Source organism: Sporosarcina sp. P16b (assembly GCF_002743065.1).
GTDB lineage: Bacteria > Bacillota > Bacilli > Bacillales_A > Planococcaceae > Sporosarcina.
The window spans coordinates 115343-173013 of sequence record NZ_PDYO01000003.1; the positions used below are offsets into that span (position 1 = coordinate 115343).

46 protein-coding genes and 1 other annotated feature (2 of these 47 running past the window's edge) are annotated in these 57671 nt (G+C 40.5%); of the genes, 27 read left to right on the forward strand and 19 right to left on the reverse strand.

The features are described 5' to 3' along the window. Positions 1–503: the 5' portion of a response regulator gene (locus CSV77_RS06215; protein WP_099672729.1), read on the reverse strand. Its footprint begins 193 nt before the window's first position; only the first 503 of its 696 coding nucleotides appear in the window; the start codon lies at positions 501–503; the stop codon falls past the left edge of the window. A gap of 13 nt (positions 504–516) precedes the next feature. Then, positions 517–2157, reverse strand: a complete 1641-nt coding sequence (locus CSV77_RS06220; RefSeq protein WP_099672730.1) for an ATP-binding protein — start codon at positions 2155–2157, stop codon at positions 517–519. Between the two features lie 235 nt (positions 2158–2392). Between CSV77_RS06220 and CSV77_RS06225 the strand changes: the two genes are divergently transcribed. Next, the gene (locus CSV77_RS06225) at positions 2393–2965 is read left to right on the forward strand and encodes a DUF488 domain-containing protein (protein ID WP_369802742.1); all 573 of its coding nucleotides are present in this window, start codon (positions 2393–2395) and stop codon (positions 2963–2965) included. A gap of 31 nt (positions 2966–2996) precedes the next feature. Here CSV77_RS06225 and CSV77_RS06230 read toward each other — a convergent pair whose 3' ends face one another. Continuing rightward, complete coding sequence (locus CSV77_RS06230; RefSeq protein ID WP_099672732.1) at positions 2997–3362, reverse strand: DUF2188 domain-containing protein; 366 nt, start codon at positions 3360–3362, stop codon at positions 2997–2999. A 270-nt stretch (positions 3363–3632) separates the two neighbouring features. Between CSV77_RS06230 and CSV77_RS06235 the strand changes: the two genes are divergently transcribed. The 3 genes from CSV77_RS06235 to CSV77_RS17240 are packed head-to-tail and all read left to right on the forward strand — an operon-like array spanning position 3633 to position 5405. Then, the gene (locus CSV77_RS06235; RefSeq protein ID WP_233189640.1) at positions 3633–3824 is read left to right on the forward strand and encodes a hypothetical protein; all 192 of its coding nucleotides are present in this window, start codon (positions 3633–3635) and stop codon (positions 3822–3824) included. Beyond that, on the forward strand, positions 3817–5235 hold the full coding sequence (locus tag CSV77_RS06240; RefSeq protein ID WP_099672733.1) for an amidase: 1419 nt from the start codon (positions 3817–3819) through the stop codon (positions 5233–5235). Before CSV77_RS06235 ends, CSV77_RS06240 begins: the two co-directional genes overlap by 8 nt. A gap of 47 nt (positions 5236–5282) precedes the next feature. Next, positions 5283–5405, forward strand: coding sequence for a hypothetical protein (locus tag CSV77_RS17240; protein ID WP_255397340.1), 123 nt, complete (start codon positions 5283–5285; stop codon positions 5403–5405). A 167-nt stretch (positions 5406–5572) separates the two neighbouring features. Here the strand turns inward: CSV77_RS17240 and mgtE are convergent, their stop codons facing one another. After that, entirely contained in the window at positions 5573–6931 is a 1359-nt protein-coding gene (gene mgtE / locus CSV77_RS06245; protein ID WP_099672734.1) for a magnesium transporter, read from the reverse strand. Between the two features lie 442 nt (positions 6932–7373). Here mgtE and CSV77_RS06250 point away from each other — a divergent pair, with 442 nt between their 5' ends. Beyond that, positions 7374–7955, forward strand: a complete 582-nt coding sequence (locus tag CSV77_RS06250) for a LysM peptidoglycan-binding and 3D domain-containing protein (RefSeq protein ID WP_099632201.1) — start codon at positions 7374–7376, stop codon at positions 7953–7955. A gap of 121 nt (positions 7956–8076) precedes the next feature. On the opposite strand, the gene CSV77_RS06255 is transcribed toward CSV77_RS06250, so the two are convergent. The 3 genes from CSV77_RS06255 to CSV77_RS06265 form a co-directional block, all read right to left on the reverse strand. Then, a complete protein-coding gene (locus tag CSV77_RS06255; protein ID WP_099672735.1) occupies positions 8077–9489 on the reverse strand; it encodes a GGDEF domain-containing protein in 1413 nt (470 codons plus the stop codon). 244 nt (positions 9490–9733) lie between these two features. Then, entirely contained in the window at positions 9734–10033 is a 300-nt protein-coding gene (locus tag CSV77_RS06260; RefSeq protein WP_099632199.1) for a hypothetical protein, read from the reverse strand. A 92-nt stretch (positions 10034–10125) separates the two neighbouring features. After that, positions 10126–10602, reverse strand: a complete 477-nt coding sequence (locus CSV77_RS06265; protein WP_099672736.1) for a VanZ family protein — start codon at positions 10600–10602, stop codon at positions 10126–10128. A gap of 361 nt (positions 10603–10963) precedes the next feature. Between CSV77_RS06265 and CSV77_RS06270 the strand changes: the two genes are divergently transcribed. Both CSV77_RS06270 and CSV77_RS06275 read left to right on the forward strand, forming a co-directional pair. Continuing rightward, positions 10964–13471: an S-layer homology domain-containing protein gene (locus CSV77_RS06270; RefSeq protein ID WP_099672737.1), complete on the forward strand. Its 2508-nt coding sequence runs from the start codon at positions 10964–10966 to the stop codon at positions 13469–13471. Positions 13472–13615: 144 nt separating this feature from the next. Next, on the forward strand, positions 13616–15175 hold the full coding sequence (locus tag CSV77_RS06275) for an FMN-binding glutamate synthase family protein (RefSeq protein WP_099672738.1): 1560 nt from the start codon (positions 13616–13618) through the stop codon (positions 15173–15175). Positions 15176–15215: 40 nt separating this feature from the next. Here CSV77_RS06275 and CSV77_RS06280 read toward each other — a convergent pair whose 3' ends face one another. From CSV77_RS06280 to CSV77_RS06300, 5 genes are all read right to left on the reverse strand, one after another. After that, the gene (locus tag CSV77_RS06280) at positions 15216–15899 is read right to left on the reverse strand and encodes a C40 family peptidase (protein WP_099672739.1); all 684 of its coding nucleotides are present in this window, start codon (positions 15897–15899) and stop codon (positions 15216–15218) included. Between the two features lie 184 nt (positions 15900–16083). Next, the gene (locus CSV77_RS06285; protein WP_158232031.1) at positions 16084–16713 is read right to left on the reverse strand and encodes a YflT domain-containing protein; all 630 of its coding nucleotides are present in this window, start codon (positions 16711–16713) and stop codon (positions 16084–16086) included. Between the two features lie 160 nt (positions 16714–16873). Further along, positions 16874–19270, reverse strand: coding sequence for an S-layer homology domain-containing protein (locus tag CSV77_RS06290; RefSeq protein ID WP_099672741.1), 2397 nt, complete (start codon positions 19268–19270; stop codon positions 16874–16876). An 18-nt stretch (positions 19271–19288) separates the two neighbouring features. Continuing rightward, positions 19289–20737: an S-layer homology domain-containing protein gene (locus CSV77_RS06295; RefSeq protein WP_099672742.1), complete on the reverse strand. Its 1449-nt coding sequence runs from the start codon at positions 20735–20737 to the stop codon at positions 19289–19291. Positions 20738–20790: 53 nt separating this feature from the next. Beyond that, positions 20791–22476: a hypothetical protein gene (locus tag CSV77_RS06300; RefSeq protein WP_144034662.1), complete on the reverse strand. Its 1686-nt coding sequence runs from the start codon at positions 22474–22476 to the stop codon at positions 20791–20793. A 193-nt stretch (positions 22477–22669) separates the two neighbouring features. Here CSV77_RS06300 and CSV77_RS06305 point away from each other — a divergent pair, with 193 nt between their 5' ends. Further along, the gene (locus tag CSV77_RS06305; protein WP_099672744.1) at positions 22670–23083 is read left to right on the forward strand and encodes a cation transporter dimerization domain-containing protein; all 414 of its coding nucleotides are present in this window, start codon (positions 22670–22672) and stop codon (positions 23081–23083) included. Between the two features lie 156 nt (positions 23084–23239). Here CSV77_RS06305 and CSV77_RS06310 read toward each other — a convergent pair whose 3' ends face one another. Both CSV77_RS06310 and CSV77_RS06315 read right to left on the reverse strand, forming a co-directional pair. Next, positions 23240–24622, reverse strand: a complete 1383-nt coding sequence (locus tag CSV77_RS06310; RefSeq protein ID WP_099672745.1) for a purine-cytosine permease family protein — start codon at positions 24620–24622, stop codon at positions 23240–23242. Between the two features lie 70 nt (positions 24623–24692). Continuing rightward, the gene (locus CSV77_RS06315) at positions 24693–25817 is read right to left on the reverse strand and encodes a class II histone deacetylase (RefSeq protein WP_099672746.1); all 1125 of its coding nucleotides are present in this window, start codon (positions 25815–25817) and stop codon (positions 24693–24695) included. 398 nt (positions 25818–26215) lie between these two features. Between CSV77_RS06315 and CSV77_RS06320 the strand changes: the two genes are divergently transcribed. From CSV77_RS06320 to CSV77_RS06330, 3 genes are all read left to right on the forward strand, one after another. Beyond that, the gene (locus CSV77_RS06320) at positions 26216–26800 is read left to right on the forward strand and encodes a TetR/AcrR family transcriptional regulator (protein WP_099631173.1); all 585 of its coding nucleotides are present in this window, start codon (positions 26216–26218) and stop codon (positions 26798–26800) included. Between the two features lie 87 nt (positions 26801–26887). Further along, on the forward strand, positions 26888–27274 hold the full coding sequence (locus CSV77_RS06325) for a DMT family transporter (RefSeq protein WP_099631172.1): 387 nt from the start codon (positions 26888–26890) through the stop codon (positions 27272–27274). Beyond that, positions 27237–27551 carry a DMT family transporter gene (locus tag CSV77_RS06330; RefSeq protein ID WP_099631171.1) on the forward strand — a complete coding sequence of 105 codons (315 nt, stop codon included), beginning with the start codon at positions 27237–27239 and terminating at the stop codon, positions 27549–27551. Before CSV77_RS06325 ends, CSV77_RS06330 begins: the two co-directional genes overlap by 38 nt. Positions 27552–27646: 95 nt before the next feature. Here CSV77_RS06330 and sda read toward each other — a convergent pair whose 3' ends face one another. Then, positions 27647–27763 (reverse strand): sporulation histidine kinase inhibitor Sda, encoded by a 117-nt coding sequence (gene sda / locus CSV77_RS17245; RefSeq protein WP_233189617.1) that lies wholly within the window; start codon positions 27761–27763, stop codon positions 27647–27649. 785 nt (positions 27764–28548) lie between these two features. On the opposite strand from sda, the gene ilvD reads away from it, so the two are divergent. The 9 genes from ilvD to CSV77_RS06380 all read left to right on the forward strand — a co-directional run bounded on the left by ilvD (position 28549) and on the right by CSV77_RS06380 (position 41292). After that, positions 28549–30216 carry a dihydroxy-acid dehydratase gene (ilvD, locus tag CSV77_RS06340; RefSeq protein WP_099672747.1) on the forward strand — a complete coding sequence of 556 codons (1668 nt, stop codon included), beginning with the start codon at positions 28549–28551 and terminating at the stop codon, positions 30214–30216. A gap of 2 nt (positions 30217–30218) precedes the next feature. After that, positions 30219–30469 (forward strand) — a binding site (T-box leader). A gap of 103 nt (positions 30470–30572) precedes the next feature. Next, entirely contained in the window at positions 30573–32318 is a 1746-nt protein-coding gene (gene ilvB, locus CSV77_RS06345; RefSeq protein ID WP_099672748.1) for a biosynthetic-type acetolactate synthase large subunit, read from the forward strand. Continuing rightward, entirely contained in the window at positions 32315–32833 is a 519-nt protein-coding gene (gene ilvN / locus CSV77_RS06350; protein ID WP_083035136.1) for an acetolactate synthase small subunit, read from the forward strand. The genes ilvB and ilvN overlap by 4 nt, the downstream gene beginning before the upstream one ends. 25 nt (positions 32834–32858) lie before the next feature. Next, positions 32859–33893: a ketol-acid reductoisomerase gene (ilvC, locus tag CSV77_RS06355; protein ID WP_099637198.1), complete on the forward strand. Its 1035-nt coding sequence runs from the start codon at positions 32859–32861 to the stop codon at positions 33891–33893. Continuing rightward, positions 33880–35421 (forward strand): 2-isopropylmalate synthase, encoded by a 1542-nt coding sequence (locus tag CSV77_RS06360; protein ID WP_099672807.1) that lies wholly within the window; start codon positions 33880–33882, stop codon positions 35419–35421. The genes ilvC and CSV77_RS06360 overlap by 14 nt, the downstream gene beginning before the upstream one ends. Before the next feature lie 68 nt (positions 35422–35489). Continuing rightward, the gene (gene leuB / locus CSV77_RS06365) at positions 35490–36590 is read left to right on the forward strand and encodes a 3-isopropylmalate dehydrogenase (protein WP_099631166.1); all 1101 of its coding nucleotides are present in this window, start codon (positions 35490–35492) and stop codon (positions 36588–36590) included. A gap of 143 nt (positions 36591–36733) precedes the next feature. Continuing rightward, positions 36734–38146 (forward strand): 3-isopropylmalate dehydratase large subunit, encoded by a 1413-nt coding sequence (leuC, locus tag CSV77_RS06370; protein ID WP_099631165.1) that lies wholly within the window; start codon positions 36734–36736, stop codon positions 38144–38146. A 13-nt stretch (positions 38147–38159) separates the two neighbouring features. Continuing rightward, on the forward strand, positions 38160–38744 hold the full coding sequence (gene leuD / locus CSV77_RS06375) for a 3-isopropylmalate dehydratase small subunit (RefSeq protein WP_099672749.1): 585 nt from the start codon (positions 38160–38162) through the stop codon (positions 38742–38744). Between the two features lie 280 nt (positions 38745–39024). Beyond that, positions 39025–41292: an S-layer homology domain-containing protein gene (locus CSV77_RS06380; protein ID WP_099672750.1), complete on the forward strand. Its 2268-nt coding sequence runs from the start codon at positions 39025–39027 to the stop codon at positions 41290–41292. A gap of 412 nt (positions 41293–41704) precedes the next feature. On the opposite strand, the gene CSV77_RS06385 is transcribed toward CSV77_RS06380, so the two are convergent. Further along, complete coding sequence (locus tag CSV77_RS06385) at positions 41705–43729, reverse strand: S-layer homology domain-containing protein (protein WP_099672751.1); 2025 nt, start codon at positions 43727–43729, stop codon at positions 41705–41707. 309 nt (positions 43730–44038) lie between these two features. On the opposite strand from CSV77_RS06385, the gene CSV77_RS06390 reads away from it, so the two are divergent. From CSV77_RS06390 to CSV77_RS06400, 3 genes are all read left to right on the forward strand, one after another. After that, complete coding sequence (locus CSV77_RS06390; RefSeq protein ID WP_099672752.1) at positions 44039–45508, forward strand: O-antigen ligase family protein; 1470 nt, start codon at positions 44039–44041, stop codon at positions 45506–45508. A 422-nt stretch (positions 45509–45930) separates the two neighbouring features. Beyond that, positions 45931–48207, forward strand: a complete 2277-nt coding sequence (locus CSV77_RS06395) for an S-layer homology domain-containing protein (RefSeq protein WP_144034663.1) — start codon at positions 45931–45933, stop codon at positions 48205–48207. A 122-nt stretch (positions 48208–48329) separates the two neighbouring features. After that, positions 48330–49490, forward strand: coding sequence for a polysaccharide pyruvyl transferase family protein (locus tag CSV77_RS06400; RefSeq protein ID WP_099672754.1), 1161 nt, complete (start codon positions 48330–48332; stop codon positions 49488–49490). Positions 49491–49558: 68 nt separating this feature from the next. Here the strand turns inward: CSV77_RS06400 and CSV77_RS06405 are convergent, their stop codons facing one another. After that, complete coding sequence (locus CSV77_RS06405) at positions 49559–50233, reverse strand: LytTR family DNA-binding domain-containing protein (protein WP_233212184.1); 675 nt, start codon at positions 50231–50233, stop codon at positions 49559–49561. 201 nt (positions 50234–50434) lie between these two features. Here CSV77_RS06405 and aceA point away from each other — a divergent pair, with 201 nt between their 5' ends. Together aceA and CSV77_RS06415 are read left to right on the forward strand one after the other, a co-directional pair. Continuing rightward, the gene (gene aceA / locus CSV77_RS06410; protein ID WP_099672755.1) at positions 50435–51715 is read left to right on the forward strand and encodes an isocitrate lyase; all 1281 of its coding nucleotides are present in this window, start codon (positions 50435–50437) and stop codon (positions 51713–51715) included. 226 nt (positions 51716–51941) lie between these two features. Beyond that, positions 51942–53111, forward strand: a complete 1170-nt coding sequence (locus CSV77_RS06415) for a pyridoxal-phosphate-dependent aminotransferase family protein (RefSeq protein ID WP_099672756.1) — start codon at positions 51942–51944, stop codon at positions 53109–53111. A 175-nt stretch (positions 53112–53286) separates the two neighbouring features. Here CSV77_RS06415 and CSV77_RS06420 read toward each other — a convergent pair whose 3' ends face one another. Both CSV77_RS06420 and CSV77_RS06425 read right to left on the reverse strand, forming a co-directional pair. Further along, positions 53287–54960, reverse strand: a complete 1674-nt coding sequence (locus tag CSV77_RS06420; protein WP_099672757.1) for an N-acetylmuramoyl-L-alanine amidase — start codon at positions 54958–54960, stop codon at positions 53287–53289. 215 nt (positions 54961–55175) lie between these two features. After that, complete coding sequence (locus CSV77_RS06425) at positions 55176–56084, reverse strand: C40 family peptidase (RefSeq protein ID WP_099672758.1); 909 nt, start codon at positions 56082–56084, stop codon at positions 55176–55178. A gap of 292 nt (positions 56085–56376) precedes the next feature. On the opposite strand from CSV77_RS06425, the gene CSV77_RS06430 reads away from it, so the two are divergent. Further along, a complete protein-coding gene (locus CSV77_RS06430; protein ID WP_099672759.1) occupies positions 56377–57474 on the forward strand; it encodes a glycosyltransferase in 1098 nt (365 codons plus the stop codon). Beyond that, positions 57471–57671: the start of a murein biosynthesis integral membrane protein MurJ gene (gene murJ, locus CSV77_RS06435; RefSeq protein WP_099672760.1), read on the forward strand. It continues 1083 nt past the right edge of the window; only the first 201 of its 1284 coding nucleotides appear in the window; the start codon lies at positions 57471–57473; its stop codon lies off the right edge, out of view. The genes CSV77_RS06430 and murJ overlap by 4 nt, the downstream gene beginning before the upstream one ends.

Genomic DNA, 57671 nt, shown 5'->3' on the forward strand with positions numbered 1-57671 from the left:
AGCGTCAGACGGTCGATACCTTTTGGCAATGCGTCAGAAGTAGAATCCTGCCGCAACTCCGTGCCAAATAATACACGGTCGAGATCTTCTTGGGAAAGTTCACTTTTAGATGACAGCAATACTTTCCTTGAACGGTACCGTCTAAATGCTTCTGCAAACCTCACAGGCTCAACAGGTTTGATTAAATAATCCAACACGCCTCCATGGAGTGCTTCCTCTATTATTTTAGTTTCTTTAGCAGCTGTTAGCAGCATAATATCCATTGCGGAGAATTCTCTTCGTAGATGCCAAAACAAATCTAGCCCTGGACTGTCAGGTATGTACACATCCAATAAAACCAGATCGGGTAGCGTCTTTGCCTGTTGCAAAAAATCGATAGTCTCAGAGGCAGTTCGCGTTTCTGTCACGACTTCATAGCCGGTGATCTGTTCGACTAGTTGGCGATTAATCTTTGCGACTCGGAAATCATCTTCTACAATTAGTACTTGTATAGTACTGATCACGGGGATCCCTCCTTTAGTAATCTTTTGGTAATGACACGACAAAATATGTACCGCCCAATTCACTCGGTTCAATGGACAGCTGGCCATTCGCTGTTGCAATGGCATTCTTTGTTAAAGCCAAGCCAAAACCTCTTCCAGCTCCATCTTTTGTCGAGAAACCATGGGATAAGACTTTATCAAGCGAAGCTTCATCAATTCCTGGTCCTGCATCATCGATTTCAAACAGCAGATTTTGTCCGATATCAGTAAAAGAAATCGATATGTCCCGGGAAATGGCGCGTTCATCATATACAGCATCGAATGCATTATCAAGCAAATTTCCAATAGCCGTCAGCAATGCTTGGCGGTTTACGTCAGATAGTGTGGAATGTAATTGACTGTCAGGCTGGACGGATACATTAATTTGCAACTCACTCGCTTGATTCAGCTTTCCGACAAGCAATCCGCTGATATAGGGATCATCTATATGATCAAGTAGTGCGTCTGTCCAGTGTTGCTGGATGCTTGTTTCTTCTTGGATGAAGTCGAGCACTTCCTCCTTTTTATTCAGTTGAGTTAGTCCCATGATCGTATACAGTTTATTTGCGAATTCATGTGTTTGTGAACGCAACGCATTGGCATATTGTTGGATATGTGCTAGTTTTTTAGTCAAATTCTCAATCTCGGTTTTATTCCGGAAAGTAGCAACTGCACCGAGCAATTCATGTTCGTAGAAAATCGGCACACTGTTTACATAGACGATATGGTTACTAAAAAGTCTTTCCTGATCAAAAACTGATTCGCCATGCTCTAGTACATACGGTAAATCAGAATTCGGGAAGCATTCATGTATAGATGTACCAATCCAGTCGTCTGCTTGCTGCTCGCCACCTGTCAATAATTTCAATGCAGCAGAGTTGACCATCGTAATATGGCCATCTGTATTGATAGCGATAATGCCTTCATGGATAGAATGCAAAATCGTTTCTTTTTGAAACAGTAAATGCGAGATTTCTTCTGGTTCTAATCCGAATAAGACGTTCTTGATATAGTTCGCAATGAATACAGCTCCGATGATAGCAGCTGTGCAAATGCCTAGAAGGACGAGCCAAATTTCTAGGCTATACTCCCAGATGATTGAATCAATAGAATCTACCAAGAAACCGACCGAGACGACACCGACAATTTCACCGTTTAAATAGACTGGAGCCTTTGCACGCAGTGAGCTTCCTAATGACCCGGTTGATATAGAAGTATAAGATTCTCCATTACGCAACGCACGTTCATTATCTTCGCCGATCATTTTTTTGCCAATCCGATCAGGACTCGGGTGTGCATAACGGATTTCTTGTTGATTGCCTACAACGATAAACTCTGCATCGGTCTGGGCTTGGATTTTCTGCACGATCGGCTGAATGATGGCAGAAGGATTATTCGATTCGAAAGCCTGGGAAATTTCAGGTATCACAGCTACACTTTTTGCTACACTGAGAGCCCTTTCTCCAATTTGGGCTTCTAATGTATCCGTGACGAAGTAACTCATAAACCCACCAATGAACAGAATAATCGTGACAGAGAGCGCGCCAATTAAGCCAATCATTTTCAAGTGGAGATTGACGAAGGGTTTGTTTTTCTTTCGATGGATGGATAAATCTTCTTTACGGATACGAATCATGATGAACCCCCGATACAGATGTTTGTAACTATAGAATACCATGTGGTGCGCAAAATTAAATAGTAAGGGTTATGTAAATAGTAGGGGAGGGCTATAGGGGAAGGAAAAGGCTTTTTCAATCAAAGCTCGTAGAATACCTAACGACAAGAGTGTTTAATGCATTACTGGGCAAGACAAATCAGAATAAATGATAGGTTATCTATATGAAACTTAGGGAATAATAGCTATAAAGGGAGTGAGTATATTGGAAATCTACACCGTTGGACATTCCACACATACAAAAGAAGAGTTTTTGACATTATTGGATGATGCAAGTATCGAGAAATTGGTCGATGTACGTGCATTTCCTGGTAGTCGTAAATTTCCGCATTTTCATGAAGATCGAATGACTGAATGGTTACCGGCACATGGTATTGCTTATAGACATTGTGGAAAATTAGGTGGACGTAGAAGGAAATCTAAAACTATCGATAATGAAGTCAACGAAGGATGGAATAATCAATCCTTCCACAACTATGCGGATTACACATTAACACCTGAATTCGAAGAAGGTATAAAGGAATTGATGAAGGAAGCCTCAGGCCAACGCATTGCGATATGCTGTTCCGAACGTCACCCAGCAAGATGCCATCGCTTGTTGATTAGTAATTGGCTCGCTACACATGGCATTAACGTAAAACATATTATAGATGGACCTAAGGGAAAAACGTTGATTGAAGATCATGAAGTAGGCAAGTGGGGAGCTGAACCCGTAGTGTCAGACGATGGAGAAGTGACGTATCCTCCTAAACAGAATGAAGATGAATGAAGTCAGTGCCTTTTAATAAAAGGCACTGATTTTATTCATATAATGTTTTATCGTGTGATCCGTCAGCATGAAAGACCTGTAAAATACCTTCATGTTCGTTCACATATTTTTTTGCTTTTTCAAGTAATACGGACTTGGTATCTTCTTTAAATAGTACATGATCACTTCCGACCTTACTGAAAATCCATTCATTCTCGCGTGGTTTCACTTCATAGTGAGGACGACCTTCACTTTTGCCTTGTACATACTCGTGTGCTTGAGCAGTTGCAATGGAAATCGCGCGCTCATCGGAATAGTTTTCACGTAGTAAAGCGTTCGCTATTTCGATTGCTTTATTACGTACTGTCGGATCCAGATTTTTCAGCGATGCAGGATAATCATTTTTACTCCATGGCATACGACATCACCTCCTACTTCACAAATTCCCTTTTTTACCGAATATAAACGGTCTTTCACATAATTTCAGAACATCCTATATGGTGAATCGAATAAAGTCGAACATTGTATAATTGTCGTTTTATTTAAAATTATTTGATTATTATCTAGATGACTGGTAATCTAGAGACGTTCATATGAACTTAGCGACCGAGTTGTATAGGAAAAGTAGCCTTTTTTTCGTTTTGATCTCACTAGGGGAACCCTATGAAGATAAATACAAACTGAAGGAGTGAATGCATTGTCTTTGTCGGTGCAGCAACTATTGGAAAGCAAAGGGATTCAAGCTAAGCCAGAACATTTGGAAATCCTAGAAAGTCGCTGGAATGGGATGAAAAAGTTAAGAGGTACGCTAGAGAGTGTAAAAATCGAGGACGCGGATATCGGGCTTCGAAATATTCCCGGAGGTGATCATATTGGCTAAAGATTTGATTCAGAAATCAGTCGAGGAATTGGCACCGCTTTTAGAAAGTGGATCACTTTCACCAGTTGAGCTAACGAAAGCAGTGCTTGATCATGCGGAAGAAACGCAGGATACAATTAATGCCTATATGACAATCTACCGGGAAGAAGCAGAACACGCGGCGCGTGAAGCAGAGAAAGAGATCAAAAATGGAAACTATCGAGGCATGTATCACGGAATTCCGATGGCCTTGAAAGATAATTTATATTTTAAAGGTAAAGTGACGACCATGTCTTCTAAAATTCATAAGGATTTCATTCCGGAAGACGATGCGACTGTAGTCAGTAAGTTACGAGACGCGGGTGTGATCTTTACCGGTAAACTAAGCATGCACGAATATGCTTGGGGAATTACGAACAATAACCCTCATTACGGACCGGTCAGAAATCCTTGGGATACCGATAAAATTCCTGGCGGTTCGAGTGGTGGTTCGGGAGCTGCTGTTGCGGTCGGTTCCAGTGTCGCGTCATTAGGTACCGATACGGCTGGCTCTATCCGAATTCCGTCATCAATTTGCGGCATCGTCGGATTGAAGCCGACACATGGGCGAGTCAGTAAATACGGATGCTATCCATTGGCATGGTCGCTCGATCATATCGGACCAATGACTAAGACGATTAAAGACGCAGCAGGAATGATGGATATTATTTCAGGATACGACGCAAAAGATCCAACTTCGGTCGATACTCCTGTAGACCAACATTTGGAGAGAATAAAGGGCGATGTCAATGGTTTGGTTATTGGCGTTAATGAAGAATATTTCTTCAATGAAGTAGATAACGATGTAGATCAAGTTGTGCGTGGAACGATTAAAGCGCTGACCGATCAAGGTGCGAGAGTGGAAGTGGTCAAGATTCCAACACTTAAATATGCAGAGTGGGCAGAGCTGGTCACGTCACTTTCAGAAGCGTCAACCATTCATCACGAAGACATGCTGAAGCGACCGCAAGATTTCGGTGATGATATCCGCATGCTATTCGAGCTGGGGGAGCTGCCGTCTGCTGTCGATTATCTTCAAGCACAGCAAGTACGTCGTCAGTTGAAGCAAGAATTCCATGAAGTATTCCAGAAAGTCGATGTATTGATTGCACCGACACTGCCTGTAGTCGCCAATAAAATCGGTGAAGATACAGTGGACTTAAATGGCAAGCAAGTGGACTTAATTGACAATATTATACGCTTTACGGGACCTAGTAACTTAACAGGTAACCCTGCATTGTCAGTGCCGGGTGGCTTCAAGGGAGACCTTCCCGTAGGTGTACAAATTATTGGACCTGCCTTTTCAGAAGCTTTATTGCTGGATGTCGGTTATGCAATCGAACAGACAAATCCTATGAAAAACAGAAAACCCGCTTTACTAACAAGAGCATAAAATGAAAAAAACTCCGCGGTCAACCCATGGCCGCGGAGTTTTTCGTTATGTACTCGCTCTTCGACGAAGCGGTACAGACGATTCGACTTTACTTCTTCACTATCACAAACCCAGCTGCACCAAACTTCAACCCAAATCCATTTGTGCAATTGCTGTTACTAGTAGTATAACCTAACAAAAGCCCAATAAACGCAAATCATCAAACTGTGAAGAATGTCATATTTCTGTAGTGTTTGGCATCAAATTGAGATAAATTACATCAACCTTACACTAACCTTTCAATACATTATAGTATGCTGAATGTTCTGATTATATACATATAAGTTAGAATATTCAACTACATTAATTTTGAAATGAACATTGTGGCTATTCCGAAATAAATCAGTAACGACAAAATGTCATTGATCGTCGTAATTAAAGGGCCAGAAGCTACTGCTGGATCCACTTTAAATTTGTTAAGAATTAAAGGAATAATTGTTCCCGCAATTGTACCGATGATCAGTGTAGCGACCAAAGACGAACCTACAACTAATCCAAGTGTAAAACTGCCTTGCCATACATAAGCGATCACTGCGATAGCGGCACCACAAACGACACCTAGTATAACGCCGACAATTAATTCACGAAAGACTAAATGCAAGGACTTTTTCATATCCAAGTCTTCAGATACTAGTCCACGCACAACGACCGCCAAAGATTGAGTACCTGTATTACCGGTCATGCCGGCAATCATCGGCATGAAGAAAGCGAGGGCGACAACGGCTTCCAACGTTGCTTCAAATTTGGAAATGATACTACCTGAAACGAGCCCGATAAATAGTAAAAGAATCAGCCAAGGAAGTCTACGATAGGCTGCTACGAGAGGTTTTGTATTGAAGTCAATGGACTTACCGGAAGCAAATAGCATTTCAATATCCTTGTTTGCTTCTCTAACAACTAAATCGAGTACTTCATCAGTCCGGATAATTCCTACTAAGACATTCTCTTCGTTGACAACGGGTAGTGAGACGAAATCAAATCGTCCAATCATTTTGGCTACATCGCCTTGATCCGTTGTATCGAATACTTTGGCGAGACCAGTTTCCATGATTTCTGTTACATTACTATCTGCCTGCGCGAGCAATAAATCTCGGTAAGAAAGCACACCGATTAATTGCTTTTCATCATTAATGATATAGACATAATTCAAGTAATGAGCAAATGATTCATAATGCTTGAGCTTTTCAATCGCTTTCTCAACGGTATATGACTGATGAATCCATACATAACGTGTCGTCATAATACGTCCGGCAGAATCTTTTGGATACTTCCGTCGTTGTCGAATATTTCTTTTTTCTTCATGTCGCAAATCCGCTATGAGTTTCTCCACTTGTTTATCTGAAAGGTCGGTCAAAAGATAAGATAGATCTTCACCTTTCATTTCTTCCAGTAGTTCAGTGGAACGGACTGGTCCTACTAAATCTAATGCTCGTAATTGTTCATTTTTCGAAAGAAATCCTAGCATGTGTACTAATGTTTCTTTATCTAATACTTCCAAAAATGTAGTATGTCGTTTTAGCGGCAATCGTTTATATTGATTAGCAACTTCCGCAGGTTCTAGTTCACCAATTGCTTTTTTTAAGGATTCCAGATTACCATCTTTAATCAGTTGTATAATCGCTCGTGAAACATCGTCTTGATTCCGTGTCACTGGCATGTAACGCACCTCTCTTGTCTATAAATAGTTACGGTCATTCAATCATTCCCTCATATAGGGGGAAAGAAACCATAAGACATAATTTAAAGTCATTTTGGCCAATAAAAAAGCCTCCGTAGAGACTTCTTTTGATTTACAACAGAAAATCTTTGCCAGTTGGCTCTTAATTTATGAATATACTTTGTTCTAGTTCTTATAGAAAATGTTTTATGCTGTTTTATTACTACCCCGTTTTATCCAATTAACACTTGAAAATGTATGGAGCTACCCACATGTAATGTAATTTACGGGACTTAAGACTTCACTTGTCATACAAATCTGACTAGAAACCTGCCATTTGTAACATAAGACGTACCGATGTCATGGCATTGTTTCACGATTGTAATCTTTTTGTAATATAGTCTTGGTAAGCTAAAGCTATTAAATCGTTAGGGGTGGCATATTGAAGAAATTAGTATTTGCATTGACAGTAGCCATGTTCATCACACTATTCACAAGCGGAATGAACGAAACGTCTGCTGCAGCATCAGTTCATACAGTTAAAAAAGGTGACACACTATATAAAATCTCACAACAACATAAAGTGTCTGTCTCAAATATTAAACAATGGAATAACTTAAAATCGACAGTTATTTATCCAAAACAAAAATTACGTTTAGTAAAGTCTTCTAAAGTGGCGGCTAGTACTCCGAAGAAACAAAACACACCTTCACGTTCAAATGGAGCGAATGTCTCTAAAGAACTTATGGTAAGTGCAACAGCGTATACAGCACATTGTAATGGTTGTTCAGGTATTACAAGAACAGGTTTGAACTTACGTAAAAATCCTGACTTGAAAGTCATTGCAGTAGATCCACGAGTTATCGAATTAGGAACAAAAGTCCACGTTGAAGGGTACGGATATGCTATCGCTGGAGATACTGGCGGGGCAATCAAAGGGAATAAAATCGACGTATTCATTCCGAATAAATCACGTGCCTACGAATGGGGACGTAAGAATGTAAAAGTAAAAGTACTAAACTAAGAAATTGAAAGCTCACACAGCATAACTGCTGCGTGAGCTTTTTTGAATAGTGCGTAGGATCATTTATACTTTCTCGTTAACAAAAAAACATGAAACCCAATTTACAGGTATCATGTGTAGGTTATATGAAAGAGACGACTTGGTTTTTGCCATTCTTTTTTGCTTTGTATAGAGCGAGATCCGCTAAATGAAACAATTCATTGAAAGATTGCTTGCTACACATTTTATTGTCACTAAGCCCTATGCTAATAGTAAGTGGAATGGGTATCACATTAGAAGAAGTAGACAAAGACTCAATTTTTCTAGCGAGTAAAGAAGCTTTCTTTATTGCGTCTGCTAATGAAATGTCTTGCATTACTAAAACGAATTCATCACCACCGAATCGAGCAAGTACATCTTCTTTTCTAATTTCATTCATAGAAGTATGCGCTACGAATTTAATCGCTTCATCGCCAATTAGATGGCCATATGTGTCATTAATCACTTTTAAATTATCGATGTCATAGACCAAGCACACAATGGATTTTTTAGTTACTACTGCTTCGGCCAACCATAAATTAGTCGTTTCTTCCAAAAATTTTCGGTTATAGATACCTGTTAAATAATCCAAGTTTTCGCTAGTTTTAGTAGAAGAGCTTTGCAAACGAATTTGCAATTCGAGCGCTACTTTTACCCAGCAACTGTCTTCAATTTCATGCAGTAAATTGATGTATTCTTTCTGGATTATGGCTAATTCATCAAAGCTACACAGTTTTTCAGCTAACACAATGCGTTTTTGCTGAATTTCTTTTAGGAGGGTGTAATCTCTCCATTTTTCTTCTCGTTCTTTGGCGTTGGTATAAAAATGGAAGGCTTTTTTAGAATCACCTATGAACTCATAAAATCTGCCTTTCAAAATTTCAAGAACTGCTAATTCACGAGGATGATGGTCTATAGTAGGTAATTGACTTAAATAATGTAGGCTAGTCATCGCGCAATTAGGGCTTTGTAGATTGATAGCGGATTCAATTGCGTATAAATGCGCTCGAATCATTAAAATTTCTCTGTCCACACCTTTCTTTTTTGCGAAAGAAATGGCCGACTGCGCAAACTCCGAAGCTTTCTCGTATTGTTCTATTTTATTGTACAGATGACTTAGTTGACTGTATGCCATGCTAATATACGAATAGTCTTCAATTTCTAGCGCGATGGATAGCATATCTTCTAGTAATTTTTGTCCTCTTGTATAATCCAATGCGAATGAGCTGACAAAGTATTGCAAATAATAAGAGCGCATCCAATCGGACTTCTCGCCATGCGAAATACACTGTGTGTGATGTTCTTCTATGTGGAAAAGAACCTTTTCGTAATTTCCAACGTAGTAATAGGATATAGCGCAAATGTAATGAGCGGATAAAATAGCTTCTTTATTAGAAAACAAAATGCCTTTACTTAATAAATCTTCTGCATGTCTAAAGACTAAATCATGGCGTCCATCATTTTTTACTTCGTTAATTTTACGCCACACAGCGTTTATTTCATTTTCCCCCGTCATAGTTTCTCTCCTCCGATATAGGAAGTATCATTCTTTTCACTAGTTCATTCATCACTTTTTACATTTGGAATACATTTACATTATACCATTTTGAGAATTAATAGATATAATCAAATAGGCCATTTTAATGAATGTTTTAATTTGTTTCTGTTGTTATTTAGTTGTTTATACCCTGGTGGACAAAAGTATAAACGTCCTACTTCAAAATATGAAGTAAGACGTTGAATTATACACTATTTGACTCTTATTTTGATTGGATTTGTTTGAATAGAGAAATGAAGTGTTCTGGCTCCTCTTCAATTTCAAATGTAAAAACTCCTTCATTTGTGTGCAAGTAAAATAATCCTGATTGTCCTGAGAACGGGCGGTAGGATAAATCAAAAACATGTTGTAAAGGGAAAGTTCTCTGGGACGTCGTAATCCGATCTCGGAATAAACAAATCGTGTGGTAAGACTTTTGATAGGTTTGTTCTAAGCGGTCCACGACTCGGTTTATGGAAATATAGCTAAGCGAATGAATCAACTGATCACTTGAGTTATTCATTTATTACCCTCCTGTTTCGCTACTATCATAACATAGAGTATTATGCTCATAAAAACGTTAGGAATACTAAAAACCTAAATATTGCTATGGACCTAATTCTTACGTAAGCGTTTAATTACACGAACGATAGCTACTACTAAAAGAAAAGTTACAGCGCCAATTGTGTCTAAATACACGTCTTGCATGGTTGCTGTGCGGCCTCCTGTAAAGTATTGATGCAATTCATCAGCGCACGCTAGCAGAAAGGTAAATAAAGCGGCCAATAATAAGCGACCTGTACGTTTAGGTAATAGCCAATAAATTACCAAAGCTAAAAAACCAAATGTAAAGAAGTGTGCAGCTTTTCGGATCAGGAATTCTACAAAGTGATAATATCCACGTTCTTCAATAGAGATCGTTCTATTCCAATAGTTGAATTCCCACGTGGATAGGATAGCTTTCCCGGGTTCCCCCGGTAGCAACACTTGTAATGTAGAGACAAGCGATTGCTGTTCATATGTCTGACTGGATGAGATGGACAGCCCGACTAACATGCTAATGAGTAAGAGAAGAGCTAGTAATTTTTTCATATGGGGATTGTATCATGAAAAGTAACTTCTGATGCAAGCAAGTTATATTTTTATTTGACATTACAAAGTTATCAGCTTGTTACCTGAATGTAATATGCAAGTTGTATAGTACATGCAGGTTGCTGGTTCCATAATCTGTACTAGCTATCCATCTTTTGCCATTACCAATCGTGGAAAAGTATGCTAATATAAAGTGGAGTAGCTAGTAATCACTTTTTTATTTCATATTCTTTATTTATTTAATAGTCTGCTGGATTATTTAATAGAAAAGAGGGTATGAGAGTAAGAGAGTGGTTTTTCTGCTGCTCTACAACCAACCAGCAATCACGCTTATAAACGAACTAAAGGAGGAAATTATTTAATGAAATCACAATCAAAAAAGAAGTACAGCAAGTATCTAACAGGTGTAGCATCAGCGGCATTAGTTGCATCAGCGGTGGCACCAGTAGTCAGCGCAGCAGATTTTAATGACGTTGCCGACACTAACTCACATAAGGAAGCAATTGATGCACTAGCAGCAGAAGGTGTTATCAGTGGTTATCCGGACGGTTCATTCAAGCCTAATAAAACTTTAACGCGTTCTGACGTAGTAAAGTTAATGGGAAAATGGCTTGTATCAAAAGGTTATACAATTCCGACAGACTATAAAACAAATCCACGCTTCACAGATTTAACATCGAAGTCAAATGACGAATTGTTGCAATCAGCGGCAATCGTAAAGGATAACAATGTATTCAGAGGATATGAAGATGGATCATTAGGTGCGGCTGGTTCTATTACCCGTGAAAATATGGCGGTTGTATTAGTTCGTGCATATGATTCAGTTAACAAAACGGACTTATTATCTTACGTTCAAGGACAAGAATTTGATAAAGATGTAGTAGATTTGAATAAGGCGAAAGCTGAAGCACGTACTGCAATCGACGTATTAGACTACTTCGACATTACGAACCCAGCTGCACCAAACTTCAGACCGAAAGAAACAACAACTCGTGCACAATTTGCTTCATTCCTTTATAAAACGATTCAAGTAGAAGTATCTGAAACGCCAGAAGCTCCTGAAGTAGCGGAAATCACTTCTGTTACTGCAATCGATGAAAAACAACTTGAGCTAACAGGTAAGAATTTACAAGTGTTGAAAGCTGAGCAGTTGAAAATTGAAGGAAATGAACTGGCTTCATTCAAAGCGAACGAAGACGGTACAAAAGCGACTATCGAATTAAAAAACGAACTAACGTCGGGTAAAGAAATGACTCTTAACTTGACGACTAAAGCAGAAGCTGAAGGCGAAAAAGACGTAGTTACTCCTTATAAGTTCACGTATGAGTTTAAAGTAGAAAAAGTTACAGCTACTACTACTCAAGTGAAAGCTGGCGAGGCTGGTCAGAAGTTAGCGTTTAACGTTGATGGTAAGTCGGTTGATATGAAGAAATTGACAGATGCTGGTTATACAGTTGCGTTCCAGTCTACTAAACCGGATTTGTTCTCAGAGCTGGCAACTGGTACATTGAAGGAACTCTCTACTACTGATGCATTCTCATATAAAGTCATCGTTACGGATAAAGACGGAAAGGCTATAGAATCGGAATTAGTAGACGTTAAAGTAGTAGATTTCGATGCTACGTATGCTGACATTACTGAAGTTGAAGTAACACAAGCCGGCACAGTGGTAAACAGTGGAAAGATTTCACTTGAAGATGGTGAGGCCAATGTTAAAGTAACAAAAGCTGTAACACTTAATGGTGTACCGGAGACAAATCCAGCTGCAACATACACATCTTCTAATCCAAGCGTAGCAACAGTCTCTACGGATGGTACAGTGACACCAATCAGTGCTGGAGAAGTTACGATTGTAGCTAAAGTCGGCGATGTAACTAAAAACATTAAGCTAACGGTTGGTGTGGGCAAACGTATGGCAACAAGCGCTACACTTTCATCGACTGAATCTAAGTTAATCAAAGACTCACCTCAAGAAATCACTGTAACAGTGAAAGATCAATACGGCGATCTTTTTAATGGTGATCTAACTGTAGAATCTAAAGATGCTGACGTCGCAACTGCTGCTGTAGGAAAGTCTGAGAAAGGCATTGCAATAGTAACAGTGAAAGCTTTAAAAGCTGGATCTACTACTGTTCAGGTTAAATCTGGTGACACAGTCCTAGGTACTATTGCCGTATCTGGTTCTGAAGACAACGAAGTGGCTACTAGAAAGTTAGAAACAATTACTGCAACTGACGATTTAACGATTGATGCAATTGATGGTTCACAAGATGGAACAGTCAAGCTAGCATGGAATAAATACAATATCCAAGGTTTCCTTATAGAGAAAGATTTAATTCCTGTGAACCAATACACTGTAACATCTTCCGATAACTCTATCGCAACAGTTGCTAAGGATGATAAAGGTGTTATAACGGTTCAAGCAGTAAAAGCAGGTACTACTGAAGTTCAAATTAAAGAAGGACATATTGTAAGAGCGAAGGCTACTATTACAGTAAAGGATTCGACTCCAACTATTTCATCAGTAGTATTTGAAGATACTAAGTCCATAACTACTTCAGCTGTCGATATGCAAGTGCTTAAAACAGAAGGTATTAAATTAACATCAACGGAATTCACTCCAGGTATTGATGATGAGGGTAATATTTTCATTACGAACAATGACAAAAAAATTGAATTAGGTACAGTTGCAAAAAGCTATTCAGGTAGTACTAACGATGTTACCGAGTTACAATTAGACGGTGGTAAACTTGTTGGTACTGTAAAAGCTGGTGCGCAAGGTACTCTAGTAGTAAGTGTGAAGAATGAAGGACAGTCTACACCGGTTGGTACAAAAACGATCGATGTTAATGTTCCAGCAAGCAAATAATCTAATTTCAGTTACACAATAACAATCTAGCAAGATCCAGCCCTAATCCTTGAGAGTCATTCAAGGATTAGGGCTTTTCTACGTTTAGTCAGCCACTTGTCAAGGGTACAAGTAAAGTACTGATAAATTGGGAGGAGTGGGGTTATGAATTGGTTGGAAGGAATTAATTTCACGACTTCATTGGTAGTGCTAATCATATTGGCGATTCCTATTAGTATTGGAATTTTTCTCTACTTTTTTGATCGCAGTCAGAAGCAGCATGCAATCTTGCGCAACTATCCCATTTTAGGAAGAGTACGCTATATGTTTGAGAAGGCGGGACCAGAGGTTAGGCAGTATTTATTCAACGATGACAACAGCGGCAAGCCGTTCAGCCGTGAAGAATATTTACATATGGTGATGCCAGGGAAGTATTTAAACAGTATCATCGGTTTTGGATCTAAACGCGACTTTCAGGAGCCTGGTCACTACATTCGTAATGCCATGTTTACGAAGCAAAATGAAGAAATGCGGGTGGATAATGATAATCTAGTAAACACAATGCGTTATGAAGTAGATACCGACAATTTATTCTCGCGTAAAGAACACCGCGAAGAATTGACAACATTGCCTTGGTTGTTACCTGAGGAAGATGCGATAGTATTAGGTCCGAATTGTGAGCATCCATTTGTTGTGCGCAGTTTGTTGGGGCAATCGGGGATGAGTTATGGAGCACTCGGAGATCATGCAATCACTGCGCTATCCAAAGGGATTGGTATGGCCCAAGGTGCTTGGATGAACACAGGGGAGGGTGGTGTATCAGACCACCACTTGGTAGGTGGAGCCGATATCATTGCGCAGATCGGGTCAGGTTTATTCGGATTCCGAACAGAAGATGGGCAGTTCGATATGAACAAAATAAAAGAGAAAGCACAAATACCACAAATAAAGGCATTTGAAATCAAGTTAGCCCAAGGAGCAAAAATGCGTGGAGGGCACGTAGAGGGAGAGAAAGTCACAGAAGAGATTGCGGCTATACGAAATGTGAAAGCTTATACTTCTATCAACAGTCCGAACCGTTTTAAACAGTTCCACGATTATCCAACATTGTTTTCATTCATTGAAGATATCCGTCACGCGGGTGGTAAACCAGTAGGGATTAAAATAGTCATTGGAGGAAAACAAGATGTTGAAGAACTGGCATCATATATGGCGGAAACAGGTATGGGGCCTGATTTTATCTCGCTAGACGGCGCGGAAGGAGGATCTGGGGCTACTTATCAAGACTTGGCGGATAGTGTAGGCTTACCACTTCGTTCTTCTCTTATTCTATTAGATGATGCGCTGCGTAAGTTTGAAGTGCGGGACCGAGTAAAAGTTATTGCATCAGGGAAAATCATCACACCTGATAAAGCAGCAATTGCATTGGCTTTAGGTGCCGATCTAATACAAGTTGCACGGGGCTTCATGATTTCGGTAGGTTGTATCATGGCAGAGCGGTGCCATACGAATACTTGCCCAGCCGGTGTTGCCACGACGGATAAAAGTTTACAGCGAGCGCTTGTAATAGAAGAAAAGAAATTCCGTGTAACCAACTATATTTTGACGATGAGGGAAGGGTTATTCCGAGTGGCTGCGGCTGCGGGCTTGGATTCTCCAACAAAGTTTGAACGACATCATGTAGTCTATAAAGACGAGCGTGGAAAAATCCATTCAATTGAGTAAAAAAACGACCTGATGAATGTTCATCGGGTCGTTTTACGGATTATATTCTTCTGAAACTATTGAATTTAGATTTCCAGTACGGGTTGTTTAAGCTGACAACCTCTGACTTCTTGCCACCAGCATGAACAAATTTGTTGTTTCCAACATAGATTCCTACATGGGAAATCCCTTTGCGATAGGTGTTGTGGAAGAATACTAGATCTCCAGGTCTTGGGGATTTAATTTTAGACGATTGGTTGAATTGCCCAGTTGTCGTTCTAGATACAGACTTACCATTTTTCTTGAATGAATACTGAATGAATCCACTGCAGTCGAATCCTCTAGTTGTAGTACCGCCGAAACGGTACGGAATTCCGCGCAAGTTCATTGCTGTTTTCACAACACCAGATCCTCCACTTTTAGCACTAGAAGCCGCTGCTACTGCCTTGCCTGTAGATCTCTTTAACAGGGAACTTGAAACATATCCCTTTTTACCGTTAATCTTTACTTTATACCACAATTGCTTACCTGCATATTTTTGATGTGTCAGTTGGACACGTGTACCCTTTTCCAATGTAAAGACTCTTCTATGTTTGGTTCCAGCATCTGCTCGAACATTCGCATTATGTACTGTTATGTATGTACCACTCTTAGCTGTCGCTTTACCTGCTGCATCCGCTGTCCCGCCAGTGAATCCGACGAACATGGCGGATGCCATCAAAATTGAACATAAAAACTTTTTCATGAATAATTCTCCTCCGAAACATTATATATCACTCTCTAGCTGCAAGTTATATCTTACATGACAGCTTACAGGGTAAACATTACGTTCATATTAAGAAGAGGTTACAAGAATAGCGTTTTGTAAACAGATTGTAACAAAGTAAAAAAGCCTTCCTGTAGGAAAGGAAGGCCCATCACGAAAGTACTCATTCTCTAGGGAAAGCAGCAGAATCTTCATGCTCGATTTGTTCGGATAATACGGTACGCTCTTCTTTAGATGTTAAATTATTTGTCTGAATGCTCCCAGCTTGGCTAGTTGACTTCAACACTTCAGGATGTGCAGGGTTTTGCAGTGGTTCATATCCGCCATAAGACGGTTCAGATTCTATATCTTCAGTGAATGGAATTGTTGTTTTAGTGGAATCGGTGACAGGTCTAGGCGCATGATTTGATAATCTATCTGTTTGGAACGTCTTGTCTTTCGAATACACACTGAAAGCCCAACCTTCATCTACATATAACATCATGCCACCGTGTTGAACTTCTTCGTAATAGCGGTCTACTTGATCCGTATCCATCCCGATGCCATACATCATTTGTTTAATATGATTTTCACCTGTTAGGAAATCCATAAAGCGATCTTTCCACGTATCATATGCGGAGTACACATCTGCACCTGTTCTACTACGCAGCATAGCTACGTCAGTTTCATTTTTAGCAATTACATAAATATTATCATCGAGATAGCCGGTCACTTTTAATTCTTCTATCTTGCTTAGAAGGTCAGCGTCGTTGTAATACACACCAATAAATGTTTTGCTTATCAGTTCATCCATTATATAGCCTCCTTCTTTATAGTTGCTATATAGCATACCCGTTTATCGTTCTTCAAAAACCTGGTGAACGTTGACAGGAGATGGGTGTATGGAATGTAAAACATAGTGTAAACAAAAATGTCGCTACAGAGTGTAGGAACTCTGCAGCGACGCTTACTTATTATTGTTCAATTTGCACTATTTGCTGTCCAATTTCTTTCCCAGCACTGTCGTAAGCTATGAATGTTGCATTGGGATTTAGTAAGAAGTCTTGAATTTCGTAAAGCTTTTTATTCAGCATATAAATTCCTTGTCTTCTGTGCGTTAGTTCATAATCCAAATTACCGTCTTGTGAAGAGAAGCGGACGATTACTTTGCTAATAGGACCGCATGCAGTCAACAGTTCGGTGTTCATTCGGATATCGTTATGTTCCAGTTTTACAGAAGGAGACTCGAAAATGGATGCACTCAGTGAGCAAGATTCAATTGGTATGCCACAATTAATTTCTTGTAAAATCGATTGATATACAAGTGGTAATTCAATATTCTCTTTAATAGAGAAGTATTTCCCACCCGTATCCAAGGCTATTTGTTTCAATAGATCAGTATCTACATTCTGTCCAAGTCCAATCGTATAGATTTTGATGCCATGATTTTTGGCATACTCGACTTCTTTTAAAATAGGTGCCTTGGCGGATTTGCCATCGGTCAAAAGTATAAGCGTTTTTGGTTGAACGGTCGTAAATTTATCAAAAGCTACTTTTAGACCAGTAGCAATATTTGTACCGCCACTTTCCTTAACTTTTTCCAAAGACTTGATAACGGGATTTGGTGTACCTTTCTCTAAAAACATTCCGCTAGTAGTGAAATGCGTTGCTATATTGACATCTGCTTGCAGTGTGTCAATGAACTCTTCTGTTTTAGTAACACGCAATCGCTGAGGATCATTACGCTTCATACTGCCCGAAGAATCTATTAGGAAACCGATTTCAGGTTTTTGATTTGTACACGTCTTATCTGCTGATAATGGTGGTGCATACGAAACGGGTGCACTAAATTTTTTCTCAAGTATAGATTGCACTGCACTGTCAGTTACCGACGTGTTTGCTATTGCTGTAACAATGATTTCATTCTTCATTAAAGTAGTGGGGGTAATGAAAGAAGTCGTGGCTTGACCATGACTAAACTTTACGAAAGATGATTCAAATGGTAGATGATATAAAGAGTCTATTTTTAAATACCCATTGAAATTCGTAATCTGTGCACCACCTGGACGTGCTAGTGTAGCAGTAATGAAAGTTCTTCCTAAGTCATTATATTTTCCGTCATAAATATCTAACTGAATTTCCGCTCTAGGGACATACGTAATAGTTGCGGTTGCTGTAGGATGTGGGCAAGATCCTATTTTCGTTATAGGCGTCAAAGTAATCACGTCTACGGTTTCAGTCGTTGTACGGGGCGCAGTCACTTTCACCGTAACTTCTGGACCATCTGAAATCGCATGTCGATACCAAGGAGTCGCAGCAGCAACTACAGCAGCCGATTTCACTGCATTTTCGTTTTCCGGAAACTCACGATCAGGATCTTCATCTGATTTTTGCGAGTCAACAGGTGTTGGTTTAGGTTCAGGCTCCGGCACCGGCTCGGGTTTAGGCGTGGGCGGAATTAGTGGCTTATCGGGTTGTGGGATAGGTGTATCTACCTCAATTGCCGCACCTTCTCTGGAAGTCACTTCAAATTCCATCTCTTGTTCATAAGGAATGAGCTTACCGTTGCAATCCTTAAATGTAAATGTAATGAATGTCTCATCTTTACCATTCGCGGTTAAGGTTGGCTTTTCGATATCCACATCCACATCCACTCTCTCAAAAGGCTTGCCAGGATTAACTCCGGGTAGGGGAGGTGGGACTGGGCGCTCGAATTCTAGCTCATCCTCTTCAATGAACAGGGGAGGTTTTGCATATTGTGCATTATCTCTACCTGTTGCGGGTGATGAAAGACCGTGAATATAACGGCCTTGATTAAGGAACATTTGATACATAATATGAACCGCTTCAGCACGCGTAAGATTTCTTTTTGGCGCAAAATCTTGATAATCATTCTTACCTGTTACTCCATTGGCCAGATTATGTGTGTAAAGATAATAGATCGCTTCCTGTGCATACAAATCTTTTCCTCGATACGCGGCGAAAATCTTCGCTGCAAATGATCGCTGTAAAGCCATGTTTCTTGCAGAACCACTGTTAAGCCCGCGTAACGGTAAGTAGTATTTAGCTAGGTAACGATAATTTCCCATCGCCTTATGCTCACCCTTTTTTGAAAGGAATGAATGAGGGGAGTTGAGATCAAAGCGAACGAGCATTGTTACGAGTTGGGCTTCCGTAATGGATTGTTCCGGTTTGAATGTCCCATCTGGATAACCGGATGTTAAGCCGATTTCAGAAGCCCATTGAATAGCATCTTTAGCCCAGTAGCGATCATTTACATCTGTGAAAGGAGTTTTAGCAGAAACTTGTAATGGCAAAAGGGCACATAGTACAAGTGATAAACCCCATATATAGATAGTGCGTCGATTCAATAGGGTAGAGCTCCTTTCTTATTGGAATAAGATATCATCGCGATAATTTTGTTTTAAGTCATTTTCCAGAAAGTCCAGGAAACGGGATGTTAGCAATGCCGCCTGTGCTCTTGTCAGGGGTTGCTTCGGATTGAAGTAGTTCTGTTCAGTCCCTTTTACCAATCCAAGTTCTGTTGCAACATAGACACTATCTTTAGCCCATGCGGAAATCTTATAGTCGTCAACATAATGTGTTTTGAAGCCTGGACTCGGAGCACGACCTTCCATTCCAAGTGCCCGAACGAGAATGGCGATCGCTTGTACACGTGTGATGGGGCTATCAGGTTCGAATAGGTCTGGTGTAACCCCGGTAATGATTCCTTGCTCTACTGCACTTTCGATATACATATAGTCAGGATCTTTTGTGGACAGATCTTTGAAAATTGGAATTCGTGGTACTTTGCTTTTCTTTGGTTCTTCTAGAACACGAAGGTCCACTGCTTTTAAAATGCCGATTGTATATTGATAGCGCTGCATGGGTGTATTCGGGGAGAAGAATTGAGAATTTTCATCGAAAATACCAAGTGAATAAAGCTTTTCAATGGAATCTTTTGCTTGGTGCCGATTTAGATCACGGAATTTAGGCACGATTAAGCGCTCTACCAATGGTAAATTCTTTTTCTGCAATTCCAGTTTTCCTTTACCTGCACCGAAAGGAATGTTATACGTATATTCACTTACCATATCGGAAGAGCTGATTACGGAATGACCACCTGTAAAGCTCGATATGGAAGGGTCGAATGGTTCGTATACCATGACGCGAGATTTGCTGTCGGAAGCTTTGCTTGTAATGAAAGCAGAACCTTTAGGCGTAACAATCTCTGAATCCATCAACTGCGTTTCAGTAGCCCCCCAGAAGTTTTTATAGCCCATATTACGTCCATTTAAGTGAACGGTAATGATCTCTTCATCTTTAGTTGAGCCATTTACATATTTGTATATCTTCCGGCCAACCATATTGCCAGAATAAAAAGTGGAAGCAGGTAGATTGTCTGCCACCATTCCTTCCGAATACTGATAGTCAGCAAGTGTATACGTATCCTTACTGATAGTTACTTTCTCGGAATAGCTCTTCACTTCAAATTGGGAAGTAGTTTGGCCTTTACCTTCGTGTTCATTAACGTTGGCTACATAGTTTAAGCTTCTAGTAAGTTTTGCATCCTTATACTTCGGATTCTCTTTATCACCGGTTAACGTAAAGCGGTAAGTACGAGTTAGAATATTTTTACTTTCTTTTTCTGTGATACTCGCTTTTCCAGAAAAGGTTATAGGCTCACCTGTCAGGAAAAATACTTCACTATACTCATATTCATTCATGACCCCGCCATTTACGTCGATCGGGGTTGCGAATGTTGGTATAACATGAAGTGAGGTTATGACTAGAAGAGAGAAAAGAGTACATACGCTTATTTTTTTAAAGAACTTCATTAATACAACACCTTCTTTATGGCAGTGAGATGAATCTCTCACTGCCTGATTTTTTAATCTACTAGAATAATTTTTCCTTTGACGATACTTTCAGCAAGTATAAATAGTCGGTCATTAATTTCTAAATCACTTGGTTGAATGACTACACCATCCTTGATGAAGGTAGCTTGTTGAATATTCATATCCTTCACTTCGGCTTGATCAGCCCATGCACCGTTCATCCATCTACTTACATTCCGTACACTGATTTTCGTAGGAGTGACCTTTCCTTTTGGTACAGGGTCTAACTTGGATAAACGTCCCACTAACGTAATAGTAGCGAGTGCTTTGTTGCTGTCTGTTATGTGGACAGCAGTCACTTGATTGTCATCGGTAATATAGAAATATCCGTAATAGTCCATCATGAAGCGCAGGTCCATTTGTGGGATAAGAGTGATAAATTGTTTACTGTATTCTTGCACTGCATACGTCTCATTATTAAAATCTACATCTTTTTCTTTCATATAAGACCAAACATTATTCTTTAGTTCATAGGCATCTGACAGACGTAACTTATAGCCAAGCACTCCAGCAATTTTGCCGAAGTAAATAGACTGATCAGATAAGTTCGGACTGTCTAATCCGTCATTGCTAATATGTACAATGTTTGCGTACTGTGTTTTGATCGGTCCGGATGCCGCAACAAAGGCTGTTCCATAAGCGCCTAATGATTCAGGCGAGACTAAGCGGCCGTTGCGGATCAGAATAGATCCATCGTGATAGCGGAATCGGTGTGAATCCATCAGGCTAATTTCTTTTGTTTTTCCATTAAAGCTCTTCAATGGTTCGTAAAAAGTACGTTCCGCATTTTTTTGTATAATGAGACGCTCTACTTGTTCTTTGCCATGTTTATTTACAGTTGCTAGGTAGACTTTCAGGTTTGCATACTTCCGCAACTGATTATGGGGAACGGGTGTATTTTCAAAGTAAATAGGTGTTTTGGCAGAGTAGTAATAGCTAGAAGTGCTTTTGACATTGTTTTCATACCAGTGCCAGTTTAGAAATTTCGTCTCGTTACGCACGATGATTTTACGATTGATCGGGTCGATTTGATGAAGTGTTCCTTTATATAAGCCTGCAACTTGAACGCCTGGATCTAAAACTTCTAACATTGAAATGTAGTTAGAATTATAGTTGGAGAACTTAATGTTGACACGATCTCCTTCATATAAAGAGCTACTAGTCGTAAGTTTCCCTTTTTTAAAAAAATGAGTTTCTGAATTAATATAGACATTCTTTACACGGCCGTCATCTAATGTAATGGTTAGACCTTTTCGGCTCCTATCCACATACGTGACCATACCGCTATAGGCTTTAGCGTTTGGTTCAATGACCGCACTTGGTGTATCCGTTTTACCATGAAGAGTTTTAAGATGGCGAATTTGTAGATCCGCTTCTATTATCATACCTAACTTAAAAGCATCGATTTTAACAGCGATTGTGTCTACGGATAACTTTGTGTATCGATCGATTGTATAAGTAGCTGCAACTCCTGCATCGTTTTTGATTGTCACACTGCGTAATTCTTTCTTGGTAGTGGCTTTATCTACTACTACATCTTCATAATTAGCCTTGACAAATGTGCCAGTAATCCGTTCGCTTGCTTCCGCTGAGTTTGCTACACTAAATAGGAACCCAATGATAATTGCAATATAGCATGTGAAAATAGCACACCATTTACTATTTACTATTTGTCCCACCTCCAAAAAAAATCGTATACATTCTATATCGGTCAAGTGGTATAGATGTGAAGAAAAGGACTCATATTCGGGTCTGATCATATAGTTACATAACTGGTTGACTGCACGTTTCATAGTATCGGTTTATTTGTCAAGGTTTTACAGATATGATAGGATACACAGTATAGTTACCAAAAGAAAGGGTCGGTTTACCATGAAAAAAAGACAAATTATTGTTCCGCTAAGTCTATCACTTCTATTATTAGGAGCTTGTAATGCGGATACTGAAAAAGCTACAGATGTGGACAAGGAACAAACCGAACCAACTGAAAATGTTGTGAAAGAGCCTGTAGATAAATCTGAAACAACAACTACTAATGATGAGTTAAAAGAAGAGTTTGAGAAAGAAGAAGGGGTATCAGAAGTAAGTTTGATCATTACTGAAGATGCAGGTGGCTTTGTCTTGCTAGACTTTGAAGTAACGGAAGACATGAAAAAAGAAGATGCTGAAAAGATAAGTAAAAAATACTATGAACGTCTTGAAAAAGAATACCCAGAACATAGCGTTGATATCCAAGCGCGCAAAAGTGGAGAAACATTTGTACAAGAAACAAAAGCAACTAAATAATGAAAGAAAAAATACCGTCCTTATGATAGGGCGGTATTTTTTATGAAACAAACAACCTGCAGGGAATGGACTCTGCAGGTTGTTTGTTTGGTAATTAAGATTCGACATGATATCTATTCATCAGTAAACATTTGATACTATTAGGATAGCTACTCTCTACTCAGCTGGATTCGCTACACGAATAGCTGAAACTTCTTTACTAGAATAGCGATTGCTAATTTTTGCAACAGAAATGTAAAATGTGAAAGCAACGATGATACCAACAATCCAGGCGATATCTAAACCGTTCATAGCCTTAGAAAGTGATCCTTGATATATTTCTGTATTGATAAAAGGGACTTGACATACTATTGTTAATAAATAGATTCCCATTGTTTTGTTATTTAGCCTACCGAATTGTCCGTCCTTCTTCATAAATTCTTCATGGTGAAAGCGTCTTTTCAACACATAGAAATCTGTTAAATTGATAACACTCCAGGGAATGATAAAGAATAAAACGAAACCTAGATAAATTTGAAAGTTAGACATAAAATTACCTGCACCTGCTGTGGCGGCAAAGGCAATAATAATTCCGATAACGATGGAGGTGAGGATACGTAAACGTGCGGAAGTCCGAAAGGTCCAAAAATTGTTGGCGATTGATAACACGATAATACCCGCGCCATAGATATTTAAAGAATTAATGATTAAAACACCTAATGACAGTAAAATGACGATGACATATCCTGTTGCACCCATGTCTTTAATTTCTGCCATGACATTGCCGTTGACAACCATTGTAGCAATCGCTGCACCGATTAACATCAACCAGGCAGAGCTCAGAAAGCTACCGCCCGCTGTATAGAAGAATGTTTTACGGGCTTCTTCAGAACGCATGAATCGAGAGTGATCAGATACATATGGGCCATATGTAATCTGCCACGTTACACAAATGGAAGTCGCTAGGATGAAAAGTGTCCAATTAAAGGTACCTTGACTCAATAAATCCATCGACAATTGACTCATAACTATTACTGAAAGCACTACAAAAATAATTGTATATACGATTGTGTAAAGTTTCATATACTTCTGAATAATATTTTGTCCATAAATAGCTAGTAAAACCATTGGAATCAAACTGAAAAGGACAGTAACATTGATATTAAATCCAAGTGTTTCTTGTATACCCTGTGCTACTAAGATGGTATTCATCGCGCCATAGCCGAAATACATTGTCAGAATAATTAACATAGGTAAAATAACACCAAAATAACCAAACTGTGCGCGGCTTTGCAAGACTTGGGGAATACCTAATTTCGGACCTTGCGCGGAGTGCAGTCCCATAATTACGGAACCAATTGCATGACCTAATAGAATTGCCAGCGCTGCCCACCAGAAACTAAGTCCGATCATGACAGCGAGTGCCCCTGTTACTAGCGTCGTGGATACAGTACTTGCGGCAAACCAAGTAAAGAACAATTCTCTCGGATTACCTTTCCTCTCACTTTCAGGGATAAATTCAAATCCTACTTGTTCAATTGACTGTTGTTTTGTACCCATTTAAACGCCTCCTTAATATAGTAAAAAAGGGAAGGGACCCTCGTTAGTAACCAATGTAATATGGCCTTTCCTATTTCCAGATTACCGGACGTAATGTTTGCCAAAACTCTTGCTGTATTTCTATGATTTCGTCAATAACCTCTTTTTGATTGGAATAAAGTTTGTCAGGATATCCCTGCGCACCTGCTGTGTAAGGATCAGTTACGTCTGTGGCCAACCCGCTCAAGCGCTCAATAATTTTTAGTGTGCAAAATGGTACATATGCATTGCTGTATCCTCCCTCGTGGCATAAGATAATTTTACCCCCACAATGAGCATCTGCAATACGTAGCATGATATCGGTCAATTTTCCAAAACCTTCGGCGGTCATCATCATACGGCCGAGTGGATCGAACATGCCAGGATCCTGTCCTGCTGAAATAATAATCAGTTCGGGTTGGAATTCTGCTGCAATTGGTTCAATGATTGTTTCAAAGGCATGAATATATCCTGCATCACCTGTCCCAGGAGGCAATGGAATATTGACATTGTAGCCGCGAGCCTCTCCAATACCGACATCTTCTTTATAACCAGTATTACTAGGGAAGCTCAAGTCTTGGTGGATAGACAGGAACAAGACATTCGAATCATCATAAAATGCCTGTTCAGTACCATTACCATGATGCACATCCCAGTCTAGAACGAGGACACGTTTTAACCCGTATTTTTTTCGTGCGTATTTTGCGGCAATCGCGACATTATTAAAGATGCAAAATCCAATACCTTTATCACGTTCAGCATGGTGACCTGGTGGACGTGTCATCGCGTAGACATTATCCACTTCGCCTTCCATGACAGCATCGACTGCCCGAAGCGCGCCACCGGTAGATAAAAGCGCGATTTCATAAGATCCTCTTCCTACAATGGCATGATCGCCTGCATCGCCACCTGTCGTATCACTGAGTAGCTTTACCTTTTCCACATATTCGGCTGTGTGAAATAATTCAATTTCTTCTTTAGTAGCAGAACGAGGTTCGAGCTGTTTTAGTTTTTTCATTAGTCCGCAACGTGCAAGTAAGTTATTTACACGCCTTTTAGTTTCGGGATGTTCGACAAATACGTCTGTCTGCATATAGCCGCCTGATGGTAAGTAGAGCGTTCCGCTTCCATTGTCATGCCAAAAATAACTTTCATCAAAAATATAACCTGTTTTCATACGTATCCCTCCAGATAGAAATGATAGTGTGATTAAGTGAAAAATGAATGAATATCAGTCACGTAGTATTATAGTCGGGTTGTAGTAAGCGTTTTCATTGCTTGATAGAATAAAGCGCTTACTGATAGTAAAACTATAGGCAGTAAAACGATATATTTGAAAGGACTATAAAATGTGACATATTCGTGACGCTCAATCTCTTGTTTACTCACAATAAATGAATATGAGTCATATGTCAAGTGTATTTCGATGAACAGTCTGAATTATTATTTAATGATCAAGTGAAATTATATATTTAATTTTGAATGTAAGAAGGATAAGGAATTCATCACGGATTGTCAGAAAAGTATGCTTGAGATACAATAATAGAATCTATAGATAGAGAGTAGGGAATTCATTTGGGAAAAAAAACGGCTATTATACATTCAGCTATAGAAGTGTTTCAGGAACAAGGAATTGAAAAGACCAAAATTTCCGATATTGTGAAACGTGCAGGGATTGCGCAAGGCACATTTTATTTGTACTTTCCTTCAAAATTATCTTTAATGCCTGCGATTGCTGAGGTAATGGTGGCAAAAACGATGGATATCGTCAAACTCACTGTCGATGACAATGCGTCGTATGCCAAACAGTTTGAACAGATGGTAGATGCAATATATAAAGTGAACAAAGAATATTACGAAATATTAGCCGTTATATATTCCGGTCTAGCTTCAACCGAGCATATTCGTGAGTGGGAATCGGTATACGCGCCATTCTATGAATGGATCAGTGAAAAACTTGATACAGCAAAAAAAGCAGGTGCAATTCGCCAATCGATCAAACCTGACCGGACAGCGAAGATTATTATCGGTTTAATCGAATCGACGGCTGAGCAAGTATTTCTTTATGCCCATCATGATGAAAATGAAGCGGATAGACAGAAAGAAGAAGTCCTCGATTTCATGTCTCATGCACTGCAATTTCAAACAGTGAAAGGTTAACATAGCAAAATGTTAGCCTTTGTGATAAAATGAATGACAATCAGTCAAACGATTTAAATTAAATTAAATTAAATTGGAGCGGATAGTATGAATAAAGCATGGCTATATGTTGCGTTAACTAGCTTTTTTGAATTAGTGTGGATCTTTGGCTTTAATACTGCGACTCACTGGTGGCATTGGATATTGATCATAGGCTTTATATTTGTGGATTTTCATTTCCTCACGAAAGCATGTGAAGGTTTACCAACGGGAACGGTCTATGCCGTATTCGCCGGAATTGGAACAATGGGTACTACTTTGATGGACGTCCTGTTCTTTGGTGAACATATTAGTATAGAGAAGATTCTTTTCATCTTCATTCTAGTTATGGGGGTAGCGGGATTAAAGGTAGCGGATGGACTGGATGAAAAGAAAGCGCTGAGGGGAGTGGAAAGCGATGGGTTGGGTTCTAGTGTTTTTGGCAGCACTAAGTGAGTTTGCTGGTGTCATAGGGCTAAAAAAATTTAGTGAAAATAAAACATGGTTTAACGGCTTACTATACTATGGTGGATTCGGTATAGCATTCTTCTTTCTATATAACTCCTTTAAGTATTTGCAAGTCAGTACAGCGTATGCTGTGTGGATTGGTGTAGGAACAGCAGGTGCCGTACTCATCAATATGCTATTCTTTGGTGAATCGAAGAGTACTGGTAGAGTTGTGAGTCTCATACTCATCGTCATCGGGGTAGTTGGACTCAAAGCGTTATCATAAAATATATCTTCTTTAATAGAAGGAGATGTACATATAGAATGGAAAACGGACATGCCTATGTTAACAGGCATGTCCGTTTTATTGTATCCGAAAGATCAGCTACTGAGTATTATCGATTCCAAGGCACGTTTACGTATCTCGCGTTCTAACATTTGGATGAACTCCACATTTAGATGATGCTTTTGCGCCTGTTGGTAGGAATACAGTAACATTTGATCTGATAAATGCAACACAGTAGAACCGCCTCCTTTAGGATGAATTGATTGTAATCAGTCTGCATGTTTCTCTCTAGATGTTATTTCTTACTTTACCAAACTTTCACAAAAAGAACAAGCGTTCTAACTGTCCACAGTACTAGTGGGTAAGCTGTGGGTAATATGTGTATGGTTTACATAAACTGCTAAGATACGCGGTGTATAATGTGTATAGAGTTATAAACAAAATGTAAATGTCGAATACTGTCGAGCGAAACTTGTCATAGAACTACTAATACCCTACATATTCAATGAATAAGTATCCACTCTTTGAATAAGAATAGTAGAGTATTGGTTAAAATCTACAACAATTGATCAATGAATAGATAAGTTCATTTGAATTAAATAGGGCAATAAATCTACTTCAACTATGCGAAATAAAAGGATAAAGAAAGAATCTCTATAGAAGGTACAAGCACAGATATCTGTTTGTAGGGTAAAGATATTATCTGTCCCTTCTTTATATTTAATTAAAGAGACAAGGTCGAATCAAAAAAATTAGAAATTTCGATATGCAATATATCGCTATATACAGGGTGTGTAAGCGTATTCAGACGTTTTAAATTAGTCACAATTAATTAAAAACTTTAAAAATACGGTTGACCTTTATTCATATACAAGATATGATTACAGCAATCTAGTTCATAGCGGTGATTGTTTCACTGGCTGTTCAGAATATTCAACTGAATGCAATTAATGTAATTAGCAATTGATTCGTTCAATTAGTTTAGGAGAGATTGCAAATGAGAAGTGACATGATTAAAAAAGGGATCGATCGTGCACCACATCGTAGCTTACTATATGCAGCTGGTGTTAAAACGAAAGATATGAACAAACCATTTATCGGAGTGTGTAACTCTTATATAGATATCATTCCGGGACATATGCATTTAAACAAATTTGCGGAAGTAGTTAAAGAAGCCATTTGGGAAGCGGGCGGCGTACCGTTTGAATTTAATACAATTGGTGTAGATGATGGAATCGCCATGGGGCATATTGGTATGCGTTACTCATTACCAAGTCGTGAGCTAATTGCAGACTCGGCAGAAACAGTCATTAATGCGCACTGGTTTGACGGAGTCTTCTATATACCTAACTGTGACAAAATTACGCCAGGCATGTTGATGGCAGCTGTTCGCACAAACGTCCCTTCAGTATTCGTTTCTGGAGGACCAATGGAAGCAGGTGTTTCCGCAACAGGCGAGACACTTTCATTAACTTCCGTGTTCGAAGGTGTTGGAGCGTACAAGAGTGGGAACATGACAGCGGAAGCGTTGCTCGACATTGAACAAAATGCATGTCCATCATGTGGATCATGTTCAGGAATGTTCACTGCGAACTCTATGAACTCTCTAATGGAAATGCTCGGTATGGCTCTTCCAGGGAATGCGACAATCCTTGCAACTTCAAACGAACGTCATGTACTAATCAAAGATGCTGTAAAACATTTGATGAATTGTATCGAAAAAGATATTAAACCAAGAGACATCATTACAAAAGAAACAATCGACGATGCATTCGCACTCGATATGGCAATGGGTGGTTCGACTAATACAGTTCTTCACACATTAGCGATCGCGCATGAAGCAGAAATTGATTACAACATTGAGGATGTAAATGATGTAGCTAAACGAGTACCTTACTTATCCAAGATCATGCCAGCATCTGATTATTCAATGCATGACATTCATCTGGCCGGTGGTGTGAGCGCAATTATCAATGAATTGTGTAAAATCGATGGTGCGATCCACAAAGACCGTATTACGATCACTGGTAAAACGATTGCAGAAGATGTTGCAGGACATGAAATTACCAATACAGATGTCATTCGAACGAAAGATGATCCATATAGTCCAGTAGGTGGTCTGTCCATTCTATTTGGTAACATTGCTCCTGAAGGTTCTGTCATTAAAGTTGGTGCAGTTGATCCCTCTATCAAGGAATTCAGAGGCGAAGCGATTGTCTTTAATTCACAAGAAGAAGCCCAAGAAAATATTGATAATGACACTGTAAAAGCAGGCCATGTAGTCGTCATTAGATATGAAGGTCCTAAAGGCGGACCGGGAATGCCGGAAATGCTAGCGCCGACCTCAGCAATTATGGGGAAAGGGCTTGGTAAAGAAGTTGCATTAATTACGGATGGTCGTTTCTCTGGAGCATCACGAGGTATCTCTATTGGACATATCTCACCAGAAGCGGCATCAGGTGGACCGATTGCACTTGTAGAGAACGGGGATATTATAGAAATTGATCTGACAAACCGTACGATCGAACTTAAAGTATCTGATGAAGTTCTTGCAAAACGGCGCGATGCACTGAAACCGTTCGAACCTAAAATTAAAAAAGGATATCTTGCTAGATATTCTCAGCTAGTCACTTCAGCAAGTACTGGCGGAGTCATGAAAATTTAATAGACAAAACGTTGATGAGGTTAAAGTAGATAGAAATCGTATTCACAGAGAGCCGGCGGTGCTGCGAGCCGGCAATACAACTATTTGCGACATCCCCTCGGAGTGGATTGCTAAAAGGTATACCGATTAGGCAGTCCCGGGCTTGATATTCGGGCTCGTTAACAATGAGAAAGTACGGCCTTGGCTTGCTTTTTCATAAGGTGACAAATGTCACGAACTAGGGTGGTACCATGAAAGCTTTTTCATCCCTATGTAAAGAGAGAAGAATTCTTTGCGTGGGATGAAAAGGTTTTTTTTAGGAGAAAATGTCACTGGCCAAGATAAATATAGGTGAAAATTGTAAGGAGGAGTTCAGTATGAGTGCTGAAGTACAAGAAAAACAGACCGCATCTACGCCAAAGGAACAAACTAAGAATAAATTTGCAGATGGTTCTGCAATCTTGATTCAATCTCTTAAAGAACAGAACGTAGAAGTGATCTTTGGATATCCTGGAGGAGCTGTTCTCCCTATCTATGATGCGCTATATAACGACCCGATTCCACATGTATTAGCACGTCACGAGCAAGGCGCAATACACGCAGCAGAAGGATATGCAAGAGTATCTGGCAAAACAGGGGTGGTCATTGCCACATCTGGTCCTGGTGCAACGAACTTAGTAACGGGAATTACGGATGCTATGATGGACTCCCTTCCACTAGTAGTTATTACAGGCCAAGTAGCTAGTACTGTTATTGGGTCGGATGCTTTCCAGGAAGCGGATATCATAGGGATTACTCAACCTATTACAAAACATAATTATCAAGTGCAAAGTGTAGCGGACATTCCACGTATTATGCGTGAAGCTTTCCATATTGCTTCTACCGGAAGACCGGGACCAGTCGTTGTTGACGTACCTAAAAATGTCGCAACAGATATCTTTGTTCCTGTCGAAAAAGAGAATAAAGAAGTGAATTTACCTGGTTATCAGCCGACTACCACACCAAATTATCTGCAAATTCAAAAAGCTTCGAAAGCTATCTCTGGTGCGAAAAAGCCTATGATTCTTGCAGGGGCAGGTGTCCTTCATGCAGGCGGAACGGCCGAGCTAAAAGAGCTTGTCGAAACGCATCGTATCCCAGTCGTCAATACATTACTTGGCTTAGGTACAATCCATGGAGATCATGAACTTTTCTATGGAATGGCTGGAATGCACGGTACAGCAACTGCCAACTACGCACTAAGCGAATGTGATTTATTGCTCAATGTCGGTGCTCGTTTCGATGATCGTTTAACAGGTAACTTGGATGTATTCTTACCGAATGCACGTGTTATTCACATCGACATTGACCCTGCGGAAATTGGTAAAAACGTTGTGACTGAAATTCCTATCGTAGCGGATGCGAAAGAAGCTTTAACAGCATTGCTAAAGGCAGATTTCAAATCACCGGATACAGTAGAATGGATTGGCTATTTGAATGATTTAGCAGACAAATATCCGCTTTGGTATGAAACGGATGAGGAAGCTTTATTACCTCAACAAGCACTTGAGATCATACATCGTATTACAAATGGAGATGCAATTGTTACGACGGATGTTGGACAGCACCAAATGTGGACTGCTCAATATTATCGTTTCAATAATCCCGATAACTGGGTAACTTCAGGCGGATTGGGAACAATGGGCTTCGGCTTCCCAGCAGCAATCGGTGCACAACTTGCAAGACCAAAAGAACGTGTAGTTGCCATTGTTGGAGACGCAGGTTTCCAAATGACAGCACAAGAGCTTTCACTTCTTCAAGAGATGCGTATTCCTGTGAAAGTGATTATTTTAAATAACGGAGCACTTGGTATGGTACGTCAATGGCAAGAGACGTTCTATGAAGAACGCTACTCACAGTCACTCGTCCCTGTACAACCAGACTTTATTAAATTGGCGGAAGCATATGACCTAAAAGGATATCGCATTCACAATTTAGAAGAAGCTGAAAAAGTATTTACAGAAGCGTTATTATCTGACGAGCCAGTGCTGATCGATTGCCGGGTCAAACAACGTGAAAACGTCTATCCGATGGTTGCGCCAGGTAAAGGATTACAAGACATGATTGGAGTGAGTCCTCAGTGAAACGAATTATTACAGTAACAGTAATTAATCAGAGCGGTGTATTAAACCGTGTAACGGGACTGCTGATGAAGCGTCAATTCAATATCGAAAGTATTACCGTTGGTGCTACAGAACAGCCGAACAGATCCAAGATGACATTCCAAGTTCACGTAGAAGATGAAAACAAAATTGAACAACTTGTAAAACAGCTGCAAAAGCAGATTGATGTTATTACAGTGAAAGATATAACAGACAAAGCAATCGTGTTACGTGAGTTAGCGCTAGTAAAGGTAATCTCACCACCACAGATTCGCTCTGAAATGAATAGTATTGTGGAACCTTTCCGTCCGACTATAGTCGATTCCGGAAAGAATGTAGTAACGTACCAAGTAACGGGTGACCCAGATAAAATCGAAGCGTTTATCGATTTGCTGAAACCATATGGCATCAAAGAATTAACACGAACTGGCGCAACCGGCTTTGCCCGCGATATGCAAAAAGTTCAAGCACCACAGCTGTCGATTTTAAAACAATAACACACACACTTAGGGGGAAATTAAAATGACAAAAATGTATTATAACCAGGATATCAATGAAGGACTATTAGAAGGTAAAACTATCGCAATCATCGGATACGGTTCACAAGGACACGCACACGCACGTAACTTGAGAGATTCAGGCTTCAACGTTGTAGTAGGCGTTCGTGCTGGAAAATCATTCGATCAAGCAAAAGCGGACGGCCTAGAAACACTGTCAGTAAAAGAAGCTTCTGAAAAAGCAGATTTAATCATGATCTTACTTCCAGATGAAAACCAAAAAGCAATCTACGATGCAGAAATCGAACCAGCTCTTGCTAAAGGTAAATCGTTAGTATTCGCTCACGGATTCAACGTACACTTTGGTGAAATCAAACCACCTGCTGATGTAGATGTATTCCTAGTAGCTCCAAAAGGACCTGGACACCTTGTGCGCAGAACATTCGAAGCTGGCGGCGGAGTTCCTGCACTATTCGCAGTGTATCAAGATGTATCTGGCCAAGCAAAAGATGTAGCTCTTGCGTATGCAAAAGGGATCGGGTCTGCTCGTGGCGGCGTTTTGGAAACTACTTTCGAAGAAGAGACAGTTACGGATCTATTCGGAGAGCAAGCAGTACTTTGTGGCGGATTGACTTCACTAGTTAAAGCTGGTTTTGAAACACTAGTGGAAGCTGGATACCAGCCTGAACTAGCTTATTTCGAAACATTGCACGAAACGAAACTAATTGTTGACTTGATGTATGAAGGCGGTATGGCTGGAATGCGTTATTCAGTCTCTGACACAGCAGAGTGGGGCGACTTCGTTTCTGGACCACGCGTAATTGATGCAGATACAAAAGCACGTATGAAAGATATTCTTACGGACATCCAATCAGGTAAGTTCGCAAAAGAATGGATTGAAGAAAATAAAAACGGACGTCCTCAATTCAATGCAATTGAAGAAGCTGAAGCTAAGCACCAAATCGAAGAAGTAGGACAGAAGCTTCGTTCTATGATGCCATTCATCAACGAAGGAGCTAAATCAAAAGAGGAAGAAGTGGTTGCGAGTGAGAAAAATTGATCTATTCGATACAACTCTTCGCGACGGTGAGCAATCTGCAGGTATTAATTTAAATACAGTAGAAAAATTAGAGATCGCTCGTCAGCTGGAAAAGCTAGGGGTAGCAGTTATTGAAGCAGGTTTTCCTGCTTCATCCCCAGGCGATTTCGAAGCCGTTCAACGCATTGCCAATACAGTGAAAAACTCTACTGTCACGGGTCTTGCTAGAGCGATGAAGAATGATATTGATATTTCATGGGAAGCATTACGGGGCGGAGAACAGCCGCATATCCATGTGTTTTTAGCTACATCACCGATTCATATGGAGTATAAGTTAAAAAAATCTCCAGACGAAGTGGTGGACATTGCAGTGGATGCGGTCAAATATGCCAAACAATACTTTCCACTCGTTCAGTGGTCAGCAGAAGATGCTTTCCGCTCTGATAAGGAATATCTAGTACGTATTATTAATAAAGTAATTGAGGCAGGGGCTACAACCATTAATGTTCCGGATACTGTAGGCTATGCAACACCTGCAGAATATGGTGCTCTATTCAAGTACTTAAAAGAGAACGTAATAGGAATAGAAAACGTTAAGCTTTCTGCTCATTGTCATGATGATCTTGGTATGGCCGTTGCAAACTCTATTGCAGCAGTCGAGAATGGTGCAGATCAAGTTGAATGTACAATTAACGGTATTGGAGAACGTGCAGGTAATGCGGCATTAGAAGAAATTGCTGTAGCTATGCACATTCGTAAAGATTTCTACAATATGGAAACTGGAATCAACTTGAAAGAAATCAAAAAAGCTAGTCAGCTTGTTAGCCGCTTGACAGGGGTAGTCATCCAGCCAAACAAAGCAGTTGTCGGTAAGAATGCATTCGCTCATGAATCTGGTATTCACCAGGATGGCATGCTGAAAAACCGTGAGACATACGAAATTATTACACCGGAATTAATTGGTGAAACGGATATACCACTGGCGCTTGGTAAACACTCTGGGCGCGCTGCGTTCAAAGACCGGGCAATTACAATGGGGTTTGAACTGACTGATCTCCAATTAAATGAAGCATTTGATGACTTCAAAAAATTGGCAGACCGTAAAAAGGAAATCACAGAAGACGATTTGTTTGTTCTATTTACAGGACAGCAATTGGCTGATACGGATACACCTATTTATGAATTGCATAATGTTCAAGTTCAATACGGAACAAATAATATTCCGACTGCTACCGTGACAGCGACAGTGCCTAGCGGGGAAACAGTTACAGTGGCAACGACAGGTGCAGGTTCTGTTGAATCTATATTTAATGCACTAGAATTGGCCATTAAAGGTGAAGTACTCATTCTGGATTATCGTGTAACATCGATCGGTAAGGGCCGCGATGCACTGGGAGAGGCAGTAGTCAATTTAAGACATAACGGACTCGAGCTTACAGGCCGAGACGTAGCGCAAGACGTACTAGAAGCGTCTGCAAAAGCTTATTTGAATGCTATCAATCGTCAACTAGTTCGCGAACAATTGCGGAAAGAAGAGTTAATGAAATAAGTAACATAGATCAAAGGGATAGAGTATTCGATCGAGTGATACGAGATTGATCAAGGAGGAGAAGTTCTATGGAAAAGAAAGTAGCAGTATTACCCGGAGACGGCATAGGACCCGAGGTAGTAGCAGAGGCAGTTAGAGTATTGGAAGTGATCGGCAGACGTTTTAACCATACATTCCATACAGAATATGGACTAATTGGTGGAGCGGCGATTGATGAAAAGAATAATCCACTTCCTCAAGAGACAATTGAGTTATGTGAGTCAAGCGACGCCATTCTTCTAGGAGCAGTGGGTGGTCCTAAATGGGATCAGAATCCATCTGAATTACGACCAGAAAAAGGGTTGCTTGCGATACGTAAACATTTCGATCTATTTGCAAACCTTCGTCCTGTTGCAGCTGTGCCTTCTTTGATCCAAGCTTCTCCTTTAAAAGAAGACATCGTCAAAGAAGTCGATATGATGATTGTTCGAGAATTAACTGGAGGTCTATACTTCGGTAAACCGAGCCGTCATACAGATCAGTCAGCCGTTGACACACTTGTATATACACGTGAAGAAATCGAACGTATTGTCGACAAAGGTTTCGAGTTGGCTCGCCTGCGTAGAGGCAAAGTAACTTCTGTGGACAAAGCGAATGTGCTCGAATCCAGTAAGCTTTGGAGAAAGATTGTAGAAGAGAAAAAAGCGCAGTATCCAGATGTGGAAGTAGAGCATCAGCTAGTGGATTCCGCAGCAATGAAATTAATTACAAATCCTGCATATTTCGATGTAATCGTTACGGAAAATATGTTTGGAGATATTTTGAGTGATGAAGCGTCTGTAATTACGGGCTCTCTTGGATTACTACCTTCAGCGAGTGTCCGTTCAGATGGTTTAGGTTTATACGAGCCAGTGCACGGTTCGGCACCGGATGTAGCAGGGCAAGGTATAGCAAATCCAGCAGCAACTATTCTTTCCGTTGCTATGATGCTGAAGTATTCATTTGGATTAGAAACTGAAGCAGCAGCAATTGAGAAAGCAGTGAATACAGTATTTGAAGAAGGTCACTTTACAGCAGATTTAGCTGGCAAAGACCAACGTTCATTAACGACTAAAGAATGGACAGATAAGATTGTAGATGAATTGGATCTTCAGTTCGTTTCGAATAGTATTATGTATTCGTATATTTAAAAAATACTGCTGTCTTCGTCTCGACATGCACATGAGGGCATACCGAAACTGGTGCGCCCTTTATGTGTAGCTAGAGAAAAGACTGACGAGTTGAATAAGATGCCACACATTATTATGGTAATGGCTTGGAAGGGGAAACAATTATGGCTAAAACAATTATTGAGAAAATATGGGATGAGCATATTGTGTACGAAGAAGAGGGAAAGCCTGACCTATTGTATATTGATCTTCATTTAATTCATGAGGTGACATCACCACAGGCGTTTGAAGGCTTACGTCTAGCGAACCGTAAAGTGCGTCGCCCGGATCTATGCTTTGCCACTATGGATCATAACGTCCCGACAAAGAACTTACCGGTAATCAATGACCCGATTGCCAAAAAACAAATCACGACACTTGAAAAAAACTGTGAAGAGTTTGGCGTTCAATTGGCAGATATGCAACATCCTGACCAAGGTATTGTGCATATTATCGGTCCTGAGCTAGGATTGACACAACCAGGAAAGACTATTGTTTGTGGTGATAGCCATACATCAACACATGGTGCGTTCGGAGCGATTGCGTTCGGCATTGGGACAAGCGAAGTAGAACACGTACTATCTACACAAACATTATGGCAAAGTAAACCGAAAACGATGGAGATTCGCGTGACAGGTCAAATCGGCTTTGGTGTAACAGCCAAAGATATCATTCTTGCGATCATTTCAAAGTTTGGAATTGGCGTGGGTACTGGACATATTGTCGAGTACACAGGAGAAGCAATTCGTGGACTCACAATGGAAGAACGTATGACCATTTGTAATATGTCAATAGAAGCGGGAGCAAAAGCAGGTTTAATTGGTCCCGACGAAACCACAATCAATTATTTACGTGGTCGTCGATATGCACCACAAGGCGAAGAATTCGAAGCAGCAGCTGAGCGTTGGCTTGCATTGAATACGGATGAAGATGCAGAATATGATCAAGTGCTTGAAATTGATGCCGATGAAATCGAACCTTTTGTTACATGGGGAACGAACCCTTCGATGGGATCTGGAATTTCGGCTAACATTCCAACATCTGCAGACTATGTATCGGAAACAGAAAAGTCCGCACTTCGTTCTGCATTGGAATATATGGGACTTGAAGAAGGAATGGCATTAACCGATATTGAAATTCAGCACGCTTTCATCGGTTCATGTACAAATGCCCGTCTTAGCGATTTAGAAGCGGCGGCGAAAGTGGTAAAAGGTAAACACGTTCATCCAACTGTGACTGCAATTGTCGTACCTGGTTCACGTACAGTGAAAAAACAGGCGGAAGAGATCGGGCTTGATAAGATCTTTACAGATGCAGGTTTTGAATGGAGAGAGTCAGGATGCAGTATGTGCTTAGCTATGAATGATGATGTTGTACCAGCTGGCGAGCGTTGTGCTTCCACATCCAACCGGAACTTTGAAGGACGCCAAGGTGCAGGCTCACGCACACATCTAGTCAGCCCATCCATGGCTGCAGCCGCTGCCCTACACGGACATTTCGTAGATGTTCGTAAAATTGAAGCAGCTGTGCAAATTTGAGGAGGGTATTCAGATGGAACCAATTAATAAAATAGAGAGTGTACTCACTCCTTTAGATAAAAATAACGTAGATACAGATCAGATCATATCCAAGGAATTTTTGAAACGTATTGAGCGCACTGGATTCGGTGAATATTTATTCTATCACTGGCGTTATCATGCTGACGGTACAAAAAATGAAGAGTTCGTGTTAAATGACCCTCGATATGATGGTTCAACTATCTTAGTTGCACATGATAACTTCGGTTGTGGATCATCTCGCGAACACGCACCTTGGGCAATTTTAGATTACGGATTCCGTGTAGTCATTGCTCCAAGCTTCGCAGATATATTCTACAGTAATTGCTTCAAGAACGGGATTTTACCGATTAGGTTGTCAGTTGCGGAAATTGATGAATTTCTACAAAAAGGGAAAGAAGCCCCGTATACATTAACAGTTAGTCTTGAAGATCAGACTGTAGCGGGAGAAGACGGTTCGGTGTATAGCTTTGACATTGATCCGTATTCAAAAAAGATGTTGTTGAACGGTTGGGATGAAATTTCTCTGACCTTCCAATATGAAGACAAGATTACAGAGTACGAACAAAAGCATGCATAACTCCAAACAGTTCATCGCTTACTCAGCATGAACTGTTTTTTCATGTAAATAGAAATAGTAAAAGTAAAGTGTAAAACTTTGAAACTATTTTTGTTTTTCTGCGTCTGTACGGTGGCAGTTTGCAGAATGGAGAAGTAGTTCTATACGTATTACGGCTTTACAGTATGAAGAATTCTTCCTTTGCGATGAAAGTCCAAATGAATGGATTGATATGCTATAATTGTCGAAGGAAACTGCATACTAAAACTAATGAATTCAAAGACGGGGGTTGATTTTAAAGATGTTCAGCGCATCAAAGAACAGTACATTCGCTATTTTCCATTCTTTACTTATCGCAGTGTTCGTATACTTCATTGTACTACCACTAAATGCGCATGCAGAAACGGTAAACCAGCGTTTCTCCGATGTAAGCAATGAATATTGGGCAAAAGATGAAGTAACACGGCTCGTGGAAGAAGGAATCATTAACGGTTATCAAGATCTACAATACCGTCCAGGTGTTAGCATCAAACGTGGGCAAGCGGCAAATTTACTGACCGCGGCACTGCAATTACCTGAAGCTCCTTACCAGCCGATATTCAAGGACGTCAGCGCAAAGTCGTCTAACTTACGTGGTGCAATGTCTACTTATCAGGAAGGAATATTTAGGGGGAAGCCCGATGGTAACTTCGGTGTGAGTGATGAATTAACACGTGAACAGATGGCAAGTGTGTTGGTTAATGCATTTAAATTAAAAGATACAGGTGAAAAAGTACATTTTACTGATGAGCATAAAATTAGTGAATCTCACAGATATGGCGTAAAGGTACTTATGCAGCACGGCATTACAACGGGTAAAGAAGACGGATCCTTTGCACCGAAACTTTCCGTTAACCGTGGTTCATTCGCTGTATTTCTACATAGAGCAATGATACAAGCAGGAATGCTCGAAAAAAAGCAACCGATTGTTTTCAATAAAACACAAACGATGGGGAAATTTGAACCTATTCGATTTGAGCAATTTATTACAGAAGTACCCATGACACAAGAAGGTAAGACGTACTTGCGTTCAAACCATTTCTTGTCTTTATCAGCTAAACGAGTAAAAGCACACGGACATGCAACCGATCATATTTATGTCTACGGCGTCAGTGAAAGAAAAAGTACGAAAGTCACTGTAACCAAGCGCGAATTGCCAAACGGTGATTACTTTACATTCGTCGAGTTGAGAAACCCTGACCGTTTGCCGATTCGTGTGGACTTGGTACGAATTGATGGAGATATTAAAACGAATACAATGGAACGTTTCGACAAATTCCCAATGAAAAAAGACGTGGATGATACATTCGGATTCGATATTGCCACTTCGCCAGTTGGTGTGCTTGAAACGATTTCGCAACAAGGTACTGGACAGCAAATGATATCAAAAACTTACCGTTCGCGAGAGCTTGAGTTAAAGTACCGTAATGGTGCGGTCAGCCGAACGCGAGAACTACAGGAAGAGAAAGAATCGTACAGCAATATTCTAATGGGCGATACTCGTGTATCAGTGTATGAGTTAAACTCTAGAGGATACGATGTGGTGGATCAATGGTATCTTTCATCCAATAAAAAACTATTTTCGTCAAAAGAAAGATTGGATTCATGGCTTCGGGAGTCCATTACCAACTATAAAAAGCGCAATAAATGGTATACAGCAGAAGGGCCATACAATAAGATGGCAACAACTATTGAACCTATGCCTGCTTCAGGGCGAGGATATGGTCGTAATTTACTTTTAGTAAAAGAAGATCGTGTCATGTTGTTGTACGATCAAACGAAAGAACGTTATTATGAAGATATTTTGCATAACTCCTTTACAAACCTAGCTGTCTTCAGAGGAAGTAAGCCCTATTGGGAAACTGAAGTGACTAGTACGTATTTGACGAATTTATATAACTTTACAGCACCATTCGTCGATACACGCTTCAATGAACAGATTGCATTATTCCTTTATCGTGGAGGAAAAGCATTCAATCATAAAGACTACAATGAAGGTTTGCGGAACTATGCGAACTTGCTTGTACAGCAACATAGAAAAGGGAACGTAAATTTCTTGTCTCCTACTGCATATTATATTCCTGACTACTTCCCGGCGAAATCTCAAGTGAAGACGCATACGTCCATGAACCATTTACTTGGCGGTATGAACATTCTCTTGCTTGCGTTCCAGGAGTTTAATGATCCAGTTTATTTGGAAAATGCTAGTGCTATTGAAAAGGCAATACGTTTCGAAGAAAAGAACTGGACCCGTTCAAATGGAGACATCTGGTACAAACGCGCACCAAATGGTCAGTTTTCAGGTACAGATTATGTTCATCTGACATTAGAAGACTTGATTCATTCTTATGAAAAGTGGTCACAAATCGATCCGTCGAAAGCTAAAGTATTTGAGCGGATGATCAAATCGAAGGCCGGTTATTTAAACAGTACGAAAAAAGGTTACACAACCAAGATCAAAGAAGGTCTGAAACGTATCAATATGTCTAACTTATTGCCAGCAGGTAAAGAGTATACGGACGCATTATAATAATGAAGCCACCATCTCCGTTAGTTTGGAGATGGTGGTTTGTTGTTTGGTGAGTAATTGGGAAGGGGATGTTGATGGATGTTCTTCGATGGAGCGGGCGTTATCCTACTGAGAAGATGAATAGAGCGGTTACTAACGGGCGTAGAGCGCTTGTCGGGGTTTATAGAGCGAGTAAATAGTTTGATAGAGCGCTTTCGAGGGGGCATAGAGCACTTCTGAAGGATTTATGAGCGGATATCGTGGAACTATGATCGTTTTCTCTTAAAGAAATTACACGAAGTTAATTGTAAGTGGAAGGCGAATGTCGATCGATTTGCGTGCGTCTTGACAAGCATCTGTCTTCTGAATTCATTCATCATACTAAAAACCACCATCTCCTAAGCAGGAGGCGGTGGTTTCTCTATCTAACTATTTAATTAACAAGCGTGACTAGATCGGAACGGATCCAGCCGTATGGTTCGTTGATTGGTTGCGTTCCTGGATTGATGTCCATACGCACCTTGTACCAAACAAAGCCATCTGCGCCTGTCGTACGATCCGCAACAATCAGTGGATAGCCGAATGCAGCCAGACTGCCTGGATGCTTGGGCTTGTAGGAGAATAAAATATTATTTCTATTCACTGCCTCAGGGCTTGTCCGGATATTCACCGCTGTATTGCCTGTATAGGAAATCACGGCTAATTGCGCTTGGTTTGCGTCTTTCTTACCGAGAAACTGATCGATACGCCACATATGGCCTGCAATCTTGCTCCCCCAGAAAGGATCGGATGCATACTTCATATTGAAGCCGACAGCTTTATTTCCTGGAGCGGCGCCATTGGCATAGGCGCCGAGTGGATTCGCATAGTTTAAGTTGATGTAGCGAGTGATGAATGCATCGACACTTCTTGTAGGATTACCATAGACTTCACCTTTATCTGGCGAAGAGTCGAATACGCGGATACCGAAAATGTTATTTTTCTGCTGTGCATTGCCACTCATTCCGTAATCACTCTCGTGTATAGCTGTTGCTAAGATAAACATCGCATTCACATTATGCTGTTTCTCCATTTGTTTCACATACGTACCAAGTCCGATTAATTTCGACTTGGTTGTAGCGTTTTTATAGCGTACAATACCTGTTTTTTGTCTCGCTTGTAATGCATCAGAAATAAAACGATCCAGTTCCTGCCCTGTGTAAGTAGAAGGCTGGCGTACTGATTGGAATTGGAAATACGGATAATAGGTAATCGTTGTCGAACCATTCAATTCCTTAAAGTGAACTCCATCGTTACTTGTATAGGTCTGCCCTTTTTTCATTGCAGGAGAAGCTGGACCTACTGTATACTCTGCGTAACTACCTTTATATTGTTTCGTCTTGGCATCGTATGTACGATAATATGGTTGGTGAATGAGTAAGCCGTCACTGCTTACTTTATACTGGCTTGCACCTTTAGATAATGGTGAAGGGACTAGATCGATTTCCTCGTGTTTTGCATAATAGGTATAGCCACCTACGTCGACTACAACGCGCTCTGCGCTACTGCCAACATAGTCCAGTTCATACCCTTTCTGAACATATGTCACTTCGTTTTTTAACGCAGGGTCGCTATATAGTGACGTATACTGCTTTGGGTTTTCTGAAGCAAACGCCTGACCTGACTTCATTTTGATGATGGTATTATTAACGGAAATTGTCTGAATAGTGGAAGAAGCATTGTAGGCAGCCAAAGCGTCTTCAAATGTGATGTATGACGCGTCTGTTACATGTAGCTGACTGTTGGAAATCGAACTGACTTTATGGACTTTAGGATTTTCCGTGCCGCCAACATTTGTAGGTGGGCGGGTATTACCTTTTCCGTCAGCGACTGCGAACATACGGTATAAAAATGCCGAAGCATGAGCAATCGTTGCGTTACTTGTCGGTTTGAAATACCCTTGATCTCCACGTATGATGTTCAATGAAGAAGCCGCGGATACTGCAGGAATGAAGTTCGACGAGATTTTCTTGCTATCCTTAAATTGGACAGTAGGTGAATTGACAGGGATATCAAGGAAGCGGAATGCTTTAAATATCATTCCCGCCATTTGCTGTCGGGTAATCTGCTGATTCGCCTTGAATGTACCATCGGGATATCCTGCCAAAATTCCAGCGCCGGCAGCGTTTTGAATTTCAATTGTGCGGGAATGATTTGCCTTTAAATCCGTAAAGGTATATCTTGTCGAAGCAGGTAATTCGAGTGAACGTGCCAAATATGAAGCAAATTCTCCTCGTGTAACTGCATGATTCGGATAAACATTCCCTTTTGCGTCCTTTTGGATCACACCTTTATCTATCCAAAATGTCAGCTCTTGTTGCATTTGATGACCAGTGAAATCATTTGCACTTGCCACCGGTGTAAAGATAGGAGAAGCAACCAAAAGCAAAAGTGTCAGTAATGTAATCAAACGTTTCAAATCAAAACCTCCTATATAAATCTCCTACTATTGTAGCAGAAAGGACTAATATTGGTAAGTACCTTTTGGTATATTAATAGACTGTTGATATAATAAATCCCTATATATGTCGTAGTGTTACTAGACCAATAGGATGAGGGGGCATACAAATCATGAAAAATACGCATGAAAGTGTTGATGCCAAATATAGCAATAAACGACAAACTACAATTATTTGAAAAGATGCAACGAATGCTTTCACTATTCCGTCCTAGATAGTGATATAATGCAACAAGGAACTAGCAAGCGTAGAAAGGGTTTTATAGACTAATGAATATATGGAAACAGCGATTAGAAAAACAATCTACAAGTACCATACTGATTGCAGTAGCTGTGATGCTCATTGCATTATTGCTACCGTCAAAAATAGCATTACTCGGAACGGCCTTATTTTTTGTCCTATTTTCTATTATTAAACCGCAGCAAAGTATTCTATTTCTGGTTATCTACGTCAATATACGACCATTTTTGCTGGAAGTGAATAGTGGAATGAAGTTAATAGGAGATTTAATTATTTTTGTCGTATTTGCGTGGACGTTGTTCCATTACCGACATAATCTCCGTTCACTATTTACATTCAAATGGTTTGAGTGGTCTTACTTCGCCTTTATTTTATTTGGCTCAATCATAGGATTCCTGAACGATGTCACTCCAATGTCCATTATTTTCCAAGTCCGAACATTTTTGATTATGTATTTGCTTTATTACATCATTTCTAGAATGACATTGACGAACAAATGGCTACAACAACTTGCGTGGGTAACGGTATGGTTGAACATTGTGATGTCACTTCATGGTTTGGTAGAAAAACTCTCTTTGCGTCAGTTACTCCTTCCTGAAGAATGGAAGTATAAAGTTTTATCTGCAACGAATGCAGTGCGTATTTACGGACTAACCGGTAATCCGAACTCTTTAGCATTGTCTCTATTTTTCGGAATTATCGGGATCATTTATTTGCAACATGTTTACCAGCAGAATAAATACAAATGGACATTCCGTGTCTTGCTTGTTTTGTTCTTTGGGATTTTAGTTCTGACTTATTCAAGAGGAACTTGGATTTCAGCAGTAGTGTTCGGTATTGTCTTTATCCTGATGACGAGAAAATGGTATCTTCTGAAACGACTAGTGATTGCAGGCGTCGCATCAATTATCCTGATCTATTACCCAGTAAACCTGGCTGTACAATACATAGCAGAGCTAGGTGTGACAGTAGACCAAAAGCCTAGCGGAGCTGGAAGTATCGGGGGACGCTTCGGTGAAACGTTTGATGAGAAGAACTTAGCCCTCATGACGGAGAGCGGAAGATTCTTCTATATTAGTAAAGGGTTTGAAATCTTCAGTGATCATCCGATAACGGGTACAGGATTCGGTTCATTTGGCGGTTCTGCCACATTATCGTATGGATCACCGATTTATGATCACTATGGTATCAGTTCGGATATCTATGGCGGGAAGTATTTTTATTCAGATAATCAATATATTCAAGTCATTGCAGAAACCGGCATCATCGGAGTATTGATTTTCGCGCTCTTCCTGCTAAGTATGTTGCGGTACTTCTGGAAATCACGTCATACGAATTTCGGTGTGTTTATGATTGCACTATGGTTTTCAACAGGCGTTTCGGGAATGTACTATAATATTTGGGAACTTAAAATGTATACATTGTTCTACTTTATCTTGCTTGGCGCATTTGTCGCGTTTAGCAAGCAGCAAGACACATCGAAACCTACGAATGGCTAGTCCATTCGTAGGTTTTTTTAATGGGGTGAAGATGGGGAATTGGACAATATTGTTCGAGATTCGCTCATAGTTTCAGAGTACCCGCTCAATGTTGTTTGGGATCCGCTCATAGCTGCGGTGTACCCGCTCAATGTTGTTTGGATCCGCTCTAAGCTGCGGTGTACCCGCTCAATGTTGTTTGGGATCCGCTCTAAGCTACGCCGCACCCGCTCAATGTTGTTTGAAGTCCGCTCATAACAACCCCAAAACCCCTCTAAAACTCCACAATTCTTCTTTTCCTGACTTATTTCGTTCAAACGGTACATGAAAAAATAGGCCTTATTTGATAGACTAGAGATTGATAGGAGTAGGAAAGGTGGAGTTGTGTTATCGTACAAAATACTTTGCTGTCTCGCACGAAGCGGAAAGTAGTCGTTACCGCTATGTCGGCAGCTATGCTAATTTCATTGCCATTCTCTGCGGCAGCCAGCACGAAAGTCGTTTCCAGTTACCCCGTGTCTTCAGGTGTTACGTATTCTCATTATACATATGCAGCAAGTAGTCACATCAATCACATAGGCGTGGATCTCAGTGATCCGTTCACGAAATTAAAAATGGGTCTTCCTGCGCCTATTTCGAAAACTGCCCCCACATTGACATTGGCAAATCGGGATTCAAAAGAGGGCCATCGCGTTGTGGGTGCAGTAAACACTTCGTTTTTCGATATGAACACGGGGATGCCAATGTATCTGTTGTCTGAAGGGAATGAAATCGTGAATGGCGGTGTCATCTCGAGTGCCAGCTCATTCTATGTCAGCCATCCGATTGCATTTGGAGTGACGCGTAACGGTCTTTCGGAAATTGATTACTTCAATCTAGGAATTGAAGTGGGAGTCAATGGTAATACCTTTCAAATGACCGGTCTTAACCGGGAGCGGCAAGCGGATGAAACCATTATCTTTACGCCACAGCATGTGAAAAACTCGACGGGTTCCAATGAATATGGTATTGAATTAGTTGTTGAAACGAGTGCGCCGATCACATCGACACATTATGGACAGCAACTCCAAGGTAAAGTGGTCAAAGTACGAGGATATGGAGATAAACAGGCAGTAACGATACCGAAAAATGGTTTTGTCGTATCTATCCATGGAAAAAAAGGATTGGAACGATTCAAATCCGTCGCTGTTGGAGATCCGCTATCATTGAGTCTATCAATCGATGATAAATGGAAAGACTCGGAATTCATGATGGCGAGTGGCCCGATGCTTGTGAAAGACGGTCAACGCCATATTACAATGGATACGAATAACTGGCGTGCAACAGCCAAGACGGCAAGAACCGCTATTGCGATCAGTAAAGATAAAAAGCAAGTTCATATGGTGACGGTTGATTCAAGGGCTGGATATAGTAACGGCATGACATTGATCCAATTTGCAAATTATCTTGTATCTCAAGGATATGATCGCGCGTTGAACTTTGACGGTGGCGGGTCCACTACGATGGGAATTCGCAATTACGGTAGTAACCAAGTGGTGTTGGCGAATCGTACATCCAATTCGACTCAACGGAATATTTCAGCTATTCTTGAAGCGGTAAGTACCGCACCAACAGGACAACCAGCATACGTAAGTGTTTCCCGTTCTCAAATGGGAGAAATGTTGGTCGGTGCAACTGCCGATTTAAAAATCAATCATGTATTGGATGCGCATTATAATCCCATTGTGCCGAATGCTTCTCAACTGAAAACAACGTCTGCAAAAGGAACGGTTGAAGGAACAGGTCTGACCTATAAGGCGGTTCGGGCAGGTGAAGATCGCATCAGCGTCAACTACGGATTAGCTGAACAATCTTTCCCCATCACGGTCATTGACCAGCCTGCAAGACTCGATGTGAAGTCTTCTGCAACAAGCGTCAAGCCGGGTGAGAAAATCACATTTACTGCTTCACCGGCAGATGCTTCCGGAAAACCGATTATCTATCAACCACAGCAATTAGTATGGAGCGTTACAGATGCTATTGGTTCCATCACTTCTGCTGGGACGTTTACAGCAACAAAAGTAGGTAAAGGACATGTACAGGCGACTCTCGGCAAGAAAGTGATTTCTGTGCCAGTTGAAGTGAAGTCAACCGAAGCTCCGCCTGTAATTGAATCGCCTAAGCCCGTGCCACCTATTGTAGATACTCCGAATAAAGAACTGTTCAAAGATGTACCATTGTCGTATGCTTACGCGACAGAAATCTATTACTTACGTGATCGTGGTATTATCAATGGAGATACGGACGGAACTTTCAATCCGGGTAACACGTTATCCAGAGAACACGCGGCCTTGATTTTAAGCCGAGCCTTCAATTTACCACCGGCTGAAGAAGCGCGTAGAGAATTCATTGATGTGCCAAAGACCCATCGTTATTACAATGAAATCAGTGCGATCGCCAATGCCAATATTGTAGGCGGCTATTCTGATGGGTCCTTTAATCCGACAGGACAGTTGACTCGTTCACAAATGGCGATGATTTTAGTTAAAGCCTATAGTTTAGAAGGAGAGTCTGCGAAGAAATTCATAGACGTTTCACCGCAGCATGGTGCGTACAAGCAGATTCATATTCTGGCAAACCACGGGATTACTACTGGAAATGAAAACGGGGAATTCATGCCAGGTAAGCCGGTCAACCGTGCTCAATTCAGTGCGTTCCTATATAGGAGTATAGAAAAGTAAGTATAGAAGCCTTCCCATCCTTGACGTATTCCTGGATTGGAAGGCTTCTCTGTCTTTTGAATACACTATAAAAGGTCACTCTGCTATACTTATAGCAAACGAACTGCAGAGGATGGTATAAATTGAAAATAGGAATAGTAGGGAACTATGGAAATGATAATAACGGCGATGAAGCCATTTTATTGAGTCTTATTTCACAAATTACATCGACCTTCAATGTCCCAAGTGACGTCATTACGGTATTCAGCAATAACCCGAAGCAAACAGCGAAGCGCTATCAGGTGATGAGTGCGCCTTTATATTATAAAAAAGGTAACGCAGTGAAAACATTCGGTGCTACGTATCTTCAAAACAAAAAGATTGTTAAAACGTTCGACTTGCTGATTATAGGCGGTGGCGGCATTTTAATGGATCTGTATAAACGTGAAGCACCATTATACGGATCGTACGCTATGATGGCTAAGAATTCTGGTGTCCCTTATGTCATTTATGGCTGTGGAGCAGGGCCCCTTAGCAGTGAGTTAGGCAAATGGTTCATCCGGTACATGGGTAAACATGCGGAAAGTATTTCAGTGAGAGATCCTGAATCAGCTGAACTTTTGAAGTCAGTTGGTGTACAAAAATCTGTAGAAGTCATAGGGGATCCGGCATTTTCATTAAAACGTGAGCGCAAAGCTACAGCTGATCGTCCGCTGAAAGTCGGCATTACAGCTGTACCCTATTATCATGCTGGCTACTGGCCGGAGAGCAAAGAAGATATTTATCAACAATATATAGAAGGAATGGCGAGAAATTTAGATGAATTAGCGGCTAAACACCCCGTTGAAATCACATTCTTCGCTACCAAGTTCCCTCAAGACGCTGATGTTACGAAAGATATTCAATCCTTAATGAAGGAAGCTCAAAAAACTACTGTAATCGATCGAAATTTATTACCAGTAGACTTACTGCAAATTTCTGCTGAACAAGATATCGTAATTGGCACAAGACTGCATTCGCTGATCCTAGCAACATGTACGGCAACACCTGTTATTGCAGTCTGCTATCACCACAAAGTGACGGACTTCATGAAACTTGCAGATCTGTCAGAAGTGGCTATTCCAATTGGCGAAATGCATAAAGCGGACGACCACTTCTCCAAAGCTTTTGATTCGTTAGCGGCAGACTGGAACAATACGTGTACAAAAACCGCAAAACTTTCCGCTTCCTTATATGAGAAAGCGATGAAAGGGACCAAACAATTTACAGATGCGATTAAAAAAACAAATAAAAATAGCATATGAAATGAATCATATGCGTTGACTGAAGATCCATCCTTAATTAATAGGAAGGGGCTTCAGTCTTTTTTATATTAAAATCCTAAAAGCGCTCGCACTTCATTCAAATATGTCTGACTAACTGGCAACTCCGTACCATCGATGAGCTTAATGACCAAATTCGAAGAAAAATCCCGCGAAATTTTCTCAATACAATTCATATTAATAATGTATGAACGATGAATACGTAGGAAACATCTCGGCAAACGAAGGTGTAAATCTTTCAGCGTAAAACTAATATTATAATTCTCACTCGATGTGTAAAACCATGTTTTTTTATGTAAACTTTCTATATAACTGACTTGATCTAAAGGGATCGGGAACCACTCATCCTCTTTCTTTCCTGTTAGGAACTGTAACTGATCTTTTTTGAGTACGTGGAAGTTAGGCGGAAGGATGATGATTAACGCACCATCTTCTCCTTGTACATCAATAGGATAACCAATACCGAAGTAGGATGTACCATAAAGAGAGTTATCCATGATTACTTCCACTTTGCGCTGATCTCTGATCGTAACTTCGGCGATACTGCCGGTTTGGATGTGCTGTCCTTCTCTCAAATGAATATCATGCATGCCTGGAACGTAGTAGATATAATGGTCAGAAACTGCGATAGCTATAGAAGCGTCTTTTGGAACCCAATCTTCTAAAACAGAAGCGTATTGATTCAGAATTTTCTTTGGGATATCGTTATTTTCCATAATCTTCATAAAATCCCCTTTTTATATAGTTATCTTCAAATGTATGCCCTTTCATCCATTCTACCATTCTTTCATCCTCTAAAAAAGCCTTTTTGTCGAAATGGACTGACAATTCTGAAGTGCTGTTATATAGTAATACATAACGAAGATAGCTGTTATGAAACAGACTGTAACAGTTAGCCGTTGAAAAATTGGGAAGGTGTGAAGATAATGTCAACAAGACAAGAACAAATTACACAACTGGAGAAAAGCTGGGCTGAAGATAGCCGTTGGAAAGGAATCAAACGTAACTACACTGCTGAGGACGTAGTTAAACTAAGAGGTTCACTTCTAATTCAAAATACACTAGCTGAAAAGGGTGCTGCTCGCCTTTGGAAATCTCTTCATGAAGAAGATTTCATTAATGCACTAGGTGCACTTACGGGTAACCAAGCAGTTCAACAAGTTAAAGCTGGTCTACAAGCAATCTACCTAAGCGGATGGCAAGTTGCTGCTGATGCAAACCTTGCAGGACAAATGTATCCTGACCAAAGTTTATATCCAGCAAACTCTGTACCTGCAGTTGTTAAACGCATCAACCAAGCACTTCAACGTGCTGACCAAATCGACCATGCTGAAGGCCGTGAAGACGGATTTGATTGGTTCGCTCCAATCGTAGCGGACATGGAAGCTGGTTTCGGTGGTCCATTGAACGTGTTTGAACTGATGAAAGGCATGATCGAAGCTGGAGCTGCTGGTGTTCACTTGGAAGACCAATTAGCATCTGAAAAGAAATGTGGACACTTGGGTGGTAAAGTACTTCTTCCAACTCAAAACGCAGTTCGTAACCTTACAGCTGCACGTCTAGCTGCTGACGTACTAGGTGTTGACACAGTAATCATCGCTCGTACTGACGCTGACGCTGCTGACATGGTAACTAGCGACATCGATCCAATTGATGCTCCATTCATCACTGGTGAGCGCACGAACGAAGGATTCTTCAAAACTACACCAGGTATCAAACAAGCAATCGCACGCGGACTTGCTTATGCTGAATACGCTGATCTAGTATGGTGTGAAACTTCTCACCCATCACTTGAAGAAGCTCAAGAATTCGCTGACGCAATTCACGCGAAATTCCCTGAAAAAATGCTTGCTTATAACTGTTCTCCTTCATTCAACTGGAAAGCGAATCTTGATCAAGAAACAATCGCGAAGTACCAGGTTGAACTTGGTAAAATGGGCTACAAGTTCCAGTTCGTAACACTTGCTGGTTTCCACTCATTAAACCACAGCATGTTCGAATTGGCACACGGTTACAAAACTCGCGGAATGGCTGCTTACTCAGAGCTTCAGCAAGCTGAGTTTGAAAATGAATCAAAAGGATATACTGCTACTCGTCACCAACGTGAAGTTGGAACAGGTTACTTCGACGAGGTTACACAAGTTATCTCTGAAGGTCAATCTTCAACAACGGCTATGTCTGGTTCAACTGAAACAGCACAGTTCTAATAGCACCATTGCTTTACCGAACGTGACTTTTGGGAGAAAGTTTCGTTCGCTGCAACAAAGGGGTATTCATATGATAACGGGGTCACCTCATCTTTCATCAGATGGAGTGAAATGTAGAGGGAATTGGATATATACATCCAATTCCCTCCTTTTCTTTTATTTGAAAAATTTGGATAGTTTGTATAGTATAAGTGATATGTACTTCATTAAGAGGAGGAATTAAATAATGAGAAATAAAGACATGCTGTTAATCCCTGGACCCACGCCAGTAGTGGATTCTATTTATGATGCAATGGCGAGTGAGACATGGTCGCATACGGATCCGCGCTTTGTCAAAATCTATAAACATACTATTGATCAGACGAGGGAAATCTTTAATACAGACGGCGAGGTATTTGTAGTCGCTGGTTCAGGCACGATTGGAATGGAAATGGCAATTGTTAATACGGTGGCAGAAGGGGAAAAACTTCTCGTCGTTAGCCAAGGATATTTCGGCGACCGCTTCATAAAATTGGGACAAGCATTCGGTATTCAAGTGGATGTATTGCAATCCGAATGGGGTCAGCAAGTCTCTCCTGAAGAAATTGACAAGAAATTATCTGAAGGTACGTATAAAGCGGTTACTTTAACACATGCAGATACTTCGACTGGAGTAAGGATTGATTTGGAAGCAGTTGTGCCCGTTATTAAGAAGCATGGCGCTCTTGTTATCGTAGACGGTGTTTGTGCAACTACTGCGATGGATGAGGACATGAGTAAGGAATACGGTGGAGCAGGCAACACAATTGATATCGTTTTGACAGGGTCACAGAAAGCCATTGGCGTTCCACCAGGCATTGCGCTGGTCGCGTTTAATCAGAAAGCTTTGGAAGCTCGTGCGGCTATGGAGCGTGTGCAAGCTTACTATTGTGATATTTATAATTGGATTCCAATCATGCACGATCCTTCAAAATATTTCGCGACGCCTGCTGTAAACTTAGTGTATGCGCTTGAAGAAGGACTACGTATCGTATTAAAAGAAGGGCTAGACGCACGTATTCAACGCCATCAGGCATTCGGTCGTGCTGTTCGACAGAGTCTAGCAGTCTATGGTATGAAGGCGATTGCGTCAGAAGAAGTAGCGGCACCAACATTGAGCTGTATTTTGTATCCTGAAGGTATTGATGACGGAAAGTTCCGGTCGGCTATGGCGGACAAGGGCACGGTTCTATCGGGCTCACTCGCTCATTTGGCTGGAAAGGCGTTCCGTATCGGACATATGGGGAATACAACAGCGGATATGTTAGAGAAAGCAGTTATGCAAATTGGTGAAACATTGAACGAGATGGGTCATAAAGTAGATATTTCTAAGGCGCAAAATGTTTTTGCTAAAGAGGTTAATCAGCTGATTGGCTAATGAAATGATCCGTTATGGGGAGCTTGCTTCTTATAACGGTTTTTTTGCTTGAGAAGTGGGGTGAGGAGTTGGGTAATGAACCATAACTTGGCTCATATTAGCACAGAATCGCCAGTCGTCCAACAATAGTAACATATAAAAAGCCTCCCAGAATATATCTAGGAGGTGGATGACATTATTGCTTGCTGTAATATTGATATAGACCTGTGTAGATCGCATCAGCATAAATATTCAAATACTGTTCACTTGTCAACTTCGCAAAGTCCTGAGAATTTGTAATGAAGCCTAACTCCACAAGCACAGCAGCTACGTTATTATTTTTGATTACATAGAAACCTTTATTCTTTACACCACGATCAGACATATTCGCCTTTTGCACAATATTACGCTGGATGAATGAAGCTAAATCGCGACTTTCTGTTGCATTTACGTTAGAAGAAGAATCATAGAAAACTTCTGCTCCTTTTGCAGCAAAACCTGCTGCGTTCACATGAATGGAAACGAATGTTTCTGCAAAATTCTTCTTGGCGAAATCCGTACGTGCTTGGAGTGAATAATACGTATCATTGGAACGCGTCATTAACACTTTAGCACCAGCATTTTTTAACTTCGCTTCGACTTTCTTTGAAACATTCAATGTGATCGTTTTTTCGGATTGGCCATTTTTACCTGCGCCCGGATCATGTCCACCGTGACCAGCATCGATAACGATGATACGATCTTTCAATGGATTACCTGTTTGATTCAACAATTTCAAATATGTTTTGTGCACATAACCGGTTGTGCTACCAGTGCGAATCTTTGCCCAGTACCCGGAAACGGACAAGACTTCTACTTTCTGACCTGATTGAAGCTTACCGACAGTAGGTGCACTGGAATTGCCTGCAGAACGCATATTTAAATTATTTACAGTCACTTTACCCATTGTTTTCGCAACAGGTGTTGGTTTCGGCGTAGTAACAGGCGGTGTTGTTGCTACTGGTGTATTCGGTTTCGTTTCATTTAGATTAGTTGTCGTAAAGTATTCATGGATATAACCTTCTGCACCATTAATATTTACTTTCAACCAAATGCCTTGATTGCCTGTTACTTCTACTACTGTACCGTTAGGCAACACATGGATAATAGCAGAAGACTCGGAAGGTGCGCTACGCACGTTCAATGGATCTGTATCATCACCAGTTGCTACGCGCACATACTTCACGCTGGATTGTTGGTCTGGAGTTTTAACAGTCAATGCAAACTGCTTGTCCATCGCACGTGCAACGAATAATGCGAATTGTTTACGTGTTAATAAATTATTCGGTAAGAATTTCTTATTGTCGCCTTGTGTAATACCTGCATAATACAAACCATTGATACGATCAGCGTATTTGTGATTTTTCACATCATCCATGCCTAGAGGTTTTTGGCTCGTTACTTTTTCGGATAAGTTAAACGCCACTGACATCGCGTAGGCCATTTCATCGCGTTTAATTTCTTCGTTCGGTTTGAAGCTGTTTGCATCAGTATTAGGGAAGTATCCTTTTTGAAGGGCAATGTTAGCAAACTTGTATTGTTCACTAGTCGGCTTCAGTCCGTTAATTTCCATGTTTTTTAATTGTGTATTTTGTGTACCAGTTGCCATGACGAGCATCTTCGCAACATGTGAACGTCGTAAGTTATCTTGAGGATTGAATTTAGGTGTTTTATTAATAACATTTTTTTCCGCTATGTAATGGACTTCTTTGGAATATTCACTGTTGGCGGGGACGTCGGAAAACTTGAAGCTTGCAAATGACTGGAGAGGTGAGAGAGCTAAGATAGTTAGCAGCAACAGACCGACTGTTGCCCATTTAATTTGTTTCATGAGATCCTCCTTAATATATAATGTATTACTAGACTCATAGGTTCATTTTACCAGTTATGAAAACTAATTACTAGATATTTTCGTCATGGTTCGTAAATTAGCAATATTATTACTATGATTCTTCATTACTATTTAAGGGATTGTGGTACATAAGGGGGAATAGAGTTGAAATCAAAGAAAACCGAATGTTCGAGTTTGAACATTCGGTAGGATCATCAATTATTGATACGATCGATGAATTTATTTAGTTGTCCAACTGATACTTTATCTGACAAACCATATGTACCATCCCCGTATCCAGTTGTAATTTCGTGATGGAATAAGATGTTGATATATTCTGTTGCCCAGTGTCCAGTGGGAACATCAGAGAATTTCGCAATAGCAGAACCTCTTAATTCAAATGCTCCCACTAAAACTTTTGCCATTTGAGCGCGAGTTAATTCTTTATTTGGATTGAAGTTACCTGCATCACCCGAGAAAATATTCGCTTCAGCGACTGCGGATATTGCTTTGTAGTGAGGATTTGATTCATCTACGTCTTTAAATGTAAGATTAACTGTTGTCATATCAAGATCTAACTTTTCTGCAAGTACCTGTGCAATTTCACCGCGAGTGGCATACACAATTTCTTTAACAGGAGCAGAAGCAGCCACTTTATCTTCTTTACCTACATTATCAGTGAAGTTCGCAACGCGACGTGCACCGATATAACGACTCTTCCAGTAGTATGGATCATCCAATGATGATACCATGACGCCTTGGCTCACAGAAGCATGGATAAAGTTATTATTACCTATATAGATGCCATCGTGTGATACGCCGCGACCTGATGTATTAAAGAATACTAAATCTCCAACTTCTAGTTCGCTTTTAGTAACAGGAGTGCCGATTGCCATTTGCTGACCAGTCGTTCTCGGAATAGAAAGGCCTTCTTCTTTGAATACGTATTGCGTGAATCCTGAACAATCAAAAGCTGTTGGGGTTGTCCCACCTAAACGATAAGGTGTTCCCATATATTTTTTTGCTGTGCTTACTAATGATGTTGGTGAGTTCGCAGAAGCAAGTTCTGGTACAAATGAAAAGAATAGTAGACTTGCCATGATCAGAGTTAATAGACGTTTCATGCTGTGCTCAAATTCCCCTTTCACGCAATCACTGTTGCGCTTTGTATTCTAGGAATATGTTAGCACGAATAAACATGGGAATTATTACATTTATATTACAAGAAAATTACACGCTGACATATGAAGGAAATGTTCATATGAATAACTCACGACATTTCCCTTAATCAGAATAAATAAGATAGTCAGTTTATGGACGTTATGACGTTATATACGCGTAGTATGTGGTATAATCATTCAACATATCAAAGTGCTTAGTAGATTATGACAGTAAGTAATAAAGGATGAGTTATGCGTGCCTAAAGTAGTAGTATTTAGTAATATGTATCCTTCCACGGAGCATCCAACCTATGGAATTTTTGTGAGAAACCAAGTGGAACAATTAAAAAATGCTGGCGTAGATGTGAAAGTTATCGCCATACATGATCCCGGTATAGGAAAGATCGGGAAGATAACCAACTATCTTTCATGGGGAATACAATCCCTTCTATATGTTTTACAGCATAAAAAGAAAATTAGTATCACACATGCGCATTACGCGTTTCCTACTGGAATAGTATCGTTGCTTGCAAAGAAATTATGGAAGATCCCGTACGTTGTGACGGTGCATGGTGGAGATTTAGATAAAATGGCAAAAAAAAGTGAACGTATCGCAAAATTTACGAAACGCATTTTACAAGAATCTTCAGGGGTGATTACCGTTGGAGAGAAGTTGCGAAATGATGTCATTACAGATTATGGAATAGCCCCTAGCAAAGTAGAAATCATGAGTATGGGTGTGGATACGAGTGTCTTCAAGCCAATGGCTCAAGAGGAAGTTCGGCTTTTACTGGACGTGCCGTTGAATGAACGTGTAGTGCTTTTTGTAGGAAACGTTATTGAAGCAAAAGGTGTCATGGAATTGATCAATGCATTTACACAATTACAAGAGACCTATGACGATCTTCTTCTATATATAGTAGGTTCGCAAAAGGACCAGCGTTTTACAGCGGAAGCGAAAGAAAAAGTCGGCAACAATTCAGGCATTCGCTTTAAAGAGCCTGTCAGCCAGACTGAACTTGCGAAATGGATGTCAGCAACCGATGTTCTCGTGTTACCTTCTTATCATGAAGGTTTTGGCTTGGTGGCGCTCGAAGCACTTGCCTCGGGAGCCAAAGTCGTAGCAACGAATGTGGGAGGCCTTCCTTATTTGTTAAAAGACGATGTCGGAACGTTAGTCGAGCCACGTAACGCACAAGCCTTGGCTACTGGACTCGAAGAAGCACTTGCGAATGAAGTGACAAGAGAGCAACATGAAGTCATGCAACAAGTGATTCAGCAACATTCTTCAAGAGTAATCGTCAAAAGGTTGAACGATATGTATGAACAGAATGGAAAGGGATCTTCCAAATGAGTAAATTATTTAAGATCATTGGCACTGTCGCCATCATTAATATTGTCGCCAGATTGTTTGGCTTTGGACGTGAAGTCGTAATTGGCATACAATATGGTACCTCGACAGTGGCGGATGCTATCGCGACAGCGTATACGATTCCGAACTTCATTTATCTAGTGCTCGGTGGAGCGTTGACGACTGCCTTTATATCGATC

What these genes read in the sequence shown, in the direction of transcription:
- CSV77_RS06220 (WP_099672730.1), bottom strand. Translation starts at nt 2,157, where the DNA reads ATGATTCGTATCCGTAAAGAAGATTTATCCATCCATCGAAAGAAAAAC.
- CSV77_RS06230 (WP_099672732.1), bottom strand. Translation starts at nt 3,362, where the DNA reads ATGCCATGGAGTAAAAATGATTATCCTGCATCGCTGAAAAATCTGGAT.
- CSV77_RS17240 (WP_255397340.1), top strand. Translation starts at nt 5,283, where the DNA reads ATGTACTCGCTCTTCGACGAAGCGGTACAGACGATTCGACTTTACTTC.
- mgtE (WP_099672734.1), bottom strand. Translation starts at nt 6,931, where the DNA reads ATGCCAGTGACACGGAATCAAGACGATGTTTCACGAGCGATTATACAA.
- CSV77_RS06255 (WP_099672735.1), bottom strand. Translation starts at nt 9,489, where the DNA reads ATGACGGGGGAAAATGAAATAAACGCTGTGTGGCGTAAAATTAACGAA.
- CSV77_RS06260 (WP_099632199.1), bottom strand. Translation starts at nt 10,033, where the DNA reads ATGAATAACTCAAGTGATCAGTTGATTCATTCGCTTAGCTATATTTCC.
- CSV77_RS06265 (WP_099672736.1), bottom strand. Translation starts at nt 10,602, where the DNA reads ATGAAAAAATTACTAGCTCTTCTCTTACTCATTAGCATGTTAGTCGGG.
- CSV77_RS06270 (WP_099672737.1), top strand. Translation starts at nt 10,964, where the DNA reads ATGAAATCACAATCAAAAAAGAAGTACAGCAAGTATCTAACAGGTGTA.
- CSV77_RS06275 (WP_099672738.1), top strand. Translation starts at nt 13,616, where the DNA reads ATGAATTGGTTGGAAGGAATTAATTTCACGACTTCATTGGTAGTGCTA.
- CSV77_RS06280 (WP_099672739.1), bottom strand. Translation starts at nt 15,899, where the DNA reads ATGAAAAAGTTTTTATGTTCAATTTTGATGGCATCCGCCATGTTCGTC.
- CSV77_RS06285 (WP_158232031.1), bottom strand. Translation starts at nt 16,713, where the DNA reads ATGGATGAACTGATAAGCAAAACATTTATTGGTGTGTATTACAACGAC.
- CSV77_RS06295 (WP_099672742.1), bottom strand. Translation starts at nt 20,737, where the DNA reads ATGAAGTTCTTTAAAAAAATAAGCGTATGTACTCTTTTCTCTCTTCTA.
- CSV77_RS06305 (WP_099672744.1), top strand. Translation starts at nt 22,670, where the DNA reads ATGAAAAAAAGACAAATTATTGTTCCGCTAAGTCTATCACTTCTATTA.
- CSV77_RS06310 (WP_099672745.1), bottom strand. Translation starts at nt 24,622, where the DNA reads ATGGGTACAAAACAACAGTCAATTGAACAAGTAGGATTTGAATTTATC.
- CSV77_RS06315 (WP_099672746.1), bottom strand. Translation starts at nt 25,817, where the DNA reads ATGAAAACAGGTTATATTTTTGATGAAAGTTATTTTTGGCATGACAAT.
- CSV77_RS06325 (WP_099631172.1), top strand. Translation starts at nt 26,888, where the DNA reads ATGAATAAAGCATGGCTATATGTTGCGTTAACTAGCTTTTTTGAATTA.
- CSV77_RS06330 (WP_099631171.1), top strand. Translation starts at nt 27,237, where the DNA reads ATGGGTTGGGTTCTAGTGTTTTTGGCAGCACTAAGTGAGTTTGCTGGT.
- sda (WP_233189617.1), bottom strand. Translation starts at nt 27,763, where the DNA reads ATGTTACTGTATTCCTACCAACAGGCGCAAAAGCATCATCTAAATGTG.
- ilvD (WP_099672747.1), top strand. Translation starts at nt 28,549, where the DNA reads ATGAGAAGTGACATGATTAAAAAAGGGATCGATCGTGCACCACATCGT.
- ilvB (WP_099672748.1), top strand. Translation starts at nt 30,573, where the DNA reads ATGAGTGCTGAAGTACAAGAAAAACAGACCGCATCTACGCCAAAGGAA.
- ilvC (WP_099637198.1), top strand. Translation starts at nt 32,859, where the DNA reads ATGACAAAAATGTATTATAACCAGGATATCAATGAAGGACTATTAGAA.
- leuB (WP_099631166.1), top strand. Translation starts at nt 35,490, where the DNA reads ATGGAAAAGAAAGTAGCAGTATTACCCGGAGACGGCATAGGACCCGAG.
- leuC (WP_099631165.1), top strand. Translation starts at nt 36,734, where the DNA reads ATGGCTAAAACAATTATTGAGAAAATATGGGATGAGCATATTGTGTAC.
- leuD (WP_099672749.1), top strand. Translation starts at nt 38,160, where the DNA reads ATGGAACCAATTAATAAAATAGAGAGTGTACTCACTCCTTTAGATAAA.
- CSV77_RS06380 (WP_099672750.1), top strand. Translation starts at nt 39,025, where the DNA reads ATGTTCAGCGCATCAAAGAACAGTACATTCGCTATTTTCCATTCTTTA.
- CSV77_RS06390 (WP_099672752.1), top strand. Translation starts at nt 44,039, where the DNA reads ATGAATATATGGAAACAGCGATTAGAAAAACAATCTACAAGTACCATA.
- CSV77_RS06395 (WP_144034663.1), top strand. Translation starts at nt 45,931, where the DNA reads ATGTCGGCAGCTATGCTAATTTCATTGCCATTCTCTGCGGCAGCCAGC.
- CSV77_RS06405 (WP_233212184.1), bottom strand. Translation starts at nt 50,233, where the DNA reads ATGAAGATTATGGAAAATAACGATATCCCAAAGAAAATTCTGAATCAA.
- aceA (WP_099672755.1), top strand. Translation starts at nt 50,435, where the DNA reads ATGTCAACAAGACAAGAACAAATTACACAACTGGAGAAAAGCTGGGCT.
- CSV77_RS06415 (WP_099672756.1), top strand. Translation starts at nt 51,942, where the DNA reads ATGAGAAATAAAGACATGCTGTTAATCCCTGGACCCACGCCAGTAGTG.
- CSV77_RS06420 (WP_099672757.1), bottom strand. Translation starts at nt 54,960, where the DNA reads ATGAAACAAATTAAATGGGCAACAGTCGGTCTGTTGCTGCTAACTATC.
- CSV77_RS06425 (WP_099672758.1), bottom strand. Translation starts at nt 56,084, where the DNA reads ATGAAACGTCTATTAACTCTGATCATGGCAAGTCTACTATTCTTTTCA.